The organism is Candidatus Accumulibacter aalborgensis, assembly GCF_900089955.1.
Classification (GTDB): domain Bacteria; phylum Pseudomonadota; class Gammaproteobacteria; order Burkholderiales; family Rhodocyclaceae; genus Accumulibacter; species Accumulibacter aalborgensis.
In genome coordinates this window covers 1-57,671 of record NZ_FLQX01000143.1, presented here as the reverse complement: position 1 = coordinate 57,671, position 57,671 = coordinate 1, and the positions used below count along the sequence as shown (strand labels likewise).

46 protein-coding genes and 1 other RNA gene (1 of these 47 running past the window's edge) are annotated in these 57,671 nt (G+C 62.7%); 17 read left to right on the top strand and 30 right to left on the bottom strand.

Translation table 11 applies throughout. The features are described 5' to 3' along the window. The 9 genes from ACCAA_RS17280 to hfq form a co-directional block, all read right to left on the bottom strand. Positions 1-153, bottom strand: partial view of a hypothetical protein gene (locus ACCAA_RS17280; protein WP_186408493.1) — the 5' portion only. It extends 333 nt beyond the left edge of the window; only the first 153 of its 486 coding nucleotides appear in the window; it begins with the start codon at positions 151-153; its stop codon lies beyond the left edge, outside the window. 116 nt (positions 154-269) lie between these two features. Continuing rightward, the gene (locus tag ACCAA_RS17275; RefSeq protein WP_186408492.1) at positions 270-1,298 is read right to left on the bottom strand and encodes a hypothetical protein; all 1,029 of its coding nucleotides are present in this window, start codon (positions 1,296-1,298) and stop codon (positions 270-272) included. Between the two features lie 107 nt (positions 1,299-1,405). Next, on the bottom strand, positions 1,406-2,725 hold the full coding sequence (locus ACCAA_RS17270; protein WP_186408491.1) for an adenylosuccinate synthase: 1,320 nt from the start codon (positions 2,723-2,725) through the stop codon (positions 1,406-1,408). Next, positions 2,718-3,884 (bottom strand): ATP phosphoribosyltransferase regulatory subunit, encoded by a 1,167-nt coding sequence (locus ACCAA_RS17265; protein ID WP_186408490.1) that lies wholly within the window; start codon positions 3,882-3,884, stop codon positions 2,718-2,720. Before ACCAA_RS17265 ends, ACCAA_RS17270 begins: the two co-directional genes overlap by 8 nt. Next, the gene (locus ACCAA_RS17260) at positions 3,881-4,066 is read right to left on the bottom strand and encodes a DUF2065 domain-containing protein (protein ID WP_186408489.1); all 186 of its coding nucleotides are present in this window, start codon (positions 4,064-4,066) and stop codon (positions 3,881-3,883) included. The genes ACCAA_RS17265 and ACCAA_RS17260 overlap by 4 nt, the downstream gene beginning before the upstream one ends. Then, the gene (gene hflC / locus ACCAA_RS17255) at positions 4,063-4,950 is read right to left on the bottom strand and encodes a protease modulator HflC (protein ID WP_425394494.1); all 888 of its coding nucleotides are present in this window, start codon (positions 4,948-4,950) and stop codon (positions 4,063-4,065) included. The genes ACCAA_RS17260 and hflC overlap by 4 nt, the downstream gene beginning before the upstream one ends. After that, the gene (hflK, locus tag ACCAA_RS17250; protein WP_186408488.1) at positions 4,950-6,224 is read right to left on the bottom strand and encodes an FtsH protease activity modulator HflK; all 1,275 of its coding nucleotides are present in this window, start codon (positions 6,222-6,224) and stop codon (positions 4,950-4,952) included. Before hflK ends, hflC begins: the two co-directional genes overlap by 1 nt. 20 nt (positions 6,225-6,244) lie before the next feature. Further along, positions 6,245-7,417, bottom strand: coding sequence for a GTPase HflX (gene hflX / locus ACCAA_RS17245; RefSeq protein ID WP_186408487.1), 1,173 nt, complete (start codon positions 7,415-7,417; stop codon positions 6,245-6,247). A gap of 158 nt (positions 7,418-7,575) precedes the next feature. Next, positions 7,576-7,815: an RNA chaperone Hfq gene (hfq, locus tag ACCAA_RS17240; RefSeq protein WP_186408486.1), complete on the bottom strand. Its 240-nt coding sequence runs from the start codon at positions 7,813-7,815 to the stop codon at positions 7,576-7,578. Between the two features lie 145 nt (positions 7,816-7,960). Here hfq and recC point away from each other — a divergent pair, with 145 nt between their 5' ends. From recC to ACCAA_RS17220, 4 genes are all read left to right on the top strand, one after another. After that, positions 7,961-11,317, top strand: coding sequence for an exodeoxyribonuclease V subunit gamma (gene recC, locus ACCAA_RS17235; RefSeq protein ID WP_186408485.1), 3,357 nt, complete (start codon positions 7,961-7,963; stop codon positions 11,315-11,317). Further along, positions 11,314-15,075, top strand: coding sequence for an exodeoxyribonuclease V subunit beta (recB, locus tag ACCAA_RS17230; RefSeq protein WP_186408484.1), 3,762 nt, complete (start codon positions 11,314-11,316; stop codon positions 15,073-15,075). Before recC ends, recB begins: the two co-directional genes overlap by 4 nt. Then, positions 15,072-16,985 carry an exodeoxyribonuclease V subunit alpha gene (recD, locus tag ACCAA_RS17225; protein WP_186408483.1) on the top strand — a complete coding sequence of 638 codons (1,914 nt, stop codon included), beginning with the start codon at positions 15,072-15,074 and terminating at the stop codon, positions 16,983-16,985. Before recB ends, recD begins: the two co-directional genes overlap by 4 nt. 77 nt (positions 16,986-17,062) lie before the next feature. Continuing rightward, positions 17,063-17,230 carry a hypothetical protein gene (locus ACCAA_RS17220; RefSeq protein WP_186408482.1) on the top strand — a complete coding sequence of 56 codons (168 nt, stop codon included), beginning with the start codon at positions 17,063-17,065 and terminating at the stop codon, positions 17,228-17,230. Here the strand turns inward: ACCAA_RS17220 and ACCAA_RS17215 are convergent. The 20 genes from ACCAA_RS17215 to ACCAA_RS17120 all read right to left on the bottom strand — a co-directional run bounded on the left by ACCAA_RS17215 (position 17,225) and on the right by ACCAA_RS17120 (position 41,204). Then, positions 17,225-18,208, bottom strand: a complete 984-nt coding sequence (locus ACCAA_RS17215; RefSeq protein WP_245754642.1) for a polysaccharide deacetylase family protein — start codon at positions 18,206-18,208, stop codon at positions 17,225-17,227. The two genes, ACCAA_RS17220 and ACCAA_RS17215, sit on opposite strands and share 6 nt — an antisense overlap. A gap of 36 nt (positions 18,209-18,244) precedes the next feature. Next, the gene (locus ACCAA_RS17210) at positions 18,245-18,964 is read right to left on the bottom strand and encodes a class I SAM-dependent methyltransferase (RefSeq protein ID WP_186408481.1); all 720 of its coding nucleotides are present in this window, start codon (positions 18,962-18,964) and stop codon (positions 18,245-18,247) included. Positions 18,965-18,986: 22 nt separating this feature from the next. Next, a complete protein-coding gene (locus ACCAA_RS17205) occupies positions 18,987-20,330 on the bottom strand; it encodes a putative O-glycosylation ligase, exosortase A system-associated (RefSeq protein WP_186408480.1) in 1,344 nt (447 codons plus the stop codon). Then, positions 20,323-21,702 carry a phenylacetate--CoA ligase family protein gene (locus tag ACCAA_RS17200; protein ID WP_245754641.1) on the bottom strand — a complete coding sequence of 460 codons (1,380 nt, stop codon included), beginning with the start codon at positions 21,700-21,702 and terminating at the stop codon, positions 20,323-20,325. Before ACCAA_RS17200 ends, ACCAA_RS17205 begins: the two co-directional genes overlap by 8 nt. A 2-nt stretch (positions 21,703-21,704) precedes the next feature. Next, positions 21,705-22,781, bottom strand: coding sequence for a glycosyltransferase family 4 protein (locus tag ACCAA_RS17195; RefSeq protein WP_245754644.1), 1,077 nt, complete (start codon positions 22,779-22,781; stop codon positions 21,705-21,707). A gap of 1 nt (position 22,782) precedes the next feature. Continuing rightward, on the bottom strand, positions 22,783-23,976 hold the full coding sequence (locus ACCAA_RS17190) for a TIGR03087 family PEP-CTERM/XrtA system glycosyltransferase (RefSeq protein WP_186408478.1): 1,194 nt from the start codon (positions 23,974-23,976) through the stop codon (positions 22,783-22,785). Between the two features lie 108 nt (positions 23,977-24,084). Next, positions 24,085-25,083 carry a phosphotransferase gene (locus ACCAA_RS17185; protein ID WP_186408477.1) on the bottom strand — a complete coding sequence of 333 codons (999 nt, stop codon included), beginning with the start codon at positions 25,081-25,083 and terminating at the stop codon, positions 24,085-24,087. 57 nt (positions 25,084-25,140) lie between these two features. Further along, entirely contained in the window at positions 25,141-25,818 is a 678-nt protein-coding gene (locus ACCAA_RS17180; protein ID WP_186408476.1) for a class I SAM-dependent methyltransferase, read from the bottom strand. Between the two features lie 104 nt (positions 25,819-25,922). Further along, positions 25,923-27,131 (bottom strand): TIGR04063 family PEP-CTERM/XrtA system glycosyltransferase, encoded by a 1,209-nt coding sequence (locus tag ACCAA_RS17175; protein ID WP_186408475.1) that lies wholly within the window; start codon positions 27,129-27,131, stop codon positions 25,923-25,925. Next, entirely contained in the window at positions 27,128-29,074 is a 1,947-nt protein-coding gene (locus tag ACCAA_RS17170; RefSeq protein ID WP_186408474.1) for an XrtA/PEP-CTERM system amidotransferase, read from the bottom strand. Before ACCAA_RS17170 ends, ACCAA_RS17175 begins: the two co-directional genes overlap by 4 nt. Before the next feature lie 119 nt (positions 29,075-29,193). After that, complete coding sequence (locus ACCAA_RS17165) at positions 29,194-30,381, bottom strand: TIGR03088 family PEP-CTERM/XrtA system glycosyltransferase (protein WP_186408473.1); 1,188 nt, start codon at positions 30,379-30,381, stop codon at positions 29,194-29,196. Further along, positions 30,378-31,928: an exosortase A gene (gene xrtA, locus ACCAA_RS17160; protein WP_186408472.1), complete on the bottom strand. Its 1,551-nt coding sequence runs from the start codon at positions 31,926-31,928 to the stop codon at positions 30,378-30,380. The genes ACCAA_RS17165 and xrtA overlap by 4 nt, the downstream gene beginning before the upstream one ends. A 79-nt stretch (positions 31,929-32,007) precedes the next feature. Continuing rightward, positions 32,008-33,102 (bottom strand): FemAB family XrtA/PEP-CTERM system-associated protein, encoded by a 1,095-nt coding sequence (locus ACCAA_RS17155; protein WP_186408471.1) that lies wholly within the window; start codon positions 33,100-33,102, stop codon positions 32,008-32,010. Then, entirely contained in the window at positions 33,099-33,965 is an 867-nt protein-coding gene (locus ACCAA_RS17150; protein ID WP_186408470.1) for an XrtA system polysaccharide deacetylase, read from the bottom strand. Before ACCAA_RS17150 ends, ACCAA_RS17155 begins: the two co-directional genes overlap by 4 nt. A gap of 11 nt (positions 33,966-33,976) precedes the next feature. Further along, on the bottom strand, positions 33,977-35,083 hold the full coding sequence (wecB, locus tag ACCAA_RS17145) for a non-hydrolyzing UDP-N-acetylglucosamine 2-epimerase (protein WP_245754640.1): 1,107 nt from the start codon (positions 35,081-35,083) through the stop codon (positions 33,977-33,979). 84 nt (positions 35,084-35,167) lie between these two features. After that, a complete protein-coding gene (locus ACCAA_RS17140) occupies positions 35,168-36,262 on the bottom strand; it encodes an XrtA/PEP-CTERM system-associated ATPase (RefSeq protein WP_186408468.1) in 1,095 nt (364 codons plus the stop codon). Between the two features lie 9 nt (positions 36,263-36,271). Further along, the gene (locus ACCAA_RS17135) at positions 36,272-37,987 is read right to left on the bottom strand and encodes a TIGR03016 family PEP-CTERM system-associated outer membrane protein (protein WP_186408467.1); all 1,716 of its coding nucleotides are present in this window, start codon (positions 37,985-37,987) and stop codon (positions 36,272-36,274) included. Next, positions 37,962-38,906, bottom strand: coding sequence for an XrtA-associated tyrosine autokinase (locus ACCAA_RS17130; protein ID WP_186408466.1), 945 nt, complete (start codon positions 38,904-38,906; stop codon positions 37,962-37,964). The genes ACCAA_RS17135 and ACCAA_RS17130 overlap by 26 nt, the downstream gene beginning before the upstream one ends. A gap of 9 nt (positions 38,907-38,915) precedes the next feature. Continuing rightward, positions 38,916-40,475 carry an XrtA system polysaccharide chain length determinant gene (locus ACCAA_RS17125; RefSeq protein WP_186408465.1) on the bottom strand — a complete coding sequence of 520 codons (1,560 nt, stop codon included), beginning with the start codon at positions 40,473-40,475 and terminating at the stop codon, positions 38,916-38,918. Positions 40,476-40,574: 99 nt separating this feature from the next. Next, positions 40,575-41,204: an XrtA/PEP-CTERM system exopolysaccharide export protein gene (locus ACCAA_RS17120; RefSeq protein WP_186408494.1), complete on the bottom strand. Its 630-nt coding sequence runs from the start codon at positions 41,202-41,204 to the stop codon at positions 40,575-40,577. 483 nt (positions 41,205-41,687) lie between these two features. Here ACCAA_RS17120 and ACCAA_RS17115 point away from each other — a divergent pair, with 483 nt between their 5' ends. The 10 genes from ACCAA_RS17115 (at position 41,688) to ACCAA_RS17070 (ending at position 54,218) form a co-directional block, all read left to right on the top strand. After that, positions 41,688-42,896, top strand: a complete 1,209-nt coding sequence (locus tag ACCAA_RS17115; protein ID WP_186408464.1) for an OmpA family protein — start codon at positions 41,688-41,690, stop codon at positions 42,894-42,896. A gap of 17 nt (positions 42,897-42,913) precedes the next feature. Further along, positions 42,914-45,856 carry a caspase family protein gene (locus ACCAA_RS17110; RefSeq protein ID WP_245754643.1) on the top strand — a complete coding sequence of 981 codons (2,943 nt, stop codon included), beginning with the start codon at positions 42,914-42,916 and terminating at the stop codon, positions 45,854-45,856. 228 nt (positions 45,857-46,084) lie between these two features. Further along, positions 46,085-46,813 carry a methyl-accepting chemotaxis protein gene (locus ACCAA_RS17105; protein WP_186408462.1) on the top strand — a complete coding sequence of 243 codons (729 nt, stop codon included), beginning with the start codon at positions 46,085-46,087 and terminating at the stop codon, positions 46,811-46,813. 15 nt (positions 46,814-46,828) lie between these two features. After that, positions 46,829-48,535 (top strand): phosphate ABC transporter substrate-binding/OmpA family protein, encoded by a 1,707-nt coding sequence (locus ACCAA_RS17100; RefSeq protein ID WP_186408461.1) that lies wholly within the window; start codon positions 46,829-46,831, stop codon positions 48,533-48,535. Positions 48,536-48,554: 19 nt separating this feature from the next. Then, positions 48,555-49,352, top strand: coding sequence for an ABC transporter permease (locus tag ACCAA_RS17095; protein ID WP_186408460.1), 798 nt, complete (start codon positions 48,555-48,557; stop codon positions 49,350-49,352). Continuing rightward, the gene (locus ACCAA_RS17090) at positions 49,349-50,206 is read left to right on the top strand and encodes an ABC transporter ATP-binding protein (RefSeq protein WP_245754639.1); all 858 of its coding nucleotides are present in this window, start codon (positions 49,349-49,351) and stop codon (positions 50,204-50,206) included. Before ACCAA_RS17095 ends, ACCAA_RS17090 begins: the two co-directional genes overlap by 4 nt. A 2-nt stretch (positions 50,207-50,208) precedes the next feature. Next, on the top strand, positions 50,209-51,084 hold the full coding sequence (locus ACCAA_RS17085; protein WP_186408458.1) for a hypothetical protein: 876 nt from the start codon (positions 50,209-50,211) through the stop codon (positions 51,082-51,084). A 103-nt stretch (positions 51,085-51,187) separates the two neighbouring features. Continuing rightward, positions 51,188-51,898: a PspA/IM30 family protein gene (locus ACCAA_RS17080; RefSeq protein ID WP_186408457.1), complete on the top strand. Its 711-nt coding sequence runs from the start codon at positions 51,188-51,190 to the stop codon at positions 51,896-51,898. Between the two features lie 15 nt (positions 51,899-51,913). After that, on the top strand, positions 51,914-53,755 hold the full coding sequence (locus tag ACCAA_RS17075) for an ATP-binding protein (protein WP_186408456.1): 1,842 nt from the start codon (positions 51,914-51,916) through the stop codon (positions 53,753-53,755). Between the two features lie 10 nt (positions 53,756-53,765). Beyond that, complete coding sequence (locus tag ACCAA_RS17070; RefSeq protein ID WP_186408455.1) at positions 53,766-54,218, top strand: TerB family tellurite resistance protein; 453 nt, start codon at positions 53,766-53,768, stop codon at positions 54,216-54,218. Positions 54,219-54,249: 31 nt separating this feature from the next. Here ACCAA_RS17070 and ssrA read toward each other — a convergent pair. After that, positions 54,250-54,553, bottom strand: a transfer-messenger RNA (tmRNA) gene (gene ssrA, locus ACCAA_RS17065). Between the two features lie 22 nt (positions 54,554-54,575). Between ssrA and galU the strand changes: the two genes are divergently transcribed. The 3 genes from galU (at position 54,576) to ACCAA_RS17050 (ending at position 57,520) form a co-directional block, all read left to right on the top strand. After that, positions 54,576-55,475, top strand: coding sequence for a UTP--glucose-1-phosphate uridylyltransferase GalU (gene galU / locus ACCAA_RS17060; RefSeq protein ID WP_186408454.1), 900 nt, complete (start codon positions 54,576-54,578; stop codon positions 55,473-55,475). A 249-nt stretch (positions 55,476-55,724) separates the two neighbouring features. Continuing rightward, a complete protein-coding gene (locus tag ACCAA_RS17055) occupies positions 55,725-56,945 on the top strand; it encodes a TolC family protein (protein ID WP_186408453.1) in 1,221 nt (406 codons plus the stop codon). Continuing rightward, positions 56,942-57,520: a hypothetical protein gene (locus tag ACCAA_RS17050; RefSeq protein WP_186408452.1), complete on the top strand. Its 579-nt coding sequence runs from the start codon at positions 56,942-56,944 to the stop codon at positions 57,518-57,520. The genes ACCAA_RS17055 and ACCAA_RS17050 overlap by 4 nt, the downstream gene beginning before the upstream one ends. The last annotated feature ends 151 nt before the right edge of the window (positions 57,521-57,671 follow it).

Genomic DNA, 57,671 nt, shown 5'->3' with positions numbered 1-57,671 from the left:
ACCCTCGGCTGCCGTATGGCCGCGCAGCAGGCCGTAGCTGCGCTGCGTGACGACCTCGATCGAAGCGAGCATCATCTGGTTCATTTGCCGTCCTAACCGGGTCCATTGCAGGATCGGGGCCAGCAGTTCGTCGCGAAGATCTTCTCTTGTCATGTCTGAATCTCCTGATGGTTGTGGCGAATGCGCCACGGTTAACCCTGAGAGTCGCGCCGGCGACCTCACCGACCGACAGCTTAACCTCTCTTCCACGGCGCGTGGCAGTCGACTGCTCAGAGATAACGCGCCGCATCGGCAAAATTGATTCCCTGAGTAGCGGGCAGTTCGGCGCGCGTGACGCGCGCCAGCACGAAAGCCCTCTGGACAGGCGGCGGACCGGTCAGCTCGGCCACCGAAAAAGCGACCTCGGCCGCGGCTTCGGTGCTCTTCCCATCGAGCACCACGTTCATCGTGTTCAGCCGTAACTGCCTCTGCCCCACGTGCAGGTACTGTTCTGGTTTGGCGAGCACCTCGCGCAGCGCCTCCAGCTCCATCGCCAAGGCCGACTGGCTGTCGCCGATCGCCTCTAGCTGGCGCTCGTTGGCGACCAATTCGGCCTCCAGTCCGGCCTGCTCGCCGCGCCCAGCCGGCGGCGAACCGAACATCGAGCCGAGGCCCGGACCATGCTGTTGCAGCAGCCTCAGGCGGGCGCGCAGAAGCGCCCTCTTGCCTTCCAGTTCCTGCCTTTCGACGCGATCCCCGCCAATCTCGACCAGTGCCCGGGCAAGCAGATACTCGAACGCCTGGACGCCGGCGATGCGACGCAAACGGGACTCGTCGCGGCTGCAGATATGCGCGCGATGGTCCGAGAAACTGACGCTCGTCTGTACCACGTCCCGGTGCACCATGTCGCCCTGCAAGGCCAGCCCGAAGACGTGCTGCTCGCTGAACGCCATGCCCAGGACCAGACACGCTTCATCGAGTTCCGGAGCCTTGGCGAACAGGGTGCGCAGGTTATCCGAGCGGCCCAGTGCGACCGTAATGTCCCCGGGGGCACCGAAAAAGGCTCTCCAGGCCGGGTCGGCTGCCCAACTGGCCGGTGACACCGGGCGGGCCGCCGGCAGCGCCTGGATTAGCGTGCGCAGGAATTCGATGCTGATCTTGACGGCCGGCGCCAGGTGAAGGTAGCACGACGGCAGCACCTTCAGGCGCGGATTGGTCAGCGTGATCGCCTTCTCGGTGGCGCTGCGAATCATCTCCTCGGAGACGCCATCCGGATCGAATTGCGCCGGCCTGTTCTTGAACCAGTCGAGAATACCCATGTACTCCTCCGGCTATGGAAAACCCCACGCACAGGCGCATTCCATCGCCCAAGAACCGTGCTCCGATGCCTGCCTGCATGTTCAGACGAAGGGCGCTCCGCCGCGGATCACGCCAACGGGTGACGCCGAACAATCGTCTCGCCGCGCTCCGGTCCGGTCGACACGATGTCGACCGGAACGTCGCACAGAGCTTCAATGCGCGCCAGATAATCCCGCGCCGTTGATGGCAGGGCGGCCATCGTGCTCGCACCGACCGTCGACTCGGACCAGCCGGGAAGAGTTTCGAGTATCGGCTCGCAGGCAGCGACTTCGTCGGCGCCCATCGGCAGCAGGTCGACGATCCTGCCGTCTAGCCGGTAACCCGTGCAAATCTTCAACTCGCGCAGGCCGTCGAGGACATCGAGCTTGGTGATACACAGACCGGTGACGCCATTGATCTGGATCGAACGTTTGAGGGCGGCGCTATCGAGCCAGCCGCAGCGACGCTTGCGTCCGGTCACGGTGCCGAATTCACGGCCTTTCTGCGACATCTGATGACCCGGCAGACCTTCGGTGTCAATGTCCAGCTCACTCGGAAAGGGGCCGCCGCCAACGCGCGTGCAATAAGCCTTGGTGATGCCCAGGACGTAATGCAGCATCCCCGGACCAATGCCGGAACCAGCCGCCGCCTGACCGGCGACGCAGTTCGACGAGGTGACGAAGGGGTAGGTGCCGTGATCGATGTCGAGCAGTGCGCCCTGGGCGCCTTCGAAGAGCAGGTTGTGGCCGGACTTGTTGATCGCGTACAGCGCCGCCGAGACATCGGCGACCAACGGTCTGATCTCCTCTGCGTCACTCATTGCCTGCGCCAGGAGAGCATCGAAATCGACCGCTTCAGCGCCGAGGTAGTGGGTCAGCACGAAGTTATGGTAGTGCAGGTTTTCCTTCACCTTGTCGGCAAAACGGTCGGGATGGAAGAGGTCGTAGACGCGCAGCGCACGCCTGGCCACCTTGTCTTCATAGGCCGGGCCGATGCCTTTGCCGGTCGTGCCGATCCTGGCGTCGGCGCACTTGGCGGCCTCGCGGGCATGATCGAGCGCCGCATGATAGGGAAGGATCAGCGGACAACCGGGGCTGACCTTGAGACGCGAGCGTACATCTATGCCGCCGGATTCGAGCACCCGGATTTCGCTGATCAGATGATGGATGTCGAGCACGACGCCATTGCCGATGAAGCAAGCGACCCCGTCACGAACGATTCCCGAAGGAACCAGGTTGAGCTTGTAGACCTTGTCGCCGACGACCAGCGTGTGCCCGGCATTGTGGCCACCCTGAAAACGGACGACACCCTTGGCATGATCCGTCAGCCAGTCAACGATCTTGCCCTTGCCCTCGTCGCCCCATTGCGTGCCAACGACGACGACGTTTCTGGCAACATTCTTAGCCATTGCATCCGTTCCTGTTGATTGCTTCGATGACCCATTGCCCGTTGTCTTCGACCAGTTGGCGGTCGCATACGGGTCCTTCACTGCCCGTCTCGGCCGAAAGTCGTTCAACGACAATCTCGCCCTGTTCGCGCAGCACGGCGATCGCCTTCGCCAGAGCCGCACTGGCCGCCACATTCGGCGCCAGCACCGCCCCCGGTGATGCAGGACTCGCAGCCAGCCGCGCCAGCTCGCGCAAATCGAGCGAGAAACCGGTCGCCGGCCGGTCGCGGCCGAAACTCCTGCCAACGCCGTCATACCGCCCACCGAGCGCGACCGCACTCGAAAAAGCCGGGTGGTAGGCAGCAAAAACGACGCCATTGTGATAATGGTAGCCGCGCAAGTCGGCCAGATCGAAGGACAGCGGCAAGTCAGGCAGCGACGCCTGCAACTGGCGCAGCGTGTCGAGTGCGGCGGCGATCGGCGCAAGATCGGGCAGCGCGAGGCGTGCTGCGGCCAAGGTCTCGACACCGCCGTAGAGGTCGGGCAAGGCGAGCAGCGCCGAAGCGAACGGTTCAGCGAGTGTGCGGCAGCGGTCGCGCAGGCTCGGGACGTCCTTGGCCTGCAGCAACTGCAGGAGAGCGCCCTCGAGTTCGCCGTCGAGCCCGGCGGCATCGGCCAGTGCGCGAAAAACACCGACATGACCGAGATCGATCCGCGCCGCCGGCACTCCGGCGCAGCTCAGCACATCGGCCATCAAGCGGATGACCTCGCGGTCGGCGGCGACACCGGCATGGCCAAACAGCTCGGCGCCGAGCTGGATGGGCTCGCGGCTGGCAGCCAGTGATGCCGGCAGGGTGTGCAGCACGCTGCCGCAATAACAGAGGCGGGTCACTCCCTGCCGATTGAGCAGATGGGCATCGATGCGGGCGACCTGTGGCGTCATGTCGGCGCGCACACCGAGCGTGCGTCCCGAGATCTGATCGACGAGCTTGAAGGTGCGCAGTTTCAGGTCCTGCCCGGAGCCGGTGAGCAGCGAGTCGAGGTGTTCGAGAAGCGGTGGCATGACCAGTTCGTAGCCATGCACCCGGCAGCGGTCGAGTAGCCTGCGGCGCAGCCGTTCGATCTGCGCCGCCTCTGACGGCAGCGCGTCGGCAAGGTGTTCAGGTAGCAGCCAATTCATTTGAAGATCATCAACAGGACCAGCCCGACCAGCATCGACGTCAGGCCAACGAAGCGAATCTGGCCATCGGTGAAGCGGACCAGCCGGCGGAAGGTCTCACGCCAGGCGCTCGGTGCCACGAACGGCAGCAAGCCCTCGAGCACCAGCATCAGGGCAAAGGCCAGCAACAGTTGGTTGCTCATTTGCCAACTTTATCGCCACCCCGGCCGACGCTCTTCATGTACTTGAAAAAATCCGAACTGGGTTCGACGACAATGACGTCGCTCTTGCCCTTGAAGCTGCCGCGATAGGCTTCCAGGCTGCGATAGAAGGCGTAGAACTCGGCATTGCCTTCAAAGGCCTGGGCATAGATGGTCGACGCCTTGGCATCGCCCTCACCCTTCATCTTCTGGGCGTCGCGATAGGCCTCGGCAACGATCACTTCGTGCTGTTTGTCGGCATCGGCACGAATCTTCTCGGCCTCGGCAAAACCCTGCGAACGCAGTTCGTTGGCCACGCGCTTGCGCTCTGCATCCATGCGCCGATAGACCGATTCGCTGACATCAATCGGCAATTCCACACGCTTGACGCGCACATCGACGATCTGCACGCCAATGTTGCGTGCGTCGAGGTCGGCCTTGTCGCGCATCTGCTCCATGATCTGGTTGCGCTCGCCGGAGACCACCTCATGCACGGTCCGCTTGCCGAATTCCTCGCGCAGACCGGCATTCACGGTCTGCGCGATGCGCGTCTTGGCCCGTGATTCATCGCCGGCGACCGAGCGATAGTAGAGCTTCGGGTCGATGATTCGCCACTTGGTAAAGGAGTCGACGAGAACGTTCTTCTTCTCCGAGGTGAGGAAACGTTCGGGCTCGGCACTTTCGAGGGTCAGAATGCGCTTGTCGTAATAGCGCACGTTCTGGATCATCGGCCACTTGAAATACAGACCCGGCTCTTCGAGGACGCTGCGAATCTCGCCGAGCTGGAAGACGATCGCGTACTGCCGCTGATCAACCGTGAAAATGGTCGCGCCGAGCACCACCAGGATGGCCACCAGGACCGCCGCCAAGACGTTGAGCGTTTTCATCAGCGAGCCTCCCGATCGCGCTGGCGCAAGGTCTCACGCGAACGCGCTTCGTTCTTCTCGACCACCTGTGGCGGCACCTCGTTGGACAGCGCCGGCGTCGATCGGGCTGCTGCCGGCACCTCGGCGATGCCGCCAGCAGCAGCCGGCGCAGCAGTTGCTGCTCCAGCGGCCTGCATCAGCTTGTCGAGCGGCAGGTAGAGCAGATTGCTCTGCCCCTTGGTATCGATCAGGACCTTGCTGGTATTCGAGTAAACCTGCTGCATGGTATCGAGGTACATCCGGCTGCGGGTCACTTCCGGCGCCTTGGCGTATTCGGTGAGAATCTGTTTGAAGCGGCTGGCGTCACCCTCGGCAGTGGCAATGACTCGCTTCTTGTAGCCCTCGGACTCCTCGATCAGCCGCGCGGCCGTACCACGCGCCTTCGGGACGACGTCGTTGGCGTAGGCCTGACCCTCGTTCTTCTGCCGCTCGCGATCCTGCGAGGCCTTGACCGCATCATCGAAAGCGGCCTGCACCTGCTCCGGCGGCTGCGCATTCTGCATGGTGACCTTGGAAATCAGAATTCCGGTCTTGTAACGATCGAGGATGTCTTGCATCAGCTTCGAGGCATTGGCGGCGACGGTATCCCGCCCCTCGTAAAGAACGAAGTCCATTTTGTTCTTGCCGACTACCTCGCGAATGGCCGTCTCGGCCACCTGCATCACGGTATCGTCCGGATGCCGGTTGGCAAACACGTAGTCAACAGGGTCCTTGAGAATGTACTGCACGGCAAACTGAATGTTGATGATGTTCTCATCATCGGTAAGCATCAGCGCCTCCTTGAGAACCTTGTTCTTTTCACTGCCGCGATAGCCGATCTCCAGGGTCCGCACGCCGGAGACATTGACCAGTTCATGCGACTGGATGGGATACGGCAGTCGCCAGCGCAGACCGGGATCCGTGGACTCCTTGTAGCGGCCGAATTGCAGCACCAGCCCGACTTGCGACGCGTCGACGATGTAGAAGCCGCTCGCCAGCCAGACCACGACCACCAGGGCGAGCAACAGTCCGATCCCGCCGCCGAGGAACTTCGAGTTGAACTGGATGGGTGGACCGTCGCCACCGCCATCGCCATCGCCGCTGCCACCGCGACCAGGACGTTTGCGGTCGAAGATGCTGGACAGCCGGCGATTGAGGTCGCGCCACAACTGTTCGAGGTCAGGGGGGCCCTGATTGGGGCGTTTGCCACCACCGTCGTTGCCGCGATTGCCCCATTGTGGATCATTGAGCGACATAAGCATTCCAAAGCTTGAAATCATGGCGAGCCATCCGGACCAAAATTCAGTTCGATATCCTGCGCAGCAGCAGCGTTCGACGCCTGTTCACGCACCTTCAGTGTCTTCGCCAAAGCCATTTCGGCCAGCGCTTCGCGCAGCAGCGGCAGTCCATCACCGCATCTGGCGCTGACGCGAACGCGGCGGATTCTACCATACTCGTCCCGCTCGACCGCTGGCGGCAGCCCGCTGATGTCGAGCTTGTTGAGGACCATCATCTGCGGCACGTCGGCGGCGCCAATTTCAGCCAGAACCTTGTTCACGTCGGCAATCTGGTCGTCGCGCGCCGCGCTTGCCGAATCGACCACGTGCAGCAGCAGGTCGGCTTCGGCGGTTGCTTCAAGCGTGGCGTGGAAAGCGGCGACCAAGGAGTGTGGCAGGTCGCGGATGAAGCCGACGGTATCGGACAGCACGATATGGCCCGCCTCGGACAGCCACAGCTTGCGCGTCGTCGTATCGAGCGTGGCGAACAAGCGGTCGGCCGTAAAAACGCCGGCATGAGTGAGCGCATTGAACAGCGTCGACTTACCAGCATTGGTATAACCGACCAGCGAAACATTGAGCAATTCGCCGCGTCCCCGTGCCTTGCGCTGCACGCCGCGCTGGCGCTCCAGCCTGGCCAGCCTCTCCTTGAGCAGCCGGACCCGAATGCCGAGCAGGCGACGGTCGGTTTCGAGCTGCGTCTCGCCCGGACCACGCAGACCGATTCCTCCCTTCTGTCTTTCCAGGTGGGTCCAGCCACGCACCAGGCGAGTGGCGAGGTGCTCGAGCTGAGCGAGTTCGACCTGCAGCTTGCCCTCGGCGCTCTGTGCCCGCTGGGCAAAGATGTCGAGGATCAGACTGGTCCGGTCGATGACGCGACAGGCGAGCGCGCGCTCCAGATTGCGCTCCTGCCCCGCACTCAGTTCGTGGTTGAAGATCACCAGATCGGCCGTGTGTGCGGCAACCTCGGCTGCCACTTCAAGCACTTTGCCTTTGCCGGCATAGGTCGCCGCATCCGGGCTGTGGCGACGACCGTGCACTACGGCACAGACCGACGCACCGGCCGACCGGGCCAGCAGACGAACCTCTGCGAGCTGCTCGTCGAGGTCGTCACGACCGAAGTCGAGCTGGACAATGACGGCACGTTCCTCGCCTGATGGACGCTCATGCATGCACGTCACCAGAGAGTAAGTGATACGGGCGGGAGCAGTCGGAGCCTGGCAGGAGAGCGAACTTGTCGCGACTCGCCGTCAAAGCCGCGAAGCAGTCGGAGGAAGGGCAGGCAAAACGCTGAAGGTGGACAAGACGCCACCAAGAATGGTGGTGTTCATCACGCCTCGCTGTCGGCATCCTGCTGGATCGTGATGGGGCGCGAGGGAACGACCGTCGAAATGGCATGCTTGTAGACCATCTGGGTGACGGTGTTCTTGAGCAGAACGACGTACTGGTCGAAGGATTCGACCTGACCCTGGAGCTTGATACCGTTCACCAGGTAGATCGAAACCGGCACGCGCTCACGCCGCAGGGTGTTGAGAAAGGGGTCTTGTAAAACTTGCCCTTTGTTAGTCATTCGCCAAACTCCATCCTTGGTTATCTTCTGGAGCTTTCAGCATAATTGATTTTGCCGTCGTTTGCTATATCGAGCAGCCGAAAGACCAGTTGTGGCGCCTGGCGGTGCGATAATCGCCGCCTGCCCACCGACACGCCCGCTGGCCATGTTTCGCATCACCTTCTCCAACCGCTTCGAATTCTTGCTCGAAGCGCTGCTCGATCGCCTGAGTGACGAAGTCTGCTCGCCTGGCCGGTCGCCGTTCGCCACGCAGCAGGTGATCGTGCCCAGCATGGCGATCAGGCGGCGCGTCGAACTCGCCTGCGCCGACCGTCATGGAATCTGCGCCAACATTGATTTTTCCTATCTCGCCCAGTGGCTGTGGACTCGCATCGGCGAACTGGTCGCCATCCAGGAGGTGTCGCCTTTTGCACCGGCGCTGCTGGCCTGGCGGGTTTTCGAAATCCTGGCCGATAGCTCGTTCACGGACTCCTACCCGCGTCTCGCGCGCTACCTACGCGACACCGACCCGGTCATGCGCCTGGATCTGGCGCAGCGCTGCGCGCAGTTGATCGAACACTACATCACCTACCGCCCGCAATGGCTGGCGGCGTGGTCAGAGGGGAAACGCGCCCACATCCCGGGAATCGACGCCGGACGAGCTGAAGACGAGCTCTGGCAGGCCGCTCTCTGGCGGCGCATCACCAGCGAACTGGGCACCGCGCGGCAGCATCCGGCGGTAACCTTTTTCCAGACCATCGAGAGCCAGGGCAGCGAGGCAGCGGCACGGGAGTGCCTTCCCGCCAGCGCCAGCGTCTTCTGCCTGACCGCGATGCCACCGCTCTACCTCGACATCCTGCGCCAGTTGTCGCGCTGGATCGACATCCAGGTCTATGCCCTCAATCCGTGCCGCGAGTACTGGTTCGACATCGTTGACCAAAAGCGCCTGGGTTACCTCGCGGCGCGCGACCAGGACAGTCATCACGAGGTCGGCAACGCGCTGCTCGCCGCCTGGGGAAAACAGTCCCAGGCGCACATCGAGTTGCTCTTCGCTGAACAGGAGGGCATCGTCGAGGAAGACAGCCTGTTCCTGCCGGCCAGTGGCGACCACCTGCTGGCCAGATTACAGAACGCGATTCTTGATCTGCATGAACTCGAACCCGGCAGCTTCGAACTGGCGGCCGACGACCGCAGCATCGAAGTGCATGTCTGCCATTCGCTGACGCGCGAGCTGGAAGTGTTGCACGACCAGTTGCTCGCCCAGTTGGCCAGCGCCGAGCCGCCGGCGCCGGAGCAGATCGTCGTCGTCCTGCCGGACCTGAAAGCGGCAGCGCCGCTGATCGATGCAGTGTTTGGCACCGCCCCGGTGCAACGCCGGATTCCCTACACGATCACCGGCCTGCCGCCGACCCGGGTCAATCCGGTGGCGCGCGTGCTCGACACCCTGCTTTCGCTGTGCAGCAGCCGCTTCGCTGCCAGCGCCGTTTTCGACCTCTTGCAAGAGCCCCCGGTGGCGGCGAAGTTCGACCTGGAGGCCGCTGATCTGGATCTCATTCACGGCTGGATTCGTGACGCCGGCATACGCTGGGGGCTGGACGCCGAGAGCCGCAGGCGCCTGAACTTGCCGGCCAGCGAACGGCACAGCTTCGCCGATGGCCTGCACCGCCTGTTCCTCGCCTATGCGCTCGGTGATTCCCCGCTGGCCCGCAACACGGTCGTCGCCGGACGCATCGCCGCCGCCAGCCCAGAGGGCAGCGACGCCGCCACGCTCGGCCGCTTCTGGCGTTTCGTCGATGCCCTCGAAGAGCTGCGCGACGACTGGTCGCAGCCCAGGGACGCCAGCGCCTGGCAGCGCTCGCTGAGCGACGCGCTCGGCCATTTCACGCGCGCCGACGATGACCTGGTCGACGAGCTGCGCGTGATGCATGCAGCAATCAACGAACTCCATGCCAACATGGTGCGCGGCGGCGCCCGCGCGCCACTACCGCTGGCGGTGGTGCATAGTGCGCTGACCGCGCTACTCGACGACCCGGGACGAGGCGGCGTTCCCGGCGGCGGGCTCATCTTTTCTTCGCTGACCGGCCTGCGCGCCCTGCCTTACCGCGTCGTATGCCTGCTCGGCATGAATGATGGCGCCTTCCCGAGCGTCAACCGGCCGGCCGAGTTCGACCTCATGGCGCTGCAGCCACAGCCAGGTGACCGGCAGCGTCGCCTCGACGAGCGCAACCTGTTCCTCGACCTCGTCCTCGCTGCCCGGCAGCGCCTCTACCTGAGTTATAGCGGCCGCAGCATCCGCGATAACAGCCTTCTGCCGCCGTCGGTTCTGGTCGCCGAGTTGATCGACTACGCTGCCGCTGCCTGCGCGAATGACCCGACCGACGCGGCAAGCATCGCTGCGCTACGGCGACGACTGACCGTCGAGCATCCTTTACAGGCCTTCTCCGCCGAGTATTTCCTCGTCGGCAGCGATCCCCGCCGGCGCAGCTTCAACGCCGAGTACTGCCAGGCGCTGCAGCAAGGCCTGGCGGCGGCGCCGCTGACCAATACCTCGCAGCGCGAGGAGAAGGATAGCGATGAGGACGTCGATGAGCTGGTCAGCGAAGCGACGCTTCCCTTCTTCGCCAGCACACTGGCACCGCCGCCGGACGAATGGCGGCAGGTGAGCCTGGACCAGTTGTTGCAGTTCTTCGCCAACCCCTGCCGAATGCTGCTGGCCAAGCGTCTGAACGTCTCGCTGGCAGTCGCCGACGAGGATTTGCAGGACGAGGAGCCTTTCCTGCCCGACTATCCAGGGCGGCAAGCGCTCTCCCGGCGAGTTCTGCCAGCGCTGCTGGCGTCTGCCGACGATGACCAGGTCCTGCCGCTCGCGCTGGCCGGCAACGAGTTCCCGCCCGGGCCGCTTGGCGAGCGATTGATCGGCGAAGAAGTCGCACGCCTGCGCGCCTTCGCCGCCGAACTCCAGCCGCAACTGGCAGCCACGCCTCTGCCGGCCGTGCACGCGGTTTTCGACTACCCGCTTGACGGAGAAAACTGGCAGCTCGCCGGTGCGCTCGGCGATCTGCGCCCGGAAGGACTGCTCCGTTATCGCTACGACGAAGTGCGTCCTGCCGACTATCTGGCCGGCTGGATCACTCACCTGTTCCTCTGTGCCGCGGCCCCTGTGGGAGTCAGGCGGCAAACCTGCTGGCACTCGCGCGACGGCAGCTACCATCTGACACCGTGCGAGGCAGCAACGGCCCGCGCGCGGCTAGGCGAACTGCTGCACCTCTACCGTCGTGGCCTGTCGGCACCGCTGCACTTTTTTCCGAAAAGCGCCTGGGCCTACGTCAGCAGCGGGGACAGCCTCACCGCAGCTCGCAAGCGCTGGCGCAACAGCCGCAACGCGGCCTGGGGAGAGGAGGCCGATCCGGCGTATCGGCTGGCTCTCAGAGGCCTCGGCGACCCGCTCGATGCCGCCTTCGAACAGTGCGCGAGCACCGTCTTCGGCCCACTGCTCGCCTATCTGGACGATTCGCGCCGATGAGCTTGCCATTCACACCGACTGGCTCCGGGGCGATCGACCTCGATGTCTTCGCCTGCCCGCTCGACGGCATGCGCCTGATCGAGGCTTCCGCGGGCACCGGCAAGACGTGGAACATCTGCGGACTGTACCTCCGCCTGCTGCTCGAAAAGAAGCTCAATGTGCGGCAGATCCTGGTCGTCACGTTCACCAATGCGGCCACCGCCGAACTGCGCGCGCGCATCCGCGGCCGAATGGTCGACGTCCTCGCTTATCTGCGCCACGGAACGATCGCCGACGACCGTTTCGTCGCCGGGCTGGTCGCCGCAGTAGCCAGCAATGCCGACGTCGATCGCCAGCAGATGCTCGCGCGCCTCGACGCGGCGCTGCATGCCTTCGACGAAGCGGCCGTGTTCACGATCCATGGCTTCTGCCAACGGGTGCTGGTGGACACCCCGTTTGCCGCCGGCCTGCCGTTCAGCCTGGAACTGCTGGCCGACGAGCAGCCTCTGCGGCTTGAAGCGGTCAGCGACTTCTGGCGGCGCCACGTGGCCAGCACGGAGATTTCACCGGCTCTCGCCGACTACCTCGCACAGCGTCAGGATTGCCCGGAAAGCTGGGCCAGACTGCTCGGCCGCCAACTCGCCAAGTCCCGCTCGCGCGTCATCTGGCCGGAAGAACTGGAGAGCGAAGGGGCGATCGATACGCCTGGCCTGGCCGATGCCTTCGCGCGCGCCAGCCAACTGTGGGGAGGCGATGGCGCCGGGCCGACCGGCGCGCTGCTGGTCGGGCTCGCCGCGCTCAATGCCGGTTCGTACAAGGAAGACAGCGTGCGCACCGCCGCCCGCACGTGGACCGAGTGGTTCACCCGCGGCATGTCCCACGCTCCCGACCCGGAAGAGAGCAAGGCGCGTCTCTTCACAGCGGACTTCATCACCGCCAGGAAAAAGAAAAACCAGACGCCTCCCGCGCATCCCTTTTTCGCCGCCGCTGACAATCTGCTGGCGCGGCACGCTTCGCTGACGCAGGCGCTGCACCTCGCCCGCCTGCGCCTCCTGCGCCGGATGTTCGACGAAGCCGGTACCGCCTTGCGCCAGCAAAAGCGACGTCAGCGCGTGCTGTCCTTCAACGACATGCTCTACAACGTCGATGCGGCGCTGGCTTCAGGCGACACGCCCTGGCTCGCCGACTCTCTGCTTGATCGTTATCCGGTGGCCTTGATCGACGAATTCCAGGATACCGATCCGCTGCAATATGCGATTTTCCAGCGCATCTACGGCGCCTGCGGCGACCGGCCGGCAGCGCCGCTGTTCCTGGTCGGCGATCCCAAGCAGGCGATCTACAGTTTTCGCAACGCCGACCTGCACACCTACCTCGCCGCTCGACGCCAAGCGGGCACACCGTACACCTTGCGCCATAATCAGCGCTCGACGGTGCCGCTGATCGACGCCTGCAACGCACTCTTCGAGGCCAATCCGGCGGGTTTCATCCTGCCCGGACTCAATTACGAGCCGGTTAGCGCCGGCGACAAGCCGCGGCCGCTGCTCACCGACCATAGCGACCAATGTGACCAGGCGCCGGCGGCGCTGCGCGTCTGGTGGCTACCCGACGACGGGGGGCAGTATCTCTTGCGTGCCGAAGCCATTCAACAAGTGCTACGCGCCACCGCCACCGAGGTGGCTCGCCTGCTACGCGCTGCACAGGCAGGCCGCATCACGCTCGGCGAACGTCCGTTGGCGCCTGGTGACCTGGCCATCCTGGTCAAGAGCCACGCTCAGGGGCGTCTGCTCAGGGACGCGCTGCTGCAGGTCGGCGTCGGCAGTGTCGAACTTTCGCAGCACAGCATTTTTCACACCCTGGACGCCGAGGATCTCGAGCGGGTGCTGCTGGCGATCCTCGAGCCGAACCGCCCCCCCCTGCTCTACAGCGCGCTGGCCACCGAACTGATGGGCTTCGACGCGGTCTCCGTAGCTGCCCTGGCGGCAGACGAAGCGCAGTTGCTGCGCACGATGGCGCGCTTCAGCGGCTACCGCGACATCTGGCAGCGGCGTGGTTTCGGCGTCATGCTGCGCGCCTGGATCGACAGCGAAGCGGTCACATCTCGTCTGCTGGCGCGCAGCGACGGCGAGCGACGGCTGACCAACCTGCTGCACCTCGGCGAACTGCTGCAACATGTCGGCGCTGACCACCCGGCGCCGAATGCGCTGCTCCGCTGGCTGAACAGCCAACGGCGCGACGACGGCACCGACGAGGTCGCCCAGTTGCGCCTCGAGTCGGACCGGAACCTGGTCCAGATCGTGACGATCCACAAATCCAAGGGGCTCGAATACGGCATCGTTTTCTGCCCCTTCCTGTGGGATGGGCAGCCATCGCGTTTTGCCGAGGCGGAAGGCAGGGAGTACCACGACGATGACGGACAACCGGTGATCGACTTCCGGCTTGAGGGGGATGCGGCGGCCGCAGACGAGATCAAGAGGCGACGGCGAGAGGAGAAGGACGCCGAGTTCATGCGCCTGGTGTACGTTGCTCTGACGCGCGCCGCGCAGCGCTGCTACCTGGTCGCCGGCTGCTATGCAACGGCGGCCTTCGGCAAGCGCTCGGCTACGCAGGGCAACCACAGCCTGCTCAACTGGCTGGTCTCCGGCAGGGATCTGAGTTACGCCGAATGGCTGAGCCACAAGCTTCCGGCCAGCCAGATCGAGGCCGACTGGCGATCACTGGCGACAGCCGCCAGCCCGCAACTGTCGCTCACCGACCTGCCCGGAAAAGCAGCGATCACGCTCACCACCGCCCGACTGGCGCCGGAGAGTCTCAGCGCACTGCCGCCACCGGCAAGGATCCCTGCCGCCTGGCGGATCGGCAGCTTCAGCAGTCTGCAGCACGGCGCCGAAAGCGAAGTCTCGGCCAGCGACCACGACGGCCGCGCGGCGCTGGCAATGCCGGCAGTCGGCGGCAGCCAGGCCACAGTTCAGACGGCTGCCGACAGCGCAGCAAATGGGATACTCCCCGACGACATCCTGCTCTTTCCGCGCGGCCCGGCAGCCGGAGATTGCGTGCATGCGCTCTTCGAGCGCGTCGACTTTGCCGACCCACGCCGGTGGCCGGAGGCCATCGACGCGGCGCTGGCCTCCTATCCGCAGCTACTGCCCGGTCAACCGGCCAGCGCGTCGGCCAGCCGTCTCGCGCGTATGCTGCGGCGCCTGCTCGACGATGTGCTGGCGACGCCGCTGCCCGGCGGAATCGTCCTTTCGTCGCTGTTGCCGCGGCAACGCCTGATTGAACTCGAGTTCAATCTGCCAACCGCCGGGATCACGGCACAGGCGCTCAACGGCTGGCTGAAAGCGCACGGTTACGCGCTGCCGCGGCTGGGCTTCCCGCCGCTGGCCGGCTACCTCAAGGGGTTCATCGATCTGGCATTCTGCCACGCAAATCGCTACTATGTCCTTGACTGGAAATCGAATCACCTCGGATACGCGGCCACCGACTACGGCCAGCAGCGATTGGCGATGGCCATGAGCGCACATGGCTACCACCTGCAATCCCTGATCTACTGCGTCGCGCTGCACCGTTACCTGCGCCGTCGGGTCGCCGGCTACGATTACGAGCGCCACTTCGGCGGCGCGCATTATCTGTTTGTCCGCGGCGTCCGCCCCGACTGGCATGAAGTGGCCGCAGACGGCAGAGCGATCGTCTGCGGCGTCCATCACCATCGCCCGCCGAGAAGCACCCTCGAATCACTCGACGCGCTGCTTGCCGGCGCGTCACTGGCAACCAGCGCATGAGTTTTCGCCCTGCCCTCGGTGCTCTTTCCCCTGACCAGCCGGTAGCGAGCGATCTCGCCGAGGGTTTCGTGAGCCACGTGGTACAGTGGGCCGCACAGGTCGGAGCGCCAGCAGACAGCCTGGCCGTACTCGCGGCAGCAGCCCGCCAGGTCAGCCTGGCGATCCAGAACGGACACGTCTGCGCCCAGGTGGACGATCTCGCCACGCTCTTCCCCGCGCAATCGGTGGCCGAACTGTCGCGCTGTCTGCTGGCCAGTGGAATGGTGGCTTTGGCCGGCGAGTCGCACGTTCCGCCAAGAATCTTGCCGCCGATTCTGCCACTCGTCCTTGATCAGGGCAGGCGCCTCTACCTGCACCGCTATTTCGACTACGAGCGCCGGCTGGCAGCGAATCTGCGGCAACGCGCCGCGCGCAGTCCGCTGGCTCATAACGACGATCTGCGCCGGCAACTCGACCGTCTTTTCGCCGATAATGCGCGGCGGCTCGGCGATCGCCCGGACTGGCAGAAGATTGCTGCAGCACTCGCCTGGCGAGGCAAGCTGACGATCATCAGTGGTGGCCCCGGTACCGGTAAAACGACTACTGTCGTTGCGCTACTCGCCTGTTTGCTGGCCGAGAACCACAAGCTACGCGTCGCACTGGCCGCGCCGACCGGCAAGGCCGCAGCGCGCATGCTTGATGCGCTGCGCAAACGTGCCGGCTCCCTGTCGCCCGCGCTGCAAGCGCTGCTGCCACGCGAGTCGCACACGGTACACCGACTGCTCGGTGTCACCCCGGACCCAGGCCGCTTCCGCTACCATGCCGACAACCCGCTGCCGATCGACGCCCTGATCGTCGATGAAGCGTCGATGCTTGACCTGGCCCTGGCCTGCCGGCTGTGCGAAGCCGTACCACCGGATGCCCGCCTGGTACTGCTCGGTGACAAGGACCAGTTGGCAGCCGTCGAAGCCGGCGCGGTGTTTGCCGAAATCTCGGCCTACCCCACGCTGACGGCCACCTGCATCGCCGAACTTTCAGCTCTGACCTCTACGCCGGCGGCACGCATCTGCCTGCCGATCGCCATCACGCCGACCGCAACCCCGACCTCGACTCCGACCCCGCTCGCCGACTGCGTGGTCTGGTTCTCCGAGAGCCACCGCTTCGCCAGCAGCTCAGGCATCGGCCGGCTCGCCGCCAACATCAATGCGGGCCGTGGCGGCGAAGCCTGCGCATGGCTGGCCACGAGCGACGATTCGTCGGTCGGCTGGCTGGCCGATGGCTCCGCCGACCTCGCGCCGACGACACGACAAGCGATGCTTGACGGCTACCGCCCCTATCTCGAAACGCTCGCGCGCGTCGACCTGGTGACCCAGCGTGACCAGGTATTTGCCGCCTTCGATCGCTTCCGTGTGCTCTGCGCACTGCGCGAGACGGCACGCGGCGTGCATGCGATCAACCGACTGCTCGGCCAGCATGCACAGCACTTCACCGGTGACAGCGCTGCTGCCGAAAGCCATTCACCGTGGTACCCCGGCCGGCCGGTGATGGTCCTCAGAAATGACTATGTACTGAAACTGTTCAACGGTGACGTCGGCATCTGCCTACCCGACGAGGCCGGCCATCTGATGGTCTGGTTTCCCGAGCAGGACGCCGGTTTCCGGCCGGTCGCGCCGATCCGCCTGCCGGAGCACGACAGCGCCTTCGCGATGACGGTGCATAAGTCGCAGGGCTCCGAGTTCGAATCGGTATTGCTGCTGCTGCCCGAAAAGACCAGCCGCGTGCTGACCCGCGAACTCTTCTACACCGGCGTCACCCGGGCGTCGAAGAGAGTCAGAGTAGTCGGAAGCCAGGAGGTCCTGGTCAGCGCCTGCGCCAACCGGACCTGGCGGCATTCCGGCCTCATCGCCCGGCTGGGCGAGGCCGCAGGATGAGTGCCACTGGCAGTGGGTAGTGGCGAATTCGCCACGGTGGGTGGCATAATGACCGCCGTCACACAGAGGAGACGTCGATGGATTCTGGATCGCTTGCTGATATGAGTTGGCGTGCCTTCGCACTGGTAGCCCTGATTGCCGGTGGCCTGGTTTGGGCATTCGTCTTCTTTCTGCGCCGAAACAACAAGGATCTCGAGAGCCTCGAAGAGACACTGGCTGATGATCGAAAGGAAGGCGATTCATAGGGATGCGGCAGGGGCGATGGCGTGGCAGGTGTTCCTCTGATGCAACAGGAGCCGCGCCGCCCAGATCGCCAGTGACTGGCCCCACGGCGCCAGCCTCGGCAACTGACACAGATCGTCGCCAAGCCGCGCAACACCGGGCACGGTGCTGACCGCAGCAGCAAAACCCAGCCGCCTCAACAACTCGACATGGCTGGCGTCATAGTCGCGCGCTGGCTTGCCGTTCGGATAGGCAAAAACGTCAACCGGTGCATCGATTATTTCCTGCAGACGATTGCGCCCGGCGGCGATTTCGTGCTCGACTTCAACCGGAGTCAGCGTCGTCAGGATAGGATGGTTGACCGTATGCCCACCGATTTCCATCCCTGCGCTGTGCAACTGCCGCACCTGCTCGGAGCGCATCATCAGATCGGCCGGCAGACGGGCTACTCCGCTCAAGCGCTGCAAATGGGAAATCGCTTCGTCGCGCGCGCTCAGGGTCATGTACTTGATGCGCGGCAGCAGCGCTTCGATCACTACTCTTCGTTCGGCCGAGCCCGCCAGCGAGCAAACACCCAGGCCAAATTCTTCGAGATCGATCGTTGCATGACGACAAGCGCGGACGATTTCAATCACCGAATCGTTCCACATGCGGCCGCCATCAAGAAACCCGGTCGAAACGAAGAAGCTGGCCGGCAAGCCACAACGTTGCAGAATCGGTAGCGCGACGTCGGCATTATCCGCATAACCGTCGTCGAAAGTCACTACCAATGCTCTGGGCGGCAGTTCTCCGCGCTGCAGGCGGGAGACTGCGTCAGCCAGCGTCATGACGCTGAAAGTGCGTGCGACCAGGCGCATCAGGCGTTCGAAGTGCGCCGCATCTGCCTCGGCCGGGAAGATCGCGTCGGTGCGCGCGCGCACGCGATGGAAGATCAGGATCGAGAGCCGTGGGGCGGTCGTCAGTCCATAGACGCCATGGGCAATCCGGCTGGCAGTAGACACCAGCGGGTCCAGTAAGTCCACTAGAAGCACCTCATGTCAGGCGGGGACCCCAGGTTTGCGCAGGGTCACCAGGATCCAGCCACGCAGGAAACGCAGACGGTCGAAGCGGCTGATCAGTTTCTCGTAGCAGGTGCCCAGGAAAAAGAGCGCACCGTTGAACATCAGGTAGTTCGGGTATTGGCTCAGATACTCGAAGGATTCGACGGACAGCCGTGCCATCGCCGCCAGGCGGTCCACAGCGGCCCGTGTATTGGTCCGGTAAGCGATGGGAAAGGTGTCCTCCTCCGCTCGTCCCTCGACCTGTTTGACGATCCGGGCATGAAAACGGTTGGGCACGAGGCGCGCAACCAGCGTCCCGTAGTCCCACATATTGGCGGTCAGGAAGACCACCGCGCCGCCAGGGCGCAGGATGCGCGAGAACTCCTGGTACACCGAGTCGGGGTCGGTCAGATGCTCGAACACGCTCCGCGACATGATCAGGTCCACGCTGGCATCGGGCAAGGGGATGCTCGACAAGTCGGCATTGTAGGTCTCGATGCCGGGCGGAACGTCGGTAAAACTGACCAGTTCGACGCCAATCAGGCGCCGTGCCCGGCCGAGATATTTCTTCAGGACCGGGACGGTACGACCGCAACCAGCGTCGAGCAAAGCGGACGTCGGTGCCAGCAGGGAGTCGACCCGCTGCTCATACAGGCGATAGGGATGCGGGCTGTTGGCATAATACTTGCGCAGCAATGTTTCGGACAGAGCGGTCATAGGACATTACCCACGAAAATGGTCACGGGCGATTTTCGATCGCCGACGATCCAGGGCTGGAAGCAGGGCTGAATACAGGGCTGGACGCCGTCGCGCTGGTCGTCTGGCCTGGTTCACGCAAGGTCGCATCGACCAGCACGACGAACGAGATCACGTAATAAATCAGATCGAAGTGGGCCAGGCTCAGGAAAGCCCCGCCGACGGCAAAGCCCGCCAGGCTGACCTGTGCCATCCTCATCAGCAAGGGCACCCAGGACCCGTATTCCGGATGATCCCTGGTCTGCCTGGCAAGCCGCGCGGCCGTTCGCCAGGTCGTCACGCCAAGCAGGACGAACAGAATCAGTCCGGGAAAACCGTGCTCGCCGAGCATCTGAAAATAAATGCTGTGCGCAACGAAAGCCTGTCCGCCATGATAGACTCCCGCGCCCTCGGCCGGCGCATAGACGGCAAACACTTCCGGCGTGTCGACGACGAATCCGCCGCCCACCCATGGGCGATCCAGCGCCAATGCCCACAGCGTCTTCCAGGTGTAGACGCGCGACATTGCCGACTGGTCCTCCTCGTAGGTCTCGATGGATTTCATGCGCCCACTCCACGAATCGGGCATGAAAAGAACGGCGGCGGCGAGTGTACAGGCGAGCAGCGAGATCGTCAGTACCGGCCGGTTGCCTTTGAATCCCAGCAAGCTCGCCATGCTCACCAGGGCCAGCAGCGCACCGCGGGACTGACTACCGAGGATGGAGAAGGTAATCACCACGAGGCAGAACACCAGACCCAGACGAACGATGCGACGAGTAGAGACCTGCTGCAGGTAGTAGAATAAGGGCAGCAGAACGACCAGGGCCAGGCCGAGAGCGTTGTTTTCGGCCGCCATTCCTCCCGAGGGGCCCCATACGCGCCCGCCTCCGCCGGTCAGGACGGTCCAGATGCCACCCTTGATCCCATAAAAGCCAAGCGACAGTGCGACCACCCAGATCAGAGTCTGGATCTGCTGGCGACCGCGGATGAGCATGAATGTCACATACAGCGCGACGTGAATCTTCAGGACGAACAGCCAACGGTCGAAAACGACCTCCCAAGTATTGAGCGCAAACAAGGACGTAAACGACATCCACAGCATCAGGCCGACGTATACCACGGTAACGCTATTGACCGGGAAAGGACGGCGCTCGCGCGAGAACAGGAACGAGACCATCGTGGTGATCGCCACCACCTGGCCGAAAGGCATCGTCCGCGCGAACCCGAATGCGGCACGGTGGGGGAGCATCAGCGAAAGCCACGCCCAGACATAAACGCCCAGCCGCGGGCTACGCAGAATGAAGGGCAGCAGGCCGAAGATGATCGCCGTAATCAAAATGTCACGCACGAGCCTCCTCGTTGCCAGTTGTGAAGCCTTTGACCTGACTGACCACATAGCGAAACTTGCCGGAGGCCTCGTTGGCAAGGTCAGCAACTCTCTCGACGCGGATGTCGACCACCTCGCCCAACCTGGCCTTGAAGTCGCGCACGATGCGCTCTTCTGCCGCCCGGTCAAAGGCCGGCCCGGCCACCAGCTTGACGATGGTCTGGTCGATCGACACCTGCTCGATCCTGAAACGCTCGACTCCCGGCAGGTCCCGAACAGTGTAGATCAGCGCCAATCCATGCATCACTGTACCGTCATGGGCGACCACGAAGTCGGTCGTACGGCCCTGCACGTCTTCCAGTATCGGCAGGCCGCGACCGCAGGCACAGGTCCTTTCGCCGAGCACGCCGACATCGCCGGTCCGATAGCGAAGAAAGGGGAAGTCTCGCGTCGCCAGGTGCGTGACGACGATTTCCCCGGCCTCGCCGGGCGCTGTCGCTGCGCCGTCCGCGCCTACGGTTTCGACGATGATATCCTCGGCGCTGATGTGCAGGCTGCCGGCGGGGCACTGATGCGCAATGAATCCGGCATCGCGTGCGCCATAGCCGTTGGCTACCGGACAGCCGAAGACTTCGCTGATCACAGCCCGCTGCTCGTCGTAGAGCTTTTCGGAAGTGACGAAAGCGACCCTGATGCCGAGGTCGTTCATCGCCAGATTCTTCTGCCGGGCATGGCTGGCAATCAGCGACAGGCTCGACGGGTAGCCGAACAGCATCGCCGGGCGGGTGGCACGGATCGTCGCCACGAAGCGATCGAGATTGGTCGCCGACATCTCAAAGGCCGGCAGCAGGTGGCTTCTCATCAGCCCGTCGCGCACGCGTCGAATACGGTCCTGCGTGCCGAGTTCGATCGGGCTGCCCCAGACCACCAGTTCGGGGTCGCCGATGTCGACGTCCCACCAGCGCGTCGCACGCCACTTGGCAGCAACGTCGTGACTCTTGCGTCCTTTACCCATGTAGAAGATCAGCGGCTCGCCGGACGAACCGCCGGTGTTGTAACGCGTCAGTGGGCCATGGTCATCCGCTTTGAGGCGCTCGACATTGGCACGAATTTCCGGTTTGCCAAGCAGCGGCAATGCCGACAGGGCGTCGACCGCGCCTACCGACTGCGGGTCGAAACCGAGACGCCCAAACAGTTCCCGGTAATACGGGACACTCGTGCCGATGTCGACGAGGAAATCGTGCAAGCGCCGACCGCGCGCGCCGGCAAGCTGGTCGGCAGACCACCACTGACTCTGCTCCAGTCGCTTGCGCAGCGCCACCGAGTCGTGCCCCTTGAGGCGCTCATGCAACGGGAACAGGAAGTGCGAACACATCGCGGTATAGAGACTCAAGATTATCTCCTTGTGGCGACGGCACGGCGATAAGCATCCAGCCATTGCTTCCTGACTCGTGGCCAGGCGTATTTTTCCGCCTGCGCCAGCCCGGACTTCCACAAACCAGCGGCCAAGACAGGATCCTGCAAGACGCGGAGCAGCTCGTGCGCCATCGCCTCGTGGTCACCGATGGGCACCAGCAGACCCGAGACGCCGTGCTCGACCAGGTCCGGGATACCTCCCGCATTGCTGCTGACCACCGGCACACCACTGGCGAATGCTTCGAGAATCGAAATCGGCATGTTGTCCACCGTACTCGGGTTGAGCAGGCAATCCGCCGCTGCGTACAGTGCCGGGATGTCCGCATTGTCGATCCGCCCGGAGAAACGCACGCTCTCCTGCAGTCCCAACTCGACGACCAGCGCCTGCAGGCGGGCAAGCTCAGGGCCGGTACCGGCGACCGTCAAGCGCGCGCAGGGAAAGGTTGGCCGAATACACGCGAAGGCTCGAACCGCCGTCGCGATGTCGTAGATCGGCTCCAGATTGCGGGTGACCACCAGATGCGGTGCGTCAGCGAAGGCCCGCGCTGGCCTTGGCGAGAAGCGTGACAGGTCGATGATGTTCGGGATCACTTCCGCGCTCAGCCCGTAGCGTGAAAAGACGCGCTGAAGGAAAGCCGATGGCGTGACCCTCAACGAGGACTGAGCCAACAGGTGAAGAACGTGTCGCGGCGCGCGCGCAAAAAACGTGTCGGCATTCCCGCCCCGGTAGTTGATGATCACGGCGGTGTTGCGCAGCCGCGCGATCATGATCGCCGGTGCAGCCAGCAGATGCCAGGCCCAGCCCGAGTTGGCAAGAACGTGCATCACCCTCGCCCGCCCGGCCGCCCGCCACAGATGCAGCAGATAGGGCAGGAGTCGACAACCCGCGCGCAGCACCGGCAGGCCGCCAACCCATGCCGGTCGATAGGGCGCATTGGTACACACCAACTCGACCTCAATCCCTTCATCGCGCAGCAAGCGGACGAGTTGCTCGCACTGATTCGCCATCCCGCCCGGCGGTGGCGGCAAGGGTCCGACCACACAGAGCGGGAACATCTCATGGATCAAGATAGCGATCCATGCTTGCGAGGTGGGCATCCCAACTGTACCGAGCCAGTACCCGTTCTCGCGCCGCGACCCCCACTGATTCACAGCGCTTGGGATCGGACAGTAACACACCAATTTCCTCCAGATATTCGCCTTCGCTCCCAGCGGTAAGGAAATCCCGCCCGCGCATAGCATCAACTCCGGCGGCGCACTCTCTGGACGCAACAACAGGCAATCCCATAGCCATGGCTTCCAGGATCTTGTTTTGAACCCCGCGTGCCAGCCTTAAGGGAGCCACGACGACTGCCGCATGCCTCAAATACGGGCGTACATCTGGAACCGTTCCCGTGACCACGATTCCCTGCCCAGCCAATGACTGAACGGTAGCCGTCGGGCTGCGTCCGACAATGAAAAAGCGCAGTCTGGGCCATTTTGCCTGTAACTGCGGCAGGACATCGGCCGCGAACCACGTCACCGCATCGATGTTCGGCCAATAGTCCATGGCCCCAGTGAACACGAGTGGGAGTTCGTCTGCACCGAATGGCGAGGGAAACTCGTGTCTTGGGGAAAAGTAATCCGCGTCGACACCGTTGCAAATGGTCTCTACCTTGTCAGCACACTCGGGAACGAGCCGGCGAAACAAATCGGCTTCTGGTTCAGTGACAAAGAAGCAGCGTTCGGCGGTACGTGCCACGGAACGTTCAAAGGCCAGCAAACACTCGCCTTCTCGACGATAGAGCCAAGACATCGGCCATCTATGATTGGGTGCATATTGCGTCCATTTTGCCGAATCGACGTCAACAAAGTCGACAAGTTTACGTAACTCGGCAACGCCCTGGACAAACTGCGCCATAACCGAAGAAAAAAGTACAGCCACGTCAATCTGTTGTTCCTGCAACGTACGATTAACCCAGATCTGCAAATCAGAGTTACGATAATAGGGAAGAGTCAAGGCGCTCTTGCTCGCCAGGCCGCTGAGGCTACGGATTTTTGCGATCGTCGGTACGAGCCGGACCACGTGCAAGTCCGCACAATATTCGGCCACGGCACTCACATGAACCTCATCATCAGGGTCGTCAATAAACGTGCCCAAGAAGACGCGATGCCGGGCAGCCAAATATTTTAGCAAATGATACGAGCGAACCTTATCGCCCTTGTTCGGCGGATAAGGCAAGCGGTGTACAAGGTAAAGGAGATTTCTCATGCCGTCATTCCACAGCACTTGGAGCGATGCTCGGCGTTACGAGGGCCGCTTCCCGCGCAGTCAGGATCTTCATCTCAAAGAAATATTGCCCGCAGATATTCACCTTAATTACTTCGCGCAAGAGTATGCCCGCAGGCGGGCATTGCACTCCGTTCCGACAAGTCGGCGCACCAGCCGTGCGAGAACCCAATTCACGTACCATCGCTTCAGGGATCCCAATCGTTGCTCGGTAATGTAGCTGTGCCAGCGACTAAGCGCGAACCAAAGGCGCAGCCATTGCAAGAATGCCAAGTCGATTGTAGGTCCCAGCCGACTGTACCCCTTCAAGAACGCTTCTTGCAACTCTCCTTGTATTGGCAAAAAGCGGACGAAACGAGGTGTCTGCACACGCAAGGCAAGGTCAATCAAGAACATGGCGAGATCTATCTCCACAGCATTCTCGTGTGCGAGAGCCACATCGATCCCAAAAACTGCGCCTCCCCCCGCCAGCAGGAAGTTATCTGACTTGCAGTCACCATGCAACCAACTCACACTAGGGGTGTTCTGGACGAGTGCGCCACGCTCGGAGTCCAGCAACGATAGGCCCGCGCGAAACCATCGTTGATCAAGCGGATGCGCTCGCAACGCCTCTAGGTGCCGAATCTGGTTAGTGAGGTCTGGCGACTCTCGGCGAACTGGCCCCGCGGCATGAAACGCCCCCAGCCACCTTCCTACCCGCTCAAAACAGACCAACGCACGTCTGCGAGAATAGGAGTGGCAGAGAGTGTCCGTCAGCGACTGCCCTTCAACCCAGAACATCGCGTAAGCGCCCAGTTTGTGCTCGTAGAACATAGGCTCCGGCACACGAAACTCAATGCCCGCCAAACGCAGGGCTTGGCTGACTGAATCCAGGTTGGCAAATTGCTTCTCCGCGGTTGCTTGATCGGGCAAGTCAGTACCTGGCTGATAACAGCATTTTATGGCCAGGCGATCCACTGGACCTTCGTCTGTCGTCGCCAAGAAGACGTCAGAATTGGGCCTCACGCAAACGCGTTCGCGAACGACGATTTGTCTTTTCTGGCAAGAACGCAACGCATCCTGCAGTTGCTGGCAAGTGAGCCTGTCCATCCGACTCTCTCCCCTAGGCCTCTGACCAGCCAGGATGGTGCATGCCGGTGATCTCACTCACTTCCCGCTACCCGTTTGATTGGACGGCAAAACATGCTCGGTCACAACGGCCATGGCTTCGGATATCAGAGGGGCCAAGCGATACCTCCTCACTTCACGAAGGCCGGCACCACGCAAGAGTTCCGATAGATCACGTTCGGTCAACGGATACCCGGCGGGAGGCTGATTACCCAAGGCCCGCTTGACTCTGCGTCGGAAGCGCTGGTAGGGGGAACTGAGCGACTGCGTGAGCACGATAGGACCCTTAGTCAACTGAGCCACGGACTTGAGGAACTCAATCTGCTCGTCAAGCGGAAAATGCATCAGGACACGCGCGCACAAGGCCGCGTCATACCGTTTGTATTCAGCCTTCGCCAGTTCATGCACGTCAGCGACCTGTACGGTGAAACGCGCACCAAAACGATCGAGGCGGCGGCGCGCGACGTCCAACATAGGGGCGGATATGTCGACCCCGACGACCCGAAATCCGTTCTCCAGAAGGGCGCCTGCTAGGCGTCCCGTGCCGCACGGGACGTCCAAGACGGTACTGATGGTCGGGATGTCACGAAAAGCAGCTCTAATGATCTTCTGTTCAAGCGAATTGAACACCCTGCCGCTGATCGAGCTAAACCGCTCCCTGTCATAGCGCTCGGCAATGGCCACATCCTGATAGTGTGTAACTGGATCCCAATCCATCCTTACGACTCCTCGAAAATTAACGATGAAACAGGTCTAAATGGCATTGTCGCAAAAGGAGAACTGCCTCTTAGCAAGAGAACGACATGCAAGGTTGAAGCACATTAATCCATGCCCCGGCCGTAAGGTGCTAGCGCCTTGCGGTACACCTCCCGGTATCGTGCAACACTGCTCGCCCAAGTCCGCTCGCGCTCAACAAAGCGGCGAGCATACTCGAGAATCTGTGGCCATGACGGCCGCCTCAAAAGAATTTCGTCAATCGCCGCAGCCAAGGCGACCGCGTCGCCAGCACGAAACAGGAAGCCGGTTTCCCCGTGTCGGATCAGTTCGCGGTGTCCACCGACATCCGAGGCGACCAGAATACGTCCCAGTGCCATCGCCTCGAGCGGCTTGAGCGGCGTCACGAGTTCGGTTAGCCGCATCGGCAAGCGGGGATACACCAGCACATCGATGAGACCATAATAGCGCTTCACTTCGGCGTGCGGCACACGACCGGCGAAAATGACATACTCGGAAATGCCTGCGGCAACCACCTGAGCTTTCAGTTGGCACTCCTGTGGTCCGCCACCGACGAGCAGTAGTCGCAGCCGTGGATGCCGGGCCAACATCCGACGGACCGCTTCGATCAGTAGATCGAGCCCTTCGTAGCCGTAGAACGAGCCGGCAAAGCCGACGACAGTGGCGCCATCGAGTCCCAGAGAACAACGAAGCTCAGGATCCGGCCTAGCGCCGAAGGGAAAGGCCGCAACGTCCACCGCATTCGGAATCACCGTGACACGTTCCGGCACAACACCACGCGCGACGATATCACCACGGAGCCCTTCGCAAATCGTCGTGACTTGATCGGCACGTCTTACGGCAAAGGTCTCCATTGCCCTCGATAAACGATAACGTAAGCTGGCTTCAGCAGTCGAGCCATGATCGACGGCCGCATCCTCCCAAAAAGCGCGGACTTCGTACACGACTGGCAAGCGCCGCCGATGTCCGATCCATAGGCTCGGGAGGGCGTTGAGCACCGGCGAATGCGCGTGAATCAAGTCCGGCCGGGTCGCCTGGACGACTTCATCCAGCCGAGCCGCGGTCAGCCTCATCTGATTCAGGACGTTGGTGCCGTCGGCAGCCGGTGTACGATGGAACGTCCAACCATCGACGTCTTCCTGCGACCCGGCCTTAGTGCCCTGCTTCGGCGTCGTCAGATGAACCGTGTACCACCCCAAAGCGCGCTGCTCGCGCAGAATGGATAGCGTGCGAAAGGTGTAGCCACTGTGCAGGGGAAGCGAGTGATCCAGGACATGCAGGATGCGCAGGCTCATGATGACACTCCCGACGCGATGGCCACAGAAACCGCTGAACCTTCGGGCAACGGGTCTACCACATTACGCAGGAACGCCTCGAACATCAGCAGCGTCCACAAGGGCGAACTGTAGTCGCTCGCTCCCGACTGATGGGCGTCGACGAGATGCTGGAGATAGTGCTGATTGAACCACCCAGTGGCGGCCAGGCGAGGGCCAAGCACCGCCTGCCGAACGCGGTCCTTGAGCGGGCCGCGGAACCAGCGCGCCAGCGGCACGGCAAAGCCCATTTTCGGGCGATACAGAATCCCCGGTGGCAGGCTTGGCTCCATCGCCTTTTTCAACAGAAACTTGCCTTCCTGACCACTGACCTTGAGCGAAGACGGCAAGGTGGCCATCCATTCGACGAGTTCATGATCCATCAGCGGCTCACGCACCTCGAGTGAGTGTGCCATGCTGGCCCGGTCGACCTTGGTGTTGATGTCGCCCACCAGGTAGGTCTTGAGGTCGAGGTACTGGATCATGGCCAAGGGATCGTCGGTGCCCGCCCGCTGCGCGTGGTAGCGGAAAACTTCCTCCGCGTTGTAGCCATCGCTCTCGCTCCTGAAGCGGTCGCTGAACAACTGCGTCCGCATCGGACCACGGAGGATTGAAATCGAATGAAAATAGGCCTCCACCGTCGTTCGCGCCATCCCTTCGAAAGTGGTCTTGGCGCGGAACATGCGAGGCGCCCAGTCGGCTTTCGGGTAGACGCGGCCGAGCAGACCAAACAGCGGCCGCCGCAGGCGCTGCGGGATTGCCGAGCGCATACGCTCTTCCATCAGGTGCATGCGGTAACGCCGATAACCACCAAAGGTCTCGTCGCCACCATCGCCGGAGAGGGCCACCGTGACATGTTTGCGCGCCAATTGACAGACCCGGTAGGTGGGAATGGCCGAGCTGTCGGCATAGGGCTCATCGTACAGCCTGGCCAGCGTGTCGATCAGATCGAAATCATCACTGGCGACCAGGTCGCAGTGATGGTTGGTCCGATAACGATCGGCGACCGTTTGCGCGAACTCGGCTTCGTTGAAGGCCGGATCATCAAAGGCGATCGAGCACGTATTCACCGGCTCGGCCGACAGCCCGGCCATCAGCGCGACGACCGCACTCGAGTCGACACCGCCGGACAGGAAGGCACCCAGCGGAACTTCCGAGATCATGCGCAGGCGAATAGACTCGCTGAGCTTGGCGTTGAGCTGCGCACAGGCGTCTTCGACCGTATACGCGCCGTCCAGACTGAAGCGGACATCCCAGTACTCCTTAGGCTCGGCGACCGGCTGGCCGCGACGCAGCGTCAGCGTGTGCGCTGGCGGCAGTTTTCTCGCCTGGCGAAAGATGGTTCTCGGTTCGGCCACGTAGCCAAGCGCAAAGTACTCTTCAACCGCCAGTGGATCGATATCGCGCCTCAGCCCGCCGTGAGCGAGCAGGGACTTCAGCTCGGAGCCAAAGAGAAAAGTGCCGTCAGGTAACAGCGCATAGTAGAGCGGCTTGACTGCCAGCCGGTCACGTGCCAGAAACAGCGTCTCAAGGTTGCGGTCCCAGAGGGCAAAAGCGAACATGCCGCGAAAGCGGCGAACGCAATCGTCTCCCCAGGCTTCCCAGGCGTGGACAATGACCTCGGTATCGCTACGCGTATGGAAGACGTGGCCGAGAGCCTGCAACTCGGGGATCAGTTCCTGATAGTTGTAGATCTCGCCGTTGAACACCACGCAGACGGTCTGGTCCTCGTTGTAGAGCGGCTGTTGACCGGTCGACAGGTCGATGATCGAGAGCCGTCTGTGCCCCAGGCCGACGCCCGGTTCCAGGTGCAAACCGCCCTCGTCCGGGCCACGGTGGTGTTGCGATTCATTCATCCGCGTGAGCACGGCGCGATTTACCTCACGCTGGCCACGCGTATCGAAAATTCCGGTTATGCCGCACATGTCTTTGATTCACCCATTTCTTGACCGACTCTCACACCGGATTTTTGAGAAGTACGAAATTTGCTTCTAGCTCAACGCCGATGGTCGTCGGCTTCTCAAGACTCGCCTGTCTCCGTTTGCTAGCGGCAAATCAGGGCCTTGCTGCCTGACTGGCCGGCTCGCGACTTCAACAAGCTGTCGTACAGGCCTTGGTAGCGTTCACTCATCGCTTCCATGCTGAACTCCCGCTCAGCCCTTATCCGTCCCGCCTGCCCCACTGTCCGCGCCAGCAACGGGCTCATCGCATAGGCGGCAATCTTCTGTGCCATAGCCTCGACGTCGGCGACCCGTACCAGCTCGCCAGTGCGGCCGGCTTCGATCAACTCCCCATTACCGCCGACATCGGTGGCAATCACCGGCAGGCCGCTGGCCATCGCTTCCAGGATCGTGTTCGATATACCTTCGGAAAGCGACGGCAGAACGAAACAGTCCAGTCCGCGCAAAATCTCGGGCACGTCGTCGCGCTCCCCGGGTAACCAGGCCAAGCCTGCAACTCCAGCCCGTTGGAGGAGTGCCTGCGCCTGCACGCGCAGCGGCCCATCGCCAACCATCACCAGTCGCAGCCGGCTTTCCAGATCCGGAAACGCCGCCAGCGTGCGGATGAAAGCCTGCGCCAAAGCCGTCTGATTCTTGACCACCTGCATGCGGCCAACCGTCCCGACCAACCAGTAGCCCGGATCTGCGAACGGACAGCCGGCGATCGGTGGGCGCAGCGGGGCAGGATGAAAGCGTCGGGTATCAACCCCGTTGTAAATCTGCGCCACCGTCGCTTGCGAGAATCCGATTGTCGAGGTGAGATAGTGCGCGAGGTCACGTGACAGCGCCATGTAATGCGTCACGAATGGGCGGTAGCAGCGACGTACCCATTGATACTTCCTGCTGGAACCATCCAGATCGCCCACATCACGGCCATGTTCGCCGTGAATACGCACCGGAACTCCCGCCGCCCAGGCCGGAACGACAGCCTCCAGCGCGGCGAGGTTGCGACTGTGCACGATCGCCGGGCGTAACTCCCTGAAGAGTGCGAACAAGCGCGGATAGAGCCAGAACGTGTGCCCCGGCGCTTTCTTCAGGGCGATGAACTGCACGTCCTGACGCAAGATGCGCCGGCGGAAATCAGTAATCTCGGTCAGTGAAACCACCGCATGCCGATACGCGTCAGGCGGCATGTGATTGATCAGATTGGCGACGCCGTTCTCGAGGCCGCCCACATCGAACCTGAAAACCACATGGACGACCAATGGGCGCAGGTCATGACCTTGAATCATCGGGCTGCCGCCGTCTGCTGCAGCGTTTTCTCGATCACCGGTGCCGCGGCACGGGCAAGTTCTTCGAGCGCGGCCTCGCCCCCGCCGGCCTGGCTCTGCGGTGCATAGAGGATGATCACCGCCGAATCGTCGCCCTTTCCGGACAGCCGGGAAAGTGCCGTGTAGGCCTTGGCCAGCGCGTCGCTGGCAGTCCAGCGGCCGTTGACCCAATACCACTGCCAAACCAGCAGACGCTTGCCGTCGCCGGCGCTCAAAACGGCCGTGCGAACCTTGATCGCCTGCTGATTGAACGATATTTCGCGCGTGCCGCCGGTTACTCGGGTCCACACGTGATCGTCGCCGGTCACCAGGACGTTCGTCGAACTGACCAACCTGTGCTGCTGATCCTGGTTGCGGTAGTAGGCGAGAAAGAGTCCTGCCAGACGGCCGTCACTCTGCAGGCTCATTTGCATGCTTGCCGCCGGGTTCACGAACCCTGGCTGCCAGTCGTCAATGCCCTGTGGTGCGCTCTGCCAGCCGGCAACCTGCCCGAACGAGGGAAGCTGGGTGATCGGCGGAGCGAGATTGTGCTCCATCTGCCATTGCGCATACACCCAGAGAGACCCCACGAGCACGGTCGCCAGCGCTGCGCCCCACGACGACGAAGCTGGTCTGTCAGGCAAGACGCTCAAAGCGGCAGGTTCGGGTTCGGGCGCAGGCTCATCCTCCCGCCAGCGTGCACCGATCCAGAACATGGCCATGATCACCATGCCAAAGAACACCCAGCCGTAGACCAGATGGTCGACGCCGACGGCAAGTGTGTTTCCCGACAGATGGCCAATCATCACGATCATGTAGGCCCGCGCCCAGTTGGCGATGATCGGCACGATGATCGCAGCAGCGACGAACAATAGTCGCCGCCGCAGAGAATAATAAGTCAGATAGGCAAACAGCGTTCCCACGGTGACCGAAGCGATGAGGTAGCGGATACCGCTGCAAGCCTCGACTACCGACCAACTGCCGGTGGGAATCACGAAGCGCAGTCCCTCGCTAAGCACCGGGATGCCGCTGAAGCGCAAGCCAAGGATGGTGAAGTACGCCGTCCAGTCCATCAGCTTGGCCGTGGCGAACTCACCGAACGGTACCGCGAAAAAAAGGAACAGCAGGGGAAACGTCATGCGCCGTGCGACCTTCCAGCCAAGCACCGCCGGCACCGCAAGTACGAGCATGAAGACCAGCGCAAACTGGGGAATTACATTGACCGCTGCCAGTTCACCCAAAAACCAGGCGAAACCAGCCCCGGCAAACAGCAGCACCGCCAGATAGCTCGGCTTGGGTGCCAGCACCGCCAGGCTTGAGCGGATTCTCCAGATCAACCACAGCGTGATCGGTGGCACGATGAAGCCATGGGCATAGGTGTCTGAACGTGCCCAGATGCTCGCCATCGCCAGCGCCGTTTCACGAAAGAGCACGAGGATCACCGCCAGTACCACGATCAGCGTGGGCAAAGCAGTTCTCCAGCCCGGATGAGCGGCAAACGAAGCGGGCGTCGGTACGGGCGGGTTCATGGCTTGACTTTCAGCGGATGTCTGGTGCGCGCAGGGGTCATCGGTTCACCCTGCGCGCGTGGGAAGAGCCTGAGCGCGATCACCCGAGGTGGCGAACAATCAGCGGCCCCAGCCAGTTGGCGACGCCTATCGGCAGCCGCCGCCAGGTCTCGATGAGCAGACGGTATTTGGCATTCGACGGATTGTTTTGCGGAATTGAGTCGCGGCGGTAGAGGCAATACTCGTAAAACAGCGGCTGTGGCTCGAACCCCCAGTTCTTCTTGAAGGCAAAGGACCCGGTACCCTGCTTGCTGCGACCGTAGTCGAAAACCTTCAGCCCCCGCTCGCAGGAGCGGCGCATCAACTCCCAGTACTTGAAATCGTTGGCCGCAAGCTCGCGCGCCGAGACCTCGTCACCGGCATAGTAGGGCAACACTTCGTCGCGAAAATAGAAGCTCAGGACGCTACTCAGCGGACGGCCCGATCCTGTCGCTCCATCAACGACGGTAAGTACCTCACAATCGGCAGCGAACACCTGCAACAGGGCCTCGAAGTAGCGCCTCGAAAAGGCCGGCGTCCCATGGCGGTGGACGTTGTCGGCATAGAGCGCGAAGAAGCGACCAGCGTCGGCGTCAATCTCGCTGCGCAAGCCGTTCTTGATTCCCTTGCGCACCATCGCGCGCTGCTTGCGCGGGATGGCCAGCAGGTTGGCTTCTACCTCAGGTGCAATGGCCTTGCGAAATCTGACGTAGAGATCCTGTGTCGGCCATTCCGGATGACGTTGGCAGACGTTGCGCAACTCCAGATGGCCCACGTCGAGGCGACTGGCCAGTGCCTGCGCCTCAAGTTCCAGCGCCGCGGCCGCCGCCGCGCTGGTCGCAGCGACGCCACCATAGACTGCAAATGGCAGGCCCACCAGCGAGTTCCCGAACAGCACGCTGTTCACTTGCGCCAGCGGCAGAACGCCTTCGACCACTCCCGCGCGCTCGGCGTATAGAAAATACGTTCGATGGCCAAAGACCTGGTCGATGATCTGTTGCCAGCCGGCCTTGTGGAAGAAAGTAGCTTCCGGACAGGCATCAACAAAAGCCTCCCAGCGCGCCACCGCAGCACGGTCGTCAGCGTCCAGGTGCTTGACCGAAATTGGTGCGCTCGCCGCAGCGAGGCGGGCAGCCTCCTCAGTACTCATCCTCATGCTTTCACCAATGGCAACTGGGCAGCGCTACCGAGAAACACCTCATCCATACGCCCCCAGTTGAAGTCGGCAATCAGTCGCCTGAGTCGGCCTTCAGTGTGTTGCAGGTTGACGTAGTGGCGAAAGCGCGTCTTGGCACTGATACCGGGAATTCGCGGCTGGCCGGCATCGATTTCCCAGGGGTGAAAATAGAAAATCGCCGGCTGACGATCGATCTCATTGACCTTTTGCAGCAGCCAACGCGACAGCGGATAAGGCAGCAGGCGGAAATAGCCGCCGCCGCTCGCTGGCCAGTTCCGATTGAGGAATCGCGCAGTGGTCACCGGCAGTTCGACCAGCCCCGCACGTACCTGGTGCGCGAAGCGTGGAGCGTCCGGCATGCCGTAGTGATCATGGCGGATCGGGTAAATGCTCGAACTGTAGCGATAACCCGCCCGTTCGAGGCAGTCGAAAGCCCAGAGATTGCTTTCGCCAATCGAAAAGCTCGGCGCGCGGTAGCCTTTGACCTCCTGCCCGGAGAGGTCTTCGAGCATCTTCTTGGCCCGCTCGACGTCGGCAGAAAAATCAGCTTCAGTCATCTCACTGGCCCGCTGATGACCGTAGCCATGGCTGGCCAACTCATGACCACCGTCGACGATGCGGCGCACCAACTGCGGGTAGCGTTGGGCAATCCAGCCGAGCGTGAAGAAGGTGGCCCTGGTCCGTTGTTCACCGAGCATCAGGAGAATCCGGTCGACGTTCCGTTCGACCCGGCATTCGCGCGTTTCCCATTGATCGCGCGGAATGTAGGGGGCCAGCGCGGAGACCTGAAAGTAGTCTTCGACGTCTATCGTCAGCGCGTTGGTCAATGGTTGGCTTGGCATCGGGCAGCTCGTCAGTCTGGCGTCTGGCACTGCGCATGGCGGGCGAGCAGCCACTGGCACAGATCCTCGGCGATTCTCGGGGCTGCGTAACCATCCCAGAGCTCGGGGATGCGGCCGCTTTTGCCGGTCCCACCCAGAATCTCGTCGACGCCCTTGCGGATCGCCTGCGGGTCGCAGCCAACCATGGTATTGGTTCCCTGCTCGACGGTGATCGGACGTTCGGTGTTGTCACGTATGGTCAGGCACGGAACTCCGAGTGCCGTCGTTTCTTCCTGCAAGCCCCCGGAATCGGAGAGTACAAGTCTTGCACCGGCCAACAATCCGAGCATTTCGAGGTAACCCTGCGGCGGCAGCAGGACGATGCGACTGCCGGCCAGCAGTTCAAGCAGACCAAAACGTTCGATGTTGGCACGCGTGCGTGGATGGAGGGCAAAGATCAGGGGCAGTCTGTCCGCGACTTCGCGCAACACGGTCAGTAGTGGCGCGAGGGTCTGCGCGCGATCGACATTGGATGGCCGGTGCAAAGTCACCACGCCATAACCCAGCGGGTCATCGACCACCGCCGGATCGATACCGGCCATCTGCAGGCTCTTCGCCGGCGAGTGAGCAAATTCCCGATTCGAGAGTAACGAGTCGATCATCACGTTGCCGACGAAGCGCACGCGTTCCTCGGCAACGCCTTCACGCGCCAGGTTGGTGTGCGCGCTGCGCTCGGTGGTGTACAGGCGGTCGGCAATCTGGTCGGTGAGCAGCCGGTTGATCTCCTCCGGCATTGCCCGATCGTAGCTGCGCAGACCGGCTTCGACATGGACCACCGGCACGCCCTTCTTGGCGCAGACCAGAGTACAGGCCAGGGTCGAATTGACGTCGCCGACGACCAGGACGCAGGAAGGTCTGTGCGCATCGACGACCGGCTCGAAACGTCGCATCACCTCCGCTGTCTGCACAGCGTGGGTCCCTGAACCGACCTCGAGGTTGACGTCAGGATGCGGTAGGCGCAGGTCGACGAACAAGCGATCGTTCATATCGTTGTCGTAATGCTGACCGGTGTGGACGAGCAGCGTCGGCACGGCCGGACGATGGCCGCCGAAAGCGCGCAGGATGGGGGCCATTTTCATGAAATTGGGCCGTGCGCCGACGACGCAGACCACCGGCCCCAAATCAGCGGGCCATACCAACTCATTCGACAAGACTCATTCCCTTCACTGTTTTGTCCGGACTGCATCCACCAGTTGCTGGAGCAGGGAGAGAAGCGCTGCGTTATTGCGTTCGAGCCGGAACATGCTGCGCTCGACGCGGATCATTCGCTGCTCGGCGTGACTGCTTTTCAGATCAGCAATCACGCGCGACGCCTGATCTGCCGTACTCGGGTCCATGGCGAGCCGAGACAGGTCGATGTCCAAAATGGCGCTATCTGTCGCTTCCGGGTTCATGGCCCCCTGATCAGCCTCGTTGATCTGAACAGGCGACATCGGCGAAGCCGCTTGCGTCTCCTCCCGGAGGTCCTTGGCCACTTGTTCGACGTCCGTACGTTGGAAATCGGTCTTTCCATTCAGGAAACCGGACAACAGGAGACGATCGCAATGCGAGTTGATGCGTCGCGGCACACCGCCACTGGCCTCGAAAAGCGCCTCGAAGGCTCCGGCATCGAACTTTGGCAGGCCTTGCGACCCTGCGCACTTGAGCCGGTGTTCGATATAGGCCTGCGTTTCGTCTTGATCCATCGGGCCAATGTGACAGGCAGCAATCACGCGTTGCCGCAACTGCAGCATCTGCGGGCTTTGCATGACCCTCCGGAACTCAGGCTGACCAACCAGGAATGTTTGCAACAACGCCTGGGTGCCGAACTGGAAATTCGACAGCATGCGCAGTTCTTCAACCGCACGCGGCGTCAGGTTCTGCGCTTCGTCGACAATCAGCAGGCAACGCTTGCCCTGGCGGGTGATGTCGACCAGGTACGCCTCGAGCGCCAGCAGCATATCCGACTTGGCCACATTCTTCGTCCCGACGCCGAAAGCCGCGGCCACCATACGCAAGGTATCCTCGGCGTCGAGTTGCGTGGTGACCAGTTGAGCAGCGACCACTTTCTCGGCATCAAGGTCATTGAGCAAACCGCGCACGATGGTTGTCTTGCCCGCCCCAACCTCGCCGGTGACCACAATGAAGCCCTCGTTCTGATTCAGGCCATATTCCAGGTAGGCCATCGCCCGGCGGTGCTGCTTGCTGGCGAAATAGAACGAGGGGTCTGGATTCAGTTGAAAAGGCTTGCTGGTCAAGCCATAGAAGGACTCGTACATGACGTCCGATCAGAAACTGTAGGACAACCCGCCGGTCAGCGCGCTCTCGGTGTAGCCAGTCAAGCCACTGGCGATCACCCGTCGTGCCGTCATGTTGGCGTTGGTGTTGGGCGTCAGCCGACTGGTAAACAGCAGATACGCGCCTTCGGTCTTGGTATCGGGCGAGTTGGCCGTGAAACCGATGCTGCGCTGTTGATTGATCGATAGCGAGAGCGACGAGAAGGCCGTCAACTGATGTCCCCAGACGATGCCAAAGCCGCGTTGAAGCGTCCGACTGCTCGTCGAAAAGTTATCGGTCACCCCGTTGGCGACGGTCAGCGGCTGTTGCTCGTTCTCCGTCGCCGTCAAGGTGACGGTATTTCGAGCGCCAAGCAAGGCAAAGGAAACGTTCTGCAGGCTCTGCAAGTTTGGCCGATTGCTCAGATAATCACTGAGTACAGCGCCGTTTGCCGGAACTCCTCTGCTTTGCAGAACCTGATTGACCTGGGCACTGATTGCCTCCGCCGGTAGCCCAGGGTTGTTCGCCGCGATGATCGCGTAATAGGCGTCGTAGTTGCTCCCCTGCCCGGTGTTGCTGACGCCAGACGGCTGGAAAGTGACGTTCCTGCTCGCCGTATAGGTGATCAATGAGAGCGGCATCCGGTGGCTGAAACCGACCTGGTAGCCATTGCCGAAGAAACGCTGGGTCGCGGTCGCTTCGAACTTGGTGCGCGGGCCAGGCGTCCACAGAACGCCAAAACCCGAATCGCCATGGGTCTCCTGCTGCGAACTGACGTAATTATTCGATTCCTGCCCGGCAATCAGGGTAAGCTGAATCTCCGGATTGAAGCGGTAAGAAAGCGTTGCCCCATAGCGCGTGTCTTCGGTGTCCCGACCCACCTGGTAGTTGGTGCTCACCCTGCTCGCATCGAGCGACCAGGTGAGCGCACTCAAGGCCGTAAGGCCTTTGATCTTGCCCAACCACTCGCTGGTCGTCAGGTCGGAGGTCAGCGATGACTGTGAGGTGGTGGTCGCCACCTTGTAGCGCAAAATATATTCGCTGGACGACATGAATCTCCCTTTTATGTACGGGGAAATGGAGTAGTTCGAGGTCTCGGTCTGGTTGTTGTTGATGCTGGCACTACTCGGTGACACATTGCCGAAGGGAGAAATGTACTGTTGTGAGATGGTCCCGGTAGCATCGATGAACAACCAGTCCTCGATCGCCTGGAGCGTGCCAATCGCAGTCAGCGCATTCTGATGGTTGTTCGAAGCGGACTCCCGTGCATAGAGGTTTTCCGTGAGCGAATAGTTGAGGCGCAGGCTGGCACGAGCGCCCTTGCCATCGATCGAGATGCCTGGAGTGATCGAGGACACCAGATCACTGGTTGGTTTGGTAGAGGTCAGAAACACATTGTTGGTCAGGGTTTCGTTGACCGCGATGATCGGTTTGATCTGCCACTTTGGCGCGCGTGCGCTGGCCGCGACGCCGTCGGTTCCCGCATCGGTCGCCGGGTTCGCGGAGTTTGGCGTCTGGCTTGCCTCCAGGGCCGGCGCGATGTCGCCCACCTGAGCATGCGCCGGAAGCGCCGCGCAGATCAGCGCGACACCGAACCACGACGCCGACGTCTGGCCGCCACGACCACCTTTCCTGACCTCCTTGCCCGGTCGTCGATCACTCGCCGAAGGCAGCGCCCGCCGTGCAGGGCAGTCCACCCGTTCAAGCACCTTCTGAACCATAGCCATAACCGTAGCCATACCCATAACCATAACCATCCTGGGTGCTTGCGCGCGCCTGATTGAGCAGCATCAGCTTTACCGGGCAGGATTCAATGGCCGCCAGAGCGTGCTTGAGATCGCTGCGACAGGTTGATTCTGCCCGCACCACGACAACCACTTGTCCCATGTGCGTGGCCAGCACTCGTGATTCCGTGGTCATCAGCAGTGGTGGCGAATCGAAAATGATGATCCGATCCGGGTAGCGACTGGCCATCTCGTTGAGCAGGTTGATCATGGCGTCGCTGGCCAGGAGTTCGGTTGCCCGCGGGTGCTGCGTGCCGCTCGGCAGAATGGTCAGCTTCTCGACGCTGGTGCGCATCAGGACCTGGGACAGATCGACCGACTCGTCGGTGAGCACGTCGAGCAGTCCGCGCGCCGGCGGGACGCCGAGCATTCTGAGCACCGAGGGCTTGGGTACATCGGCGTCGACCAGCATCACCGTGTTGTCCAGTTCCATGGCAATGCTCATCGCCAGGTTTATCGCGGTGAAACTCTTGCCCTCACCGGAGAGCGCACTGGTGACCATGATCAGGTTGCCACGCTTTACCGGCGCAGCCCCCTTGCCCATCGCATTGGCAATCAAGGGCCGCTTGATGACGCGATACTGGTCGGCCAACTGCGAGCGCGGCGCATCCGGACTGATCAGACCCGCCTGGACGAGCGCATTCAAATCCAGCTCGACGTACCGGGAAACAGGCCGGGCATCCGTCGACGAAGCCACCACCACCTGGGTAACGGCAGGCCGCTCTATCGGCGCCGGCGCGTCGGAGTCGACAACCGGCACGGGAGGCGGCAGTTGCTCAGCGTCACCTACCGCCCCGGGAACCTCCACGCCGGCCTTGCGCAGTTGTGCCAGACGTGTCGCCGCTTGTTCAATGAGGCTCATCAGTTTTCCTCAGGCAGTACGGACGGAAAGAAGAAACAAGGCAACGAGCCCCGCACCGTAGACCCCAACGAGCGAGAAACAGGCAGCAGCAAAGCGCACCAGATCCTTCCTCTCGCGGCGCTTCCGTGCCTCGTCCGCGAGCAGCGAGACGGTCCCCAGAAGCGGTAAGCCGCAAGCGTCGCGCAGCGAACGCGAATCGAAAAATACGGGGCGGATCTGACTGGCTGCAAAGGAGACAGCCACAGCGGCCGCCAGCGCCAGCAGCAGCGTCAACGGGAGCAGCAGGAAACGATTCGGAGCTACCGGCTTGGGCGACGCCCGTGGCGGATCGATCAGGCGGAAGTCTGCCGCGGCGGTGTTGTCCATCTCGCTCCCCATGCTCGCCGATTCACGCCGTTGAACGAGTTGTTCGTAGTTCTTCTTGTTGATGTCGTAGTCGCGATTGAGTTGCGCAAACTCCGCCTCGATCTGGGGTTTTTGCGTCGCCTCCGCTTTCAGCCGCTCGTAGCGAGCCTGATACTCGGCCACCCGGGCACGCAAGGCGGCGACATTTGCCTCGCCCTCGGACAGGGAGATCTTCAACTGCTGCTGAACCGGATTGACACTGACCGAAGTCGTTGGATTGCTGAGTGCTGCTTTGCGACGGGCAACGACCTCTTCTCGCTTCCTCTCTTCCAGTTCCTTGATCAGGCGACGCGTGCTGACGACATCGGGATGTCTGTCGGTAAAACGCTGCAACATGCCATCCAGGTTGCGCTGCAGCGCATCGAGGCGACTGTCGATTTCAGGAATCGACACCCCGACGGTGGACTCGCGGCCAACATCGGGCAGCAGCGACGGCTCCTCGCCGAGAAGCTCGCGCTTGAGCGCATCACGCGATTGCTCCGCCTCGCGCAATTCGAGCCGGCTCTGCTCGAGCTGAGTGCTGACTTGACTCATCTGAGCGAAATGATCCTTCCCCTCCGGACCCTGTGACGACAGATTGCGCAGTTTGAACTCCTTCAGGCGCGCCTCAGCCTCCTCGAGCTTCTTTTCGTAGGCCTTGATCTGTTCGTCGAGGAACTTCCGCGCGGCTTCCGTGTCCTTGCGCGCATCGCCGAGATTTGATTCGACAAAAATCGATACCAGCGACTGCACTACCCGTTTGGCACGCTCCGGCTCGGTGTCGCGATAGGTGATGGTGTAGATATTGTCACGCGTCGTGTTGTTGATCTTCAGAGTCGACATCACCGTCTCGGCCAGCGCGTCACGGTCCGCTTTGGACTCGATCTTGAGGTCAAGATCGGCCATCCGCATCAGCTTTTCGACATTCGGCCGGGTGATCAGGGTGCGGCTCAGCATCATCACCTGCTGATCGACGTTGGGCTGGGTGACCAGACCTGACATCAGTGGTCTGAGAATCGACTGGCTATCGACAAAAACACGCGCCGAAGCCTCGTATTTGTCGGGCATGATCAGGACAGCCGCGACACTGGCGACCCCGACGACCCAGGCGACGACGATCGCCAGCCAGCGACGCCTCCACATCCCGCGCAGGACCGTTGTCGCTTGTCGTAGCAGTTCATCCATCGGATTCAGACTCTATCAGGTTCGTTTTCAGAAGCACCGATCACGTCCCGCAGGACGATCGGCACGAAAGGCGCTACCTCAAACCGCGCAGCAGGGCGATCAGAACCAGCTCTGCGGGATGATCAGCACGTCGCCGGGTTTCATGTCGACGTTGGCCGAGATGTCTCCGCGTTTCATCAAGTCTTTCAGGCGGACGCGGTACTGCTGGTTGCCTTCGCCAGGACGCATGAGTGTTGCCGCATTGCCATCGGCAAAATCGGTCAGACCACCGACAGCAATCATCACGTCGAGCACTGTCAGGTTCTGTGAGTAGGGGAGCGCCTGCGGCTTCGACGCTTCGCCGACAACCCGGACCTGCTCACTGTGATTCCCCTTGAAAACGGTGACGATGATGGTCACGACGGGATCTCGAATGAAGGTTCCCAGCGCCTTCTCCATGTCCCGCCCAAGAGCCGTGGGAGTCTTGCCCATCGCCGGCATATCCTCGATCAGGGGTCCGGCAATCATGCCATCCGGACGCACCGGAACCGTCATCGACAGTTCCGGGTTACGCCAGACGATGATGTTCACCGTGTCGCCGGGTCCGATGATGTAGCGATAGTCTGGCGAGGCGGCGACCGTTGGCGCCGGCGGAAAGGAAGAAGCACACCCGAACATGAGCACCCCCAACGCCCCGAGCACAAACCAACGAAACGCGGCGCCGAATACCTCTTGCAGGCGTCTAAGCATCATCCTCTCCTCCCTGGTCAACAACTTGGAAACGTTTTACGGCAAATCCCGCAGGCAGCGCCCCGCGGGTATCGTGAAGCGCGCCACAGTATAGTGGAATTGTCCCTCGCGACGAAAGTGCAGTCCGATCCCAGCCTTGCGCCTTGCCATGCGGGAGGCTGCCTACGCCACGAACGGCCATGGGAGGAGAATAGCTGCTTCAGGGTGGCGAGCAGAAGAACTAACGCACACTTCGTGGGATTTGCGATTGACTTTCGCTGGCCGACACGCAGATACTGCCCCCGGCAGCGATGAGCCGACCGTCTCCAAGCTGAGACAAGCTGAGCCAAGAGCCTGTCGGCTTTTGCCCTTGCCGCCCGCGACAGGTGGCACCATGGCCCTCTCCCTTTCTGCTTTGATGGGCTAAGGAAAGGCGCGAACACACCGGCCTGCGTCTTGTCGAATTCAAAGGCAGCGAATCACACCACCACCGAGGACACCACCATGACATTCCAGTCGCGCTTCCACTCCAGCCTTTGTCTCGCGGCGTTCGTACTTGCCGCCGGTTGCAGCACCACCGAGGAAAAACCCGTCGTCCTGGCAGAGGCGCCGTCACCGCCGCCAATCGTTGCCCTTCCCTACGACCAGGCGGTGCGCAAGGCGGCGCAGGAGTTGCTGGCCAACGCCCACCTGGACAAGGATCAGAAATACAACATGGTGGTCGATCCGCTGGTGGACGGCAACAGCGGAATGCAGACAGAAGCCACGGCGGCGATGGAGCAGTCGGTCGTTCAGATGGTCAAGGAGAATTATCAGCAGGTCGACGTCAGACCGTTCAGCAGCGAGACCGTCTCCACCCTTCCCTTGCTGATGATTGGCACGTTCACGCCGATCAACCTGCAGGGCAAGGCGGACGGCGAACGCGACGCCTACCGCATCTGCTTCGCGCTCGCCGATCTGAAAACCGGCAAGATCATCAGCAAGGGACTCGCTCGCTCGCTCCCCGAGGGATTTGACCCGACGCCTCTGCCTTTCTTCCGGGAAATGCCGGTCTGGGCCAAGGATCCGGCGGTCGAGGGCTACGTAAAGACCTGCCAGGGAACGAAGGCTGGCGACCCGATCAATCCGGCCTACATTGACGCCGTGCTTGCCGCATCGACGATCAGCGAAGCAACCAAGGCGTATCAGGCGAAGAAATACAAGGACTCGCTCGCCCTCTACCAGTCGGTGCTGAAGAACCCTGCCGGCAACCAGGCGCGTGTCTATGCCGGGATCTACCTCGACAATCAGAGGCTGGGGCGTAAGCAACCCGCCATGCAGGCCTTCGGGCGACTGGTGGAAATGGGTCTGGCCAGTGACAGACTGGCCGTTCGCTTCGATTTCAAACCCGGAGCCACCGGCTTCACCCAGGATCAGCAGCCGCAGCCCTACGCGCTGTGGTTGTCGGAGATCGCCAAACAGTCGCTGCGTCAGACCTCGTGCCTGGAGGTTGCCGGACACACCAGGCGCGGCCCATCCGAGCAGATGGATGAACGGCTCTCCCTGCAACGCGCCGAGTTCGTCCGGCAAAAGATGGTCGCGGCCAATCCAGCGCTGGCCAAGCGCTCATCGGCGAAGGGGTATGGCTCACAGCGCGCAGTCGTGGGTACCGGCAAGGGTAATGAGTCGGACGCGCTTGACCAGCGTATCGAGTTCAAGAAGGTTTCCTGCTGATACCCAGATTGGCCGCCGTGCCCAGGATCGTCGACACGTCGCACGGCCGCGTCTGGGCGCTGATCTGCTCATTGCTCATTGGCTTGCTCACCGCTGGTGGCGTGGGTGCGAAGGAAGCCGAAACGGCGCCGGACCTGCGCGTTGAAACGGGTAGCCACGTAGCCCCGATTCGCGCCGCCAGCATGGACCGAGGCGGGCGCTACGTGGTCACCGCCTCGGAGGACAAGACCGCCCGGGTCTGGGATGTCGGCAGTGGGTCGCTGCTCTCGGTTTTCCGGCCACCATCGGGACCAGGCAACGACGGCAAGTTGTACGCCGTCGCGATCACTCCCGATGGCGCGTCTTTTGCGGCGGCCGGCTGGTCCGCCGGCAACGACCTTTATCTGGTCCGCCACAATGATGGCCAGATCATTCACCGCGTGACCGGACTGCCCGACGTGGTGACCCATCTGTCGTTCTCTCCCGACGGCAGGCTGCTCGTCGCCGGCCTGTGGGGCAAACACGGCGTTCGCGTCTTGCACAGCACCGATGGCTGGGCCAGCGCGCGCGAACTGCAGGGGGATGCGGAATACTCGAATGAAGTCAATGCGACCGCCTGGTCGCCGGACGGCAAGACAGTCGTGGTGAGCAGTGCCGACGGCCTGGTCCGCGCCTACGAAGCGACGGCGAAAGGACTCAAACTGCTGTCCAGAAGCGCGCTCGCCGGAAGCGGCGTCCCGTTCGGCCTCGCTTTTTCACCCGATGGACGGACGGTGGCTGCCGGCGCCTCCGATCAGGGAAGCGTCGCCCTTCTCGACGCAGCAACCTTGAAAGCGAGGAAAATTCTCTCTCCCGCCACAGGAACCGTGTCACGCAGCCTGAGTGTCGTCGCCTGGTCGACCGATGGCCAGCGGCTCTACGCCGCAGGAAGCTGGGCCAACGACAAAGGACAGTTTGCGATCCTGTCGTGGCCTGACGGCGGCCAAGGGGAGCCGGCCGTGATTCCGGTGGCGCGCAACACGATCACTGCACTGCAAGCCGCGAGTGACGGCAGCTTGCTGTACGCCGCAGCAGATCCCGCGTGGGGAGTACTGGCCGCCAATGGGCAAGCTCTGGTCACCGTTGGCAACAGCTTGCTGGACTTCCGCAACCTGCGCAGCCGCTTCCGCCTGGCAGCAGATGGCAGCGCCGTCGCCTTCCAGGAAGCACGGTCCGGCGGGGCTGGAGATGCCTTCGACACCCGCCAGCTCGCCTGGACGAAAGCCGGCAAGGACTGGCAGGCACCACGGACGACGGCTGCCAAGACGACAATCGACAATTGGTTCGAACGGCAACAGCCGTCGATCAACGGCAAAATAATCAGCCTCGACGCCAACGAGTGGTCACTGTCGGCCAGTGTCTCTCGCGACGGCAACCGTGTCGCCTTGGCGACCAACTTCAAGATTCGCCTGTATGACCGCAGCGGCCGTGAGTTGTGGCGTACCGCCGCACCCGCGACCCCCTGGCAGGTCAACACCAGTGACGATGGACGCTGGGTGGTCGTTGCCTTCAGTGACGGCACATTGCGCTGGTACCGGCAACAGGACGGTAGCGAACAGCTCGTTTTTTTTCCGCAGGCTGATGGCCGCCGCTGGGTGATGTGGACACCGGACGGCCATTTCGCCGCCAGCCCGGGCGGTGAGAACCTGGTCGGCTGGCAGGTCGATCGTGGGCCAGCCCAGGCGGCGGACTTTTACCCTGTCGCGCGTTTCCGTGCCGAGTATTACCGGCCCGAACTGATCACCGAAGTGATCGGCAAGGGCAGTACCGACGCTGCGCTGGCCGCCCTTCCCGCAGTCGCTGCCGCCCCGACCGGTGGCCAGGCGATTCGCGAGCGTTTGCCGCCGACGGTGCGCATCGTCTCGCCGGATGCGGCGGGCGCGACGAGCGACAGCGAAATAAAGCTGAAGGTTGCCGTGCGCGCACCAGCGGATGCGCCGGCGACCAAGCTCCTCGCGCGGGTCAACGGCCAGCCGGTTTCGCTGCCGGCGCTTTCGTCTCTGCGCAGCACGCGCTCGGAGAGCAGCAAGGAAGAAACGATCTACGAGGTACCGCTTCCCCTGCCCGGCCTTGATGTGCAGCTCCTGCTTTTCGCCGAAAACAAGCATGGCGTTTCGCCGGAGGCGAGCCTGGCGGTCAAGAGACCACCGGCCGCCGCAGCCAAGGAGGCGCCCGCGGGAGTAGACCTGCGCCCAGCGCTTTACGTCCTCACCATCGGGATCAGCAAATACCAGGATGCTTCGATCCAGCTCGAATTCGCCGCCAAGGACTCGACCGATCTGGCGAATTTCTTCAAGGCACTGGGAGGCGGCGGCCTGTACCGCAAAGTTTCGGTTCGCCTGCTCACCGACAGCGGTGCCAAGCGCGATGACGTCCTTGACGGGCTGGAATGGATACGCCGGGAGCTGACCGCCAGAGACGTGGCCATGGTCTTCATTGCCGGACATGGGGTCAATGATTCTGACGGCACCTATTACTTCCTGCCCCAGGACGTCAATATCAAGGCCTTGAAACGCACCGCCGTCATCTTTACCGAGATTCGCAATACGCTCGTTTCATTGCCCGGCAAGGCGATGTTTTTCATCGATACCTGCCACGCGGGCAACGTGCTGGGAACTGGCACACGCTCGCTACGCCTCGACACGACGGCCGTGGTCAATGAACTGTCGAGTGCCGACAACGGGGTCATCGTCTTCGCCGCGGCAACCGGGCGTCAATATGCCCAGGAGTCCTCCGACTGGGGCAATGGCGCGTTCACCAAGGCCATTCTCGAAGGCTTGCGCGGCAAGGCCGACTACAACAAGTCCGGCCGCGTCACGCACAAGATGCTCGACCTCTACGTCTCGGAGCGTGTCAAGGCGCTGACCGAAGGAGCCCAATCGCCGGTCACCATCGTTCCCAGCGGCGTACCGGACTTCCCGCTGGTTCTCGATCAGCGCTAGGGCAGCGAAGCACGCCGGTCGAGATTTGGCATGGCTTGCTTGCCTGGCCCTCGCCACGAAATCGCGGCTTGACTGCGCTAGCCCTGGCCAGAGATACTCTGCCCGCGGTCCTTGCCATGCGTCGATGCGTCTATGTGTGGTTTCGTTCGTATAATCCCCCGACTCCGGTCCTGCGAAGTGCGATGAGGTGTCAACGTGGCCAACGTGTCTGCCATCCTGGGAGGTGAAATGAAGGGTATTTTGAGTTTTCTGGCGAGAGCAAAGCTGGTCGAACTCTCGGCAGACGAGCGACTGACGGCTGCCGATGATGAACAGCCCGCAGCCGACTCGCGCGCCGAGCTGGATTCCCCTGTTTCCCACCTTCAGACGGGAAGCGTCGACCTTCTCGCCGAGCCGCCGCAGCCTGCCGCCAGCGCCCAGACAGAACCTGTCCCTGGCGAGCTGGAGGGCATGCCCTTGGCCGACATCTTCGCGGCCGCCGCTGTGCCCACGTCGCCGTATCCGGCCGAGAAGCTCCTGCGCCTGCTCGACAACCTGCGCGCGATGGACGCGGGGACCCGCAAGGCGGCCGTTCTGGCAATGGACGAGGCCGATGATAATTGGCAGATCGGTGATTGCGTACGCGACGCCGAGTTCAAGATTTCAGCGCTCGATGCCTACAAGCGACAAATCAGCACACAGTTGCAGAACCGCGAGCAACAGTCAGCCGAACTGGTCAGCCAGATCAGGCTGGGGCTTGACCAGTCGACCGCGGCGATTCGCCAACAGATCGCCGAGCTCGAACAGTTGCTGGAACGAGCAGTGACCAGGGCGGCACAGGAAACGACGAGCGTCGAAGCCGGCTTGCGCGCGGCTCGCGAGTCGGCGGCGCGCGAAGCCCGCCGCCTGGACACCGAGATCGAGCGTCTGCGCGAAATCCCGAACAATTTCACGGCGCCTGGCGCGCCACTGCACTGAGCAAGGAGAAAACGCATGGCTCAACTCACGCCGCTGGCCAAGGGATTGATTTCCGTCATCGTTCTCGGCGTCGCCGGTTCGCTCGCCTGGAATTTCGGGCTCAAGGATCGCTTTGGCGGAGGCGGCGAGCCGGCGGCATCCCGGCCTGCAGCCGCGAATTCTGGCGCCCCCACCGAGACAATGGCCAAGGCCAAGCCTGGCGCGGTGGCCAAGGCTGCGCAGGCCGACGACAAGAATGCACCTCTGGGCAGTCCGACCAACCCCTTGCGGGTCAGCCTGGTCAGCTTCCACGGCTACGCTCCGGCGCTGGTCGCCAACGGCAACGCACTGAACACGCAGCCGGGGTCGATTTACCACCAGAAGGGTGTCAGTGTCCGCTTCGTGATCCAGGACGACATCCCGACGCTGGCCACGATTTTCGAGTCTGGCGCGGCGCAGTGCGCGTGGCGTACGTCGGATTTCTGGGCGCAGGAGCAGCCGAACCTGCGCAATGCCGGCCTCGACGGCCGCGCGGTGATGATCGTCGATAACACCCAGGGTGGCGACGCCGTGATCGCCAGCGACCCGGCGGTCAAGTCGATCGAAGACCTGGCCGGGCGTTCGGTAGCCCTGCTTCAGTTCACGCCCTCGCACGGCATGCTCATCGATGCTCTGGACAATTCATCGCTGACGGCGCGCAAAAAGGAAAGCGTCAAGACCGTTTTCATCAATGCCGATGAAGGCACCGCTGGCGTCCGCGCCGCACTCGAATCCGGCAACGTCGATGCGGCGGTGCTCTGGGACCCGGACCTGGCACTGGCCCTGCGCAACGTCAAGGGCGCACACGTCGTCTATTCAACGAAGACAGCGACCAACCTGATTTTCGACGTCATGGTCTGTGACTCTCGCCTGCTGGCCAAGCCCGAAGGGCAGGCGGTGGTCCAGAAATTCGTCGAAGGCTGGATGGAAGGTGTTCCGGCAGCGCGCGCCAATCCGGACAACGCAGTGGAAGCACTGGTGAAGACCGAAGAATTCTTCAAACTGCTCGCCGACAAGGAAGGCAGGCCATTCGTCAAGAGCCTCTTCCCGAACGTGGTGTGGACCGGCGTTGAAGAAAATGCCCGCATTCTCGGCCTGGCCGGCGGCACGAACCACTACGAGCGCGTCTACAAGCACTTTGACGAGATCTACCGCAAGGCCGGCGCACTCGCCAATCCCAAGTCGCCGGTCATCACGCCGCAGGACAGCTTCGACTATCGTTTCATCAAGGCGATGCTGGCTCGCGACAAGCCCGCCGCGGCGGCCGCCGCGCAGCCGCAGAACACCTTCACGCAGTCCTCGCTCAAGGAAGCCACCAGGCAGGAAGCGATGGTGACCAAGCCGGTGACGGTCAGTTTTGCGTCCGGCAGCGCTGAATTGACCAAACGTTCCGAGAAGACAGTTGATAGCGAGATGGTTCCGTTCATCGAGAACAACGGCAAAGCCTACTTCGAAGTGAGCGGCAATTCAGACTCGACGGGCGCGCGGGAGGTCAATCAGCGTCTTTCGGCAGCGCGCGCGAAGGCGGTGGTCGATTACCTGGTCAAGCAATGGGAGTTCCCGCGCGAGCGCTTCAAGATCGTCGGCAACGGCCCCGACCGTCCGCTGTGCAACGAGGCCAATGCGGCCAGCGAAGGCTTGTCACTCGAAGACTGCCGGGCCATGAACCGAACCACCCGGGTGGCCGTTTACGGCGGCCGCTAGCGGGGGAGTCGACTGGCCAATGACCGAATTCTGGAACCCCTACGTGGCACCCGGCGCCCGCCAGCGCCGGCTCCTCGGCGTCGGTGCGGTACTCGCACTGCTCCTGCTGTGGAGTGCCGTCGCGGGCTCCGGGCTGGTCAGTCCGACGAAGCTGCCGGCGCCGTGGCACGTCATTTCGGCGTTTGGCTACCTGGCCTGGAACGACGGCCAGAGCATGCTGCTGACAGCGACCTTGTGGTCGGTTGGACGGCTGCTCGTGGCCGGCCTGCTGGTGATCGTGGTCGGCATTCCGATCGGCATCGTGATGGGTGCTGCACCCCAGGTCAATGCCGCGCTTTCGCCACTCGTCGATCCCTTCCGCTCGGCGCCGGTGGTCGCTCTGTTGCCGATTCTGGTGATGTGGATGGGCATTGGCGAAGCGATGAAGATCGCCTTCCTGTTCATTGGCGCAGTCGTCTACCTGATTCCGATGGTCCGCGACGCGATTCAGGCCGTCCCGCAGAGCTACTGGATCGGCGCCCGCGACCTCGGCGCCACGCCTTGGGAATGCATTCGCAGCGCGGTGGTGCCGATGGCCATGCCGCGCATCGCGGACGCCGTCATCGTCGCCTTCTCGGTCATGTGGACCTACATCACGGTCGCCGAATACGTCAATGCGCGCGAAGGGCTTGGCCAGTTGATCCAGAACGCACGTCGCTTCAGCGCCTGGGATCAGGTCTTTGCCGGCATCATGGTCATCATTGCGCTGGCGCTGGCGACCTATCAGTCGATGCTCTGGCTCAAACGCCGCCTCTATCCGTGGGAGACCGAGCAGTGAGCGCGGCGCCCCCCGTAGCGCCGCCGGCACGAACGCCGCCGGTATCCGTCGTCCTCAAGGACATCGTCCAGGAATACCCGGCGGACTCCGGTGGGGTCACCCGCGTCATCGACCGCGTCGCCTTGACCTTTGACAAGCCGGGAATCAACATGCTGCTGGGGCCCTCGGGCTGCGGCAAGAGCACGATGCTGCACATGCTCGGCGGTGTGCGGCCGATGGGCGTCACGACGCCGACCTCCGGCAGCGTGCTGATCGACGGCGTCGAGTGCCACGGCGCACACGATGATGCCGTGATGGTCTTCCAGCGCTATGCCAATCGGCCCGACCTTTCGGTTTTCGACAATGTCGCATTCCCTTTCCGGCTCAAGCTGTGGAAATCACGCGTGCCGGCAGGCGAGTGGCGGCAACGCGTCGCCGACATGCTCAAGGCGGTCGGCCTGGCGGACAAGGCCGGTCTGCGTCCGGCGCAGCTTTCCGGTGGGCAGAATCAGCGCGTCGCGCTGGCCCGGGCGCTGGTCCTGCGGCCGAAGATACTGCTGATGGATGAACCCTTCGGTGCACTGGATGCGCAGACGCGCGAAGAAATGCAGCGCTTGCTGATCGACCTGTACCAGTCCTGGCCATGTCTGGTCGTTTTCGTGACCCACGACGTCACCGAAGCGCTGATGCTTGGCGATCGGGTGATCGTGCTATCGACGCAACCGGCGCGCGTCGCCGACGACTTCACGGTCAGCGAAACACGCCCCCGCTCGGCGGCGTGGCAGCGCTCGCCCGAGGCGCAGGCGCTGGAAGAACGCATTCTCAACCAGCTCCACGCCAGTCCCGGCAAGGGCCAGGTCAGGGTCACGCTTTAGCCATGCCCGAAGGAAAGCCGCCCTACGTCAAGGAAGTCCTGACCAGTCAGGCGAATCTTTATGCCTTTCTCGGCTCCCTGGCTGCGGCTGCGCTGCTGTCCATTCCCTTTGGCTTCGGCGTCGGCGCCGTGCCCTTGATCGCCTTCGCCGCCGGCGAGGTGCTCGCCGCCCTGCATATCCCGTCACTACCGACGTTTCGCGAGAAGGTCGACCGCCTCTGGCGAGCCAAGGCACGCCAGGCATCACGCGAGCAACTCATCGCGGAACTCCAGAAGCGTGCAGCCAAGCGCGAAGGGTTTTCAATGCGGCTGCGCACCTATCAACGGATGCTGGAACGTGTCGGCGCGCTCTACCAGCGCGCGGAAACGGGTCTTTCGCGCCTGGCCCACCGGGACGTCGAACAACTCGACGACGCGACGGTGGAGTATCTTGGCCTCTGGCTGTCAGCTCTGGTGATCGATGACCGGGTGGACTCGATCAACCTGCGGGAAGTCGATGCCAAGCTGGCCGGGATTGTCAAAGAACTCGCTGCGCCACGCCCGGGAACCGATATCCGGCAGCTCCAGAAAGCGCGCACCGACTACGCCGCGCTGATCGAGCGCCATAACCGGATGCAGAGCCGCCGCCGCGCGCTCGAGGCGGCGATGCTCTCGATGCCCGACCAGCTTGACGAAATCTACCAGACGATCATGACCTTGCCGGCCTCGGAAGACGTGGGCAACCGGCTTGAAGAAGCCGTCGGCAAGCTGCGCCTGCAGGAAGACATCGAGGCTGATCTGGCCAGCGGTCTGGCCGATGTCCTGCCCGGCGTAGCCATGCCGTCGACCACCAGCGGTGCCCGGCGCCTGGTAGCGGTCGCCGGCGCCGGCAAGGGCTGATCGCGATTTTTTGCAACGACTGATGACGACAGGCGATCAATGATCGACGTCGGAAGGTCACTCATGTTTGGCCGGAGCACCGGCTTACGAAAGGAACAAGGCGATGGCTGACATCAATTTTCTGGGGCGTCTTTCCAACCTCTGGTCGGGCTTCGTCTCGCTGTGGATCACTGACGTCGAAAAACGACATCCCGAAATCGCCTACCAGAACGCGATCGACTCGATGATCGAAAAATACGGCAAGCTGAAGAGCGCAACGGCGGCGATCATGCGCCGGCGCGAAGACATTTCGGCACGCCTCGAAAGCCAGCGCGGAGAACTCGCAGCGGTCACCGCCGACCTCAACACGGCGCTGGCAACCGGCCAGGACGACCTCGGGATCGTCCTGATCCAGAAGAAGAACTCGCTCGATGCGAGCATCAAGACACTGGAGCAGGACATGGAGCAGGCACGGGACGACGCACAGGAAGCGAAGGACTCACTGATGCAGGTCAAGTCCGAGATCCAGAAGCTCAAGGACGAGAAGGATCGCATGCTGGCCCAGATGCTCAGCGCGCAAGCACGCCTCAAGATCCAGAATCAGCTCGATGGCTTGTCGGTCGATGCCGAGGTCCGGGCGCTCGATAACGTCCGCGAACACATCAAGACGACGGTCGCGGAAGCCAAAATGGGCTCCGAGCTGCGCGACTCGGACCTCGATGTCAAGCTCGCCAAACTGCGACAGAGCAGCGGCGCGGTGACCGCACGCCAGCAGCTTGACGAAATGAAGCGCGCCAGAGCCACGCAGGCGGATGCCGCCGGCAAGTCGATGTAGGCGCGGCGCAATCCCATGACCAGCACCGGAACTATGGCAAACGATGCGCGCACCCGTCCGTCGCTACCCGCCTGGGCGGAAACCGTGCGCCAGAAGTATCTGGCCGGCGAAGCGTCGGTCTTCGTCCTCTACCGCAACGTTTTCGATCGCTACCAGGTCGGCGACCGCTACTACACGCTCTTGCCTTTCCTGAGCGATGTGCTGCTCAAGGACCACAAGCAGCGGATCTTCGAGCTGAGCGTCGATCGCGGCGTCCGCGTCGTACAGGGGAGCAGCCCGCAGGGCAAGGCCGATCTGTATCGTCACCTGGAAGGCAAGGGACTGGCCGGAATCTTCGAGTCGCTCGAACGGCAGATGCTCGAGCAGCGATCGAGCGCCCTCCTGATTCCCTACGCGGGGACCATTTTTCCGGCCGCCGAGCCGCATTTCCTCTCGCTGGACGAACGCGGCGCCTTCACCGCGCTCCACCGCTGGTCGCTTGACGAGGAGTTTGCCAATCGCGACAACGTCGTCATCCTGGTCAGCGAGTCACTGGCCGACATCTGCCCGGCTCTGTTGACGCATCCGCGCATCGTGGCTGTCGAACTGCCGATGCCGGACAGCGAAGCGCGCCGCTCGGCGATCCGCCATTACGCGCCCGCCATGCCGGTCAGCGAGGCCGATCTGCTGGCCGCCCAGACCGCCGGGCTGCGCCTGATCCAGTTGGCCAGCATCGTCGCCAGCGAGTCCCCGCAGGGCCTCAACGAGACACAACGGCGAAGCCTGATCGCCGAATTGCTGCAGGGCAGCCCGAATGCGGCCGAGCGGGCACAAAGGCTGGCCGCGATTACCGCCGGCATGACGCCGAACGAGATTCAGCAACTCGTCGACCCGACGCGCGCGCTTCCCGAAGCCGACGATCCGGCCGGCGAAATGATGGCCGTCGTCCGCCAGCGCAAGCGCGAGTTGATCGAGAAGGAATGCGCCGGTTTGATCGAGTTCATCGAGCCGCGCCATGGGCTCGACAGCGTCGGCGGCAACGAGCACATCAAGCGCGAACTGCTCGAAATTGCCCAGCTCATCCGCAGTGATGACCGCGGGCGGGCACCGATGGGCCTCCTGGCCGTCGGGCCGATGGGCGCCGGCAAGACCTTCGTCATCAAGGCTTTCCTCAAGGAGGCGGGCCTGTCCGGCGTCGCGCTGAAGAACTTTCGCTCCAAGTGGGTCGGCTCGACCGAGGCCAACCTCGAACGTGTGCTGGCAACGATCAAGGCCATGGGGCCGATTGCGCTGGTCATCGACGAGGGCGACCGCAGTTTCGGCGGCAGTGATTCCGACGGCGGCACCGGGTCGCGGGTCGTCGCGCGCCTCAAGGAGTTCATGTCCGACCCCGAGAACCGCGGCCAGGTGCTGTTCATCGTGATGACCAACCGGCCCGACAGGCTGGATACCGACATCAAGCGCCCAGGACGTCTCGACCGAAAAATTCCGTTCTTCTACGCCGAAACGGCTGCTGAACGCGCCGCCGTCGTAGACGCCATCTTCATGCGCTACGAAGTGGCGCTCGATCTCGCTGACCAGGCGCTGGAGAAAGCCTGTGAAGCGCTGACCGGCTATTCCAACGCCGACCTCGAAGCCGTGGCGCTACTCGCCGCCGAATTTGCGCAACGCGAGCGGACAGCGGTGACTGCCGCCGTGCTGGCGCGGGCGATTGACGATTTCATGCCGCCACAGGAGATCACGATGGTCCGCTATATGGAGATGCTCGCTGTTTCGGAGACCTCGCGACGCTCACTGCTGCCGCAACGCTTCCGATCGCTATCGGCCCAGGAAGTCCAGACCCGACTCGCCGAGTGCCGGCGCCAGATCAACCTTTGAAGGAGCTGCCATGTTCTCCCAATTCACCGACGTCTCTCTCGATGCCGACCAGACGGTCGCCGCCACGCAACTGTTGCTGCGCATCGCGCATGTCGATGGTGCCGGAAGCGCCGAAGAAGTCGCCCTTATCCGTCAATTCTACGAAGCTTGCCGCAACGGTGCCGGTGACTGGCCAGACTTCGACTCGCTGCAGACCGAAACGCAGAACGTCGCTCCCGCCGGTGCCTTCCGGCAACCATCGCAACGCGACCTGGTAGTCGCCACCTGCCTGATGGTCGCCTATGCCGACGGCGAACTGGTTGCCGAAGAGTTGGCCGCGGTCCGGGCCGTCGCCGCAGAGATCGGGATGACAGCGACGCGAACTGACGAGTTGCTGGCCCAGGTCAAGGACTACATGCTGGCGCAACTCGCCAGACTTCCGGACGCTCGCTCGGTCGCGGTGGTGGCGCGCGAGTTGGGCTGAAGGGGGCAAAAAGCCATCGCTGCCGTGGACATGACGGCGGGGGCCGAAGCCCCCGCCGATAGCCATTCTGTTTATTGGACGGCTACGTCCTCAGCAGGCCTAAGCGGCCAGTGCGAAACGCTCATCGTTGGCGTTTACAGATTTGCGCGGATTACGTCCGTCGCCTCTCGAGCCGCCTGCGCGCCTTCTGTCACCCTGTCGAAACCAGTACACCCCCTCAGTGGTGGAGGTGGCGGGAATCGAACCCGCGTCCAGAACGCTTCCGGTTTGCCGGAATTACGACTATGAAAACGATTATGGGCCACTTGGCTGCGGAACTCAAGCATAGAGTGGCCCATCAGGCTAGAATGGTCACCCATGAAAACTGACTCACTCGTCCAAAGGGCGATCTTCCCTGTCGCCGGACTGGGGACACGCTTCCTGCCGGCCACCAAGGCCAGCCCCAAGGAAATGCTCGCCGTAGTAGACAAACCGCTGATTCAGTACGCGGTTGAAGAGGCGTATGCCGCCGGAATTCGGCAAATGATCTTCGTCACGGGGCGCACCAAGAGATCGATCGAAGACCACTTCGATACCGCCTGCGAACTGGAAGCTGAACTGACCAGCGGGGGCAAGGATGAGTTGATGGCGCTGGTCCGGGCGATCAAGCCGGATGACATGGATTGCGTGTATGTCCGCCAGGCGCGGGCGCTCGGACTGGGCCATGCGGTGCTGTGTGCCGAACGACTGGTGCACGGCGAGGCATTTGCCGTCCTGCTGGCCGACGATCTGATGATCGGCGAGCCGCCGATCATGCAACAGATGACCGAACTGTTCGCCGAGCGTCAGTGCAGCATTCTGGCCGTTCAGGAGGTGCCGCTGAGCCAGACCGGGCGCTACGGGATCGTCAAGGGCGAGGCCATCGCCCCCGATCTGGTGGACGTCAAGGGCCTGATCGAAAAGCCCCATCCCAGCGCCGCCCCCTCGAACCTGGCCGTGGCCGGCCGCTACATCCTGACGCCGGGTGTTTTCGACCTGATTCGCATTCAACAGCGCGGCGCGGGTGGTGAAATCCAGCTCACCGATGGCATCGCCGCTCTGCTGGCGGTCGAGCAGGTGCTGGCGTATCGCTACCACGGCACCCGCTACGACTGTGGCAGCAAGCTGGGCCTGATGCAGGCCAGTGTGGTCCTCGGTGAAACACACCCGGAACTTGGTCGCGAGTTCTCCGCCTGGCTGAAGGACCGCCATACCACCGCGCGAGAGTCGACTGACTGAAACAGAGCGTTTGCGCGAAATGCAAAGCCGTCACGCTGGTCGGCAAATGTGACCACAGGCTTGCGCGCATGCAGCTTCAATTCGACACAGACTCGGCGTTGGAGTCGTTAGACGTTAGACGCCTGGGCTTCTGTCTCCGTATCACCGACCAGCGAAGCAGATTACAGATTTGTAATTTTTCAGTCAGCTTTCTGTAGGTCAGCATCCGGCAACATCGCTCCCATCAGTGATTGACGATGGGCGCTTCCGATGCATGGTTATCCGCTTGAGGTGAAGGCAGGGCTGGCGGTCACCCTCCTGACCTTGCTGCTTGCTGCGGCAACTCCCGCGCAGGCGGAAACCTTGCGTGAGGTGTTCGAGAGAGCGTGGGCGAATTCCCCACAGGGGCGAACGGCTGAGGCGAAACGGGACGAAGTCGCCGCCAGCCGAACGGTGGCCGAATCCTGGGTTCCTGCCGCTCCGAAGATCGACGCTTTTCACCGGACAGACCGCTGGAACAGTGATCTGGGTAACCAGGAGAGCGAAATCGGCATTTCCATTCCGCTCTGGCTGCCTGGACAAAAGGCTGCGCGCAGGAGCCTTGCCGAGGCCGACGGCGAAGAGAACGAAGGCGATATCCTGGCGACACGGCTCGCTGTCGCCGGTGAACTGCGCAGAGCGCTGTGGACGCTGGTCATGGCCAGGAGTGAAGCCGAGATTGCCGCAGAGCGCCTGAAAACCGCGTTGGGACTCGAAGCGGATGTCGGCAGGCGGCTCAAAGTGGGGGAAATTGCCCGCTCCGACCTGCTGCTCGCCCAGCAGGAAACCGCCAGCGCGCGCGCAGCCGCTGCCGACGCCCAACTCGGAGCAGTCCGCAGCCTGCAACGCTACCGTGTGCTGACCGGTACTGACCGCCTGCCGGATAATCCGCTGGAGCCGCTTGCCGGGGCAGACAATCGGCCTGTCGATCCCCGCATCGCCGCCGGCCAGGCGGTTATCGAGCGCGCCCGCGCGGCCCTCAAAGTGGCTCAGGAATCGCGCCGCGAGGCACCGAGTGTCGGTCTGCTGTATCGCCGCGATCGCGACGTATCCGGTGCCACGCCGCGCGACAGCATTGGTTTTGCCATCAGCATCCCGCTGGCCGTCGAGGTGCGCAATGCGCCCCTGATGGCCAGTGCCAACACGACGCTGATCGAGGCCGAAGCCCGCTATCGACGGCTGGTCGCCGAAGTTGATGCCGAGCTGCGCGAAGCCGAGGCGCAGCTCGAGTCGGCCGCTCTCGGTGCGGCGCTGGCGGTCGAGCGCGAACAAGCGGCGGTGGAGCGCCTGGCGCTGATGCGCCGCTCGTTCGAGCTTGGCGAAACCTCGCTCGTCGAGCTGCTGCGCGCCCAGTCGCAGACCACCGAGGCGCGCATCGAGCTGGTCCGCAGCCGTTTCCGACTCTCCGCCGCGCAGGCCAATCTGAACCAGGCTCGAGGAATCACTCCGTGACCCGACCATCCTTCATCCCGACCGGGGCCGCTCCTTGCTTTGCGGCCATTCTGCTGGCGCTGTTTTCCCTGTTTGCGCCGGTCATCGCTCATGAAGGCCATGACCACGCAGCCAGCGAGAGGCCTGCCGATGTCCGCTTGGCGCCACGCTTCGAGGTGCGCAGCGAGGACCTGGAAATCGTCGGGGTGCTCGCCGACAGAGATCTGCTCATCTATGTCGACCGCGCCAGCGACAACGTGCCCATCCAGGGCGCGCAGATCGAAGTCGAGGGGCCAGGGATCAAGGGCGTTGCCGCTGCGATGGCCGACGGGGTCTATCAATTGCCCGCAGCCGCCCTCACCCAGCCCGGCAAATACCCGCTGATGCTGACCATTCAGGCAGGCGAAATCGTCGATCTGCTCGCCGCCACTCTGGAGGTGGGAGAAGGAGCGGCGGCAGCGCCCGCCGAGAAAGATACCGAACGCTCCTGGTGGCTCTTCGCAGCGATTTCGCTGCTCCTGGTCTGCGGCGGACTGGTCGCGCGTCGCCTGCGCCGCCAAGCGAACGGTCATGGCAATTCCAGTCACCCCAGATGATGAAAACCATGACCGTCCCCTCACCCCCGACCCCTCTCCCGCGAGCGGGCGAGGGGAGGTTCGTGAGTCGCTGACGCGACTTTCACATGAAAGAAAGGGCCATCCACCATGTCTGATTCGCGCAACATCAGCCGTGACACGCTTGTCCTGT

Coding starts and splice junctions, on each gene's coding strand:
- ACCAA_RS17275 (WP_186408492.1), bottom strand. CDS start 1,298: ATGGGTATTCTCGACTGGTTCAAGAACAGGCCGGCGCAATTCGATCCG.
- ACCAA_RS17270 (WP_186408491.1), bottom strand. CDS start 2,725: ATGGCTAAGAATGTTGCCAGAAACGTCGTCGTCGTTGGCACGCAATGG.
- ACCAA_RS17265 (WP_186408490.1), bottom strand. CDS start 3,884: ATGAATTGGCTGCTACCTGAACACCTTGCCGACGCGCTGCCGTCAGAG.
- ACCAA_RS17260 (WP_186408489.1), bottom strand. CDS start 4,066: ATGAGCAACCAACTGTTGCTGGCCTTTGCCCTGATGCTGGTGCTCGAG.
- hflC (WP_425394494.1), bottom strand. CDS start 4,950: ATGAAAACGCTCAACGTCTTGGCGGCGGTCCTGGTGGCCATCCTGGTG.
- hflK (WP_186408488.1), bottom strand. CDS start 6,224: ATGTCGCTCAATGATCCACAATGGGGCAATCGCGGCAACGACGGTGGT.
- hflX (WP_186408487.1), bottom strand. CDS start 7,417: ATGCATGAGCGTCCATCAGGCGAGGAACGTGCCGTCATTGTCCAGCTC.
- hfq (WP_186408486.1), bottom strand. CDS start 7,815: ATGACTAACAAAGGGCAAGTTTTACAAGACCCCTTTCTCAACACCCTG.
- recC (WP_186408485.1), top strand. CDS start 7,961: ATGTTTCGCATCACCTTCTCCAACCGCTTCGAATTCTTGCTCGAAGCG.
- recB (WP_186408484.1), top strand. CDS start 11,314: ATGAGCTTGCCATTCACACCGACTGGCTCCGGGGCGATCGACCTCGAT.
- recD (WP_186408483.1), top strand. CDS start 15,072: ATGAGTTTTCGCCCTGCCCTCGGTGCTCTTTCCCCTGACCAGCCGGTA.
- ACCAA_RS17220 (WP_186408482.1), top strand. CDS start 17,063: ATGGATTCTGGATCGCTTGCTGATATGAGTTGGCGTGCCTTCGCACTG.
- ACCAA_RS17210 (WP_186408481.1), bottom strand. CDS start 18,964: ATGACCGCTCTGTCCGAAACATTGCTGCGCAAGTATTATGCCAACAGC.
- ACCAA_RS17195 (WP_245754644.1), bottom strand. CDS start 22,781: ATGTTCCCGCTCTGTGTGGTCGGACCCTTGCCGCCACCGCCGGGCGGG.
- ACCAA_RS17190 (WP_186408478.1), bottom strand. CDS start 23,976: ATGAGAAATCTCCTTTACCTTGTACACCGCTTGCCTTATCCGCCGAAC.
- ACCAA_RS17185 (WP_186408477.1), bottom strand. CDS start 25,083: ATGGACAGGCTCACTTGCCAGCAACTGCAGGATGCGTTGCGTTCTTGC.
- ACCAA_RS17180 (WP_186408476.1), bottom strand. CDS start 25,818: ATGGATTGGGATCCAGTTACACACTATCAGGATGTGGCCATTGCCGAG.
- ACCAA_RS17175 (WP_186408475.1), bottom strand. CDS start 27,131: ATGAGCCTGCGCATCCTGCATGTCCTGGATCACTCGCTTCCCCTGCAC.
- ACCAA_RS17170 (WP_186408474.1), bottom strand. CDS start 29,074: ATGTGCGGCATAACCGGAATTTTCGATACGCGTGGCCAGCGTGAGGTA.
- ACCAA_RS17165 (WP_186408473.1), bottom strand. CDS start 30,381: ATGATTCAAGGTCATGACCTGCGCCCATTGGTCGTCCATGTGGTTTTC.
- xrtA (WP_186408472.1), bottom strand. CDS start 31,928: ATGAACCCGCCCGTACCGACGCCCGCTTCGTTTGCCGCTCATCCGGGC.
- ACCAA_RS17155 (WP_186408471.1), bottom strand. CDS start 33,102: ATGAGGATGAGTACTGAGGAGGCTGCCCGCCTCGCTGCGGCGAGCGCA.
- ACCAA_RS17150 (WP_186408470.1), bottom strand. CDS start 33,965: ATGCCAAGCCAACCATTGACCAACGCGCTGACGATAGACGTCGAAGAC.
- wecB (WP_245754640.1), bottom strand. CDS start 35,083: ATGAAAATGGCCCCCATCCTGCGCGCTTTCGGCGGCCATCGTCCGGCC.
- ACCAA_RS17140 (WP_186408468.1), bottom strand. CDS start 36,262: ATGTACGAGTCCTTCTATGGCTTGACCAGCAAGCCTTTTCAACTGAAT.
- ACCAA_RS17135 (WP_186408467.1), bottom strand. CDS start 37,987: ATGGCTATGGTTCAGAAGGTGCTTGAACGGGTGGACTGCCCTGCACGG.
- ACCAA_RS17130 (WP_186408466.1), bottom strand. CDS start 38,906: ATGAGCCTCATTGAACAAGCGGCGACACGTCTGGCACAACTGCGCAAG.
- ACCAA_RS17125 (WP_186408465.1), bottom strand. CDS start 40,475: ATGGATGAACTGCTACGACAAGCGACAACGGTCCTGCGCGGGATGTGG.
- ACCAA_RS17120 (WP_186408494.1), bottom strand. CDS start 41,204: ATGCTTAGACGCCTGCAAGAGGTATTCGGCGCCGCGTTTCGTTGGTTT.
- ACCAA_RS17115 (WP_186408464.1), top strand. CDS start 41,688: ATGACATTCCAGTCGCGCTTCCACTCCAGCCTTTGTCTCGCGGCGTTC.
- ACCAA_RS17105 (WP_186408462.1), top strand. CDS start 46,085: ATGAAGGGTATTTTGAGTTTTCTGGCGAGAGCAAAGCTGGTCGAACTC.
- ACCAA_RS17100 (WP_186408461.1), top strand. CDS start 46,829: ATGGCTCAACTCACGCCGCTGGCCAAGGGATTGATTTCCGTCATCGTT.
- ACCAA_RS17095 (WP_186408460.1), top strand. CDS start 48,555: ATGACCGAATTCTGGAACCCCTACGTGGCACCCGGCGCCCGCCAGCGC.
- ACCAA_RS17085 (WP_186408458.1), top strand. CDS start 50,209: ATGCCCGAAGGAAAGCCGCCCTACGTCAAGGAAGTCCTGACCAGTCAG.
- ACCAA_RS17080 (WP_186408457.1), top strand. CDS start 51,188: ATGGCTGACATCAATTTTCTGGGGCGTCTTTCCAACCTCTGGTCGGGC.
- ACCAA_RS17075 (WP_186408456.1), top strand. CDS start 51,914: ATGACCAGCACCGGAACTATGGCAAACGATGCGCGCACCCGTCCGTCG.
- ACCAA_RS17070 (WP_186408455.1), top strand. CDS start 53,766: ATGTTCTCCCAATTCACCGACGTCTCTCTCGATGCCGACCAGACGGTC.
- galU (WP_186408454.1), top strand. CDS start 54,576: ATGAAAACTGACTCACTCGTCCAAAGGGCGATCTTCCCTGTCGCCGGA.
- ACCAA_RS17055 (WP_186408453.1), top strand. CDS start 55,725: ATGCATGGTTATCCGCTTGAGGTGAAGGCAGGGCTGGCGGTCACCCTC.